The sequence below is a fragment of the Psychrobacter piscatorii genome (genome assembly GCF_043641605.1).
GTDB classification, from domain to species: Bacteria; Pseudomonadota; Gammaproteobacteria; order Pseudomonadales; family Moraxellaceae; genus Psychrobacter; species Psychrobacter piscatorii_C.
Genome location: NZ_JBHZRK010000004.1, coordinates 1 through 57,671, shown reverse-complemented (window position 1 = coordinate 57,671; position 57,671 = coordinate 1). Strand labels below are relative to the sequence as shown.

59 protein-coding genes and 1 tRNA gene (1 of these 60 running past the window's edge) are annotated in these 57,671 nt (G+C 44.9%); 7 read left to right on the top strand and 53 right to left on the bottom strand.

The genetic code is table 11. The annotated features are described in order from the left end of the window. Window positions 1–464, bottom strand: the 5' portion of a protein-coding gene (locus ACHUET_RS05170) for an exodeoxyribonuclease V subunit gamma (RefSeq protein ID WP_394211221.1). 4,009 nt of this gene lie to the left of the window's left edge; the window shows 464 of its 4,473 coding nt (coding positions 1–464); the start codon lies at window positions 462–464; its stop codon lies beyond the left edge, outside the window. Window positions 465–868: 404 nt separating this feature from the next. Between ACHUET_RS05170 and ACHUET_RS05165 the strand changes: the two genes are divergently transcribed. From ACHUET_RS05165 to ACHUET_RS05150, 4 genes are all read left to right on the top strand, one after another. Then, window positions 869–1,369, top strand: a complete 501-nt coding sequence (locus tag ACHUET_RS05165; RefSeq protein WP_394211219.1) for a hypothetical protein — start codon at window positions 869–871, stop codon at window positions 1,367–1,369. A 73-nt stretch (window positions 1,370–1,442) separates the two neighbouring features. After that, window positions 1,443–2,261: a hypothetical protein gene (locus ACHUET_RS05160; protein WP_394211217.1), complete on the top strand. Its 819-nt coding sequence runs from the start codon at window positions 1,443–1,445 to the stop codon at window positions 2,259–2,261. 70 nt (window positions 2,262–2,331) lie between these two features. Then, window positions 2,332–2,407 (top strand) — tRNA-Arg (locus ACHUET_RS05155). 166 nt (window positions 2,408–2,573) lie between these two features. Further along, window positions 2,574–3,785: a tyrosine-type recombinase/integrase gene (locus ACHUET_RS05150; protein ID WP_394211215.1), complete on the top strand. Its 1,212-nt coding sequence runs from the start codon at window positions 2,574–2,576 to the stop codon at window positions 3,783–3,785. A gap of 120 nt (window positions 3,786–3,905) precedes the next feature. On the opposite strand, the gene ACHUET_RS05145 is transcribed toward ACHUET_RS05150, so the two are convergent. Next, entirely contained in the window at window positions 3,906–4,133 is a 228-nt protein-coding gene (locus ACHUET_RS05145; RefSeq protein ID WP_394211213.1) for a hypothetical protein, read from the bottom strand. Window positions 4,134–4,181: 48 nt separating this feature from the next. Continuing rightward, window positions 4,182–6,080, bottom strand: a complete 1,899-nt coding sequence (locus ACHUET_RS05140) for a 3'-5' exonuclease (protein WP_394211211.1) — start codon at window positions 6,078–6,080, stop codon at window positions 4,182–4,184. A 398-nt stretch (window positions 6,081–6,478) separates the two neighbouring features. On the opposite strand from ACHUET_RS05140, the gene ACHUET_RS05135 reads away from it, so the two are divergent. Together ACHUET_RS05135 and ACHUET_RS05130 are read left to right on the top strand one after the other, a co-directional pair. Further along, window positions 6,479–6,832, top strand: a complete 354-nt coding sequence (locus ACHUET_RS05135; protein ID WP_394211209.1) for a tyrosine-type recombinase/integrase — start codon at window positions 6,479–6,481, stop codon at window positions 6,830–6,832. Then, complete coding sequence (locus ACHUET_RS05130; protein ID WP_394211207.1) at window positions 6,804–6,977, top strand: hypothetical protein; 174 nt, start codon at window positions 6,804–6,806, stop codon at window positions 6,975–6,977. Before ACHUET_RS05135 ends, ACHUET_RS05130 begins: the two co-directional genes overlap by 29 nt. A gap of 206 nt (window positions 6,978–7,183) precedes the next feature. Here the strand turns inward: ACHUET_RS05130 and ACHUET_RS05125 are convergent, their stop codons facing one another. The 46 genes from ACHUET_RS05125 to ACHUET_RS04900 form a co-directional block, all read right to left on the bottom strand. Next, window positions 7,184–7,390, bottom strand: coding sequence for a hypothetical protein (locus ACHUET_RS05125; RefSeq protein ID WP_394211205.1), 207 nt, complete (start codon window positions 7,388–7,390; stop codon window positions 7,184–7,186). A gap of 21 nt (window positions 7,391–7,411) precedes the next feature. Then, window positions 7,412–8,065: a hypothetical protein gene (locus ACHUET_RS05120; protein ID WP_394211203.1), complete on the bottom strand. Its 654-nt coding sequence runs from the start codon at window positions 8,063–8,065 to the stop codon at window positions 7,412–7,414. Window positions 8,066–8,070: 5 nt separating this feature from the next. After that, window positions 8,071–9,273 (bottom strand): tetratricopeptide repeat protein, encoded by a 1,203-nt coding sequence (locus ACHUET_RS05115; protein WP_394211201.1) that lies wholly within the window; start codon window positions 9,271–9,273, stop codon window positions 8,071–8,073. Between the two features lie 246 nt (window positions 9,274–9,519). Beyond that, window positions 9,520–12,033 (bottom strand): LPD1 domain-containing protein, encoded by a 2,514-nt coding sequence (locus ACHUET_RS05110; protein WP_394211199.1) that lies wholly within the window; start codon window positions 12,031–12,033, stop codon window positions 9,520–9,522. A gap of 150 nt (window positions 12,034–12,183) precedes the next feature. Further along, a complete protein-coding gene (locus ACHUET_RS05105) occupies window positions 12,184–13,050 on the bottom strand; it encodes a glycoside hydrolase family 19 protein (protein ID WP_394211197.1) in 867 nt (288 codons plus the stop codon). Window positions 13,051–13,056: 6 nt separating this feature from the next. Further along, window positions 13,057–13,446: a hypothetical protein gene (locus ACHUET_RS05100; protein ID WP_394211195.1), complete on the bottom strand. Its 390-nt coding sequence runs from the start codon at window positions 13,444–13,446 to the stop codon at window positions 13,057–13,059. Continuing rightward, on the bottom strand, window positions 13,443–13,979 hold the full coding sequence (locus ACHUET_RS05095) for a hypothetical protein (protein ID WP_394211193.1): 537 nt from the start codon (window positions 13,977–13,979) through the stop codon (window positions 13,443–13,445). Before ACHUET_RS05095 ends, ACHUET_RS05100 begins: the two co-directional genes overlap by 4 nt. Window positions 13,980–14,017: 38 nt before the next feature. Beyond that, window positions 14,018–14,203: a hypothetical protein gene (locus tag ACHUET_RS05090; RefSeq protein WP_394211191.1), complete on the bottom strand. Its 186-nt coding sequence runs from the start codon at window positions 14,201–14,203 to the stop codon at window positions 14,018–14,020. A 13-nt stretch (window positions 14,204–14,216) separates the two neighbouring features. Further along, window positions 14,217–14,954 (bottom strand): hypothetical protein, encoded by a 738-nt coding sequence (locus tag ACHUET_RS05085; RefSeq protein WP_394211189.1) that lies wholly within the window; start codon window positions 14,952–14,954, stop codon window positions 14,217–14,219. Between the two features lie 2 nt (window positions 14,955–14,956). After that, a complete protein-coding gene (locus tag ACHUET_RS05080) occupies window positions 14,957–15,820 on the bottom strand; it encodes a hypothetical protein (RefSeq protein ID WP_394211187.1) in 864 nt (287 codons plus the stop codon). After that, window positions 15,820–20,076: a defense against restriction DarA-related protein gene (locus ACHUET_RS05075; RefSeq protein WP_394211185.1), complete on the bottom strand. Its 4,257-nt coding sequence runs from the start codon at window positions 20,074–20,076 to the stop codon at window positions 15,820–15,822. Before ACHUET_RS05075 ends, ACHUET_RS05080 begins: the two co-directional genes overlap by 1 nt. A gap of 167 nt (window positions 20,077–20,243) precedes the next feature. Continuing rightward, window positions 20,244–23,036: a class I SAM-dependent DNA methyltransferase gene (locus ACHUET_RS05070; RefSeq protein ID WP_394211183.1), complete on the bottom strand. Its 2,793-nt coding sequence runs from the start codon at window positions 23,034–23,036 to the stop codon at window positions 20,244–20,246. A gap of 296 nt (window positions 23,037–23,332) precedes the next feature. Next, window positions 23,333–23,932, bottom strand: a complete 600-nt coding sequence (locus ACHUET_RS05065; protein WP_394211181.1) for a hypothetical protein — start codon at window positions 23,930–23,932, stop codon at window positions 23,333–23,335. After that, window positions 23,922–25,526 (bottom strand): hypothetical protein, encoded by a 1,605-nt coding sequence (locus ACHUET_RS05060; RefSeq protein WP_394211179.1) that lies wholly within the window; start codon window positions 25,524–25,526, stop codon window positions 23,922–23,924. Before ACHUET_RS05060 ends, ACHUET_RS05065 begins: the two co-directional genes overlap by 11 nt. Before the next feature lie 16 nt (window positions 25,527–25,542). Next, entirely contained in the window at window positions 25,543–26,196 is a 654-nt protein-coding gene (locus tag ACHUET_RS05055; RefSeq protein ID WP_394211177.1) for a phage baseplate assembly protein, read from the bottom strand. After that, the gene (locus ACHUET_RS05050) at window positions 26,193–27,194 is read right to left on the bottom strand and encodes a hypothetical protein (RefSeq protein ID WP_394211175.1); all 1,002 of its coding nucleotides are present in this window, start codon (window positions 27,192–27,194) and stop codon (window positions 26,193–26,195) included. The genes ACHUET_RS05055 and ACHUET_RS05050 overlap by 4 nt, the downstream gene beginning before the upstream one ends. After that, entirely contained in the window at window positions 27,164–27,664 is a 501-nt protein-coding gene (locus ACHUET_RS05045; protein ID WP_394211173.1) for a hypothetical protein, read from the bottom strand. Before ACHUET_RS05045 ends, ACHUET_RS05050 begins: the two co-directional genes overlap by 31 nt. Window position 27,665: 1 nt before the next feature. Then, window positions 27,666–27,881 carry a hypothetical protein gene (locus tag ACHUET_RS05040; protein ID WP_394211171.1) on the bottom strand — a complete coding sequence of 72 codons (216 nt, stop codon included), beginning with the start codon at window positions 27,879–27,881 and terminating at the stop codon, window positions 27,666–27,668. 9 nt (window positions 27,882–27,890) lie between these two features. Then, on the bottom strand, window positions 27,891–28,160 hold the full coding sequence (locus ACHUET_RS05035; protein WP_394211170.1) for a hypothetical protein: 270 nt from the start codon (window positions 28,158–28,160) through the stop codon (window positions 27,891–27,893). Window positions 28,161–28,178: 18 nt separating this feature from the next. Continuing rightward, entirely contained in the window at window positions 28,179–28,673 is a 495-nt protein-coding gene (locus tag ACHUET_RS05030) for a hypothetical protein (RefSeq protein WP_394211168.1), read from the bottom strand. 9 nt (window positions 28,674–28,682) lie between these two features. Next, the gene (locus tag ACHUET_RS05025; RefSeq protein ID WP_394211166.1) at window positions 28,683–29,303 is read right to left on the bottom strand and encodes a hypothetical protein; all 621 of its coding nucleotides are present in this window, start codon (window positions 29,301–29,303) and stop codon (window positions 28,683–28,685) included. Between the two features lie 97 nt (window positions 29,304–29,400). Continuing rightward, on the bottom strand, window positions 29,401–30,030 hold the full coding sequence (locus tag ACHUET_RS05020; protein ID WP_394211164.1) for a hypothetical protein: 630 nt from the start codon (window positions 30,028–30,030) through the stop codon (window positions 29,401–29,403). Further along, window positions 30,018–31,481 carry a hypothetical protein gene (locus tag ACHUET_RS05015; RefSeq protein WP_394211162.1) on the bottom strand — a complete coding sequence of 488 codons (1,464 nt, stop codon included), beginning with the start codon at window positions 31,479–31,481 and terminating at the stop codon, window positions 30,018–30,020. The genes ACHUET_RS05020 and ACHUET_RS05015 overlap by 13 nt, the downstream gene beginning before the upstream one ends. Continuing rightward, window positions 31,465–31,794: a hypothetical protein gene (locus tag ACHUET_RS05010; protein WP_394211161.1), complete on the bottom strand. Its 330-nt coding sequence runs from the start codon at window positions 31,792–31,794 to the stop codon at window positions 31,465–31,467. The genes ACHUET_RS05015 and ACHUET_RS05010 overlap by 17 nt, the downstream gene beginning before the upstream one ends. Then, window positions 31,791–32,210: a hypothetical protein gene (locus ACHUET_RS05005; protein ID WP_394211160.1), complete on the bottom strand. Its 420-nt coding sequence runs from the start codon at window positions 32,208–32,210 to the stop codon at window positions 31,791–31,793. Before ACHUET_RS05005 ends, ACHUET_RS05010 begins: the two co-directional genes overlap by 4 nt. Before the next feature lie 11 nt (window positions 32,211–32,221). Next, the gene (locus tag ACHUET_RS05000; protein WP_394211159.1) at window positions 32,222–32,761 is read right to left on the bottom strand and encodes a defense against restriction DarA-related protein; all 540 of its coding nucleotides are present in this window, start codon (window positions 32,759–32,761) and stop codon (window positions 32,222–32,224) included. 133 nt (window positions 32,762–32,894) lie between these two features. After that, a complete protein-coding gene (locus ACHUET_RS04995; RefSeq protein WP_394211157.1) occupies window positions 32,895–33,794 on the bottom strand; it encodes a hypothetical protein in 900 nt (299 codons plus the stop codon). Window positions 33,795–33,876: 82 nt separating this feature from the next. Further along, a complete protein-coding gene (locus ACHUET_RS04990; RefSeq protein ID WP_394211155.1) occupies window positions 33,877–35,265 on the bottom strand; it encodes a hypothetical protein in 1,389 nt (462 codons plus the stop codon). Between the two features lie 103 nt (window positions 35,266–35,368). Next, window positions 35,369–36,280, bottom strand: coding sequence for a hypothetical protein (locus tag ACHUET_RS04985; RefSeq protein ID WP_394211154.1), 912 nt, complete (start codon window positions 36,278–36,280; stop codon window positions 35,369–35,371). Between the two features lie 86 nt (window positions 36,281–36,366). Then, the gene (locus ACHUET_RS04980; protein ID WP_394211152.1) at window positions 36,367–37,095 is read right to left on the bottom strand and encodes a hypothetical protein; all 729 of its coding nucleotides are present in this window, start codon (window positions 37,093–37,095) and stop codon (window positions 36,367–36,369) included. Window positions 37,096–37,136: 41 nt separating this feature from the next. Further along, complete coding sequence (locus ACHUET_RS04975; RefSeq protein ID WP_394211150.1) at window positions 37,137–37,490, bottom strand: hypothetical protein; 354 nt, start codon at window positions 37,488–37,490, stop codon at window positions 37,137–37,139. A 73-nt stretch (window positions 37,491–37,563) separates the two neighbouring features. Next, the gene (locus ACHUET_RS04970) at window positions 37,564–38,433 is read right to left on the bottom strand and encodes a prolipoprotein diacylglyceryl transferase (protein WP_394211148.1); all 870 of its coding nucleotides are present in this window, start codon (window positions 38,431–38,433) and stop codon (window positions 37,564–37,566) included. A gap of 98 nt (window positions 38,434–38,531) precedes the next feature. Beyond that, window positions 38,532–40,346: a hypothetical protein gene (locus ACHUET_RS04965; RefSeq protein ID WP_394211146.1), complete on the bottom strand. Its 1,815-nt coding sequence runs from the start codon at window positions 40,344–40,346 to the stop codon at window positions 38,532–38,534. Window positions 40,347–40,545: 199 nt separating this feature from the next. After that, the gene (locus tag ACHUET_RS04960) at window positions 40,546–40,779 is read right to left on the bottom strand and encodes a hypothetical protein (protein ID WP_394211144.1); all 234 of its coding nucleotides are present in this window, start codon (window positions 40,777–40,779) and stop codon (window positions 40,546–40,548) included. A gap of 8 nt (window positions 40,780–40,787) precedes the next feature. Next, window positions 40,788–41,228, bottom strand: coding sequence for a hypothetical protein (locus ACHUET_RS04955; protein ID WP_394211143.1), 441 nt, complete (start codon window positions 41,226–41,228; stop codon window positions 40,788–40,790). Window positions 41,229–41,277: 49 nt separating this feature from the next. After that, complete coding sequence (locus tag ACHUET_RS04950; protein WP_394211142.1) at window positions 41,278–41,844, bottom strand: hypothetical protein; 567 nt, start codon at window positions 41,842–41,844, stop codon at window positions 41,278–41,280. Continuing rightward, on the bottom strand, window positions 41,841–43,034 hold the full coding sequence (locus ACHUET_RS04945; protein ID WP_394211140.1) for a hypothetical protein: 1,194 nt from the start codon (window positions 43,032–43,034) through the stop codon (window positions 41,841–41,843). The genes ACHUET_RS04950 and ACHUET_RS04945 overlap by 4 nt, the downstream gene beginning before the upstream one ends. Next, a complete protein-coding gene (locus tag ACHUET_RS04940; RefSeq protein WP_394211139.1) occupies window positions 43,027–43,320 on the bottom strand; it encodes a hypothetical protein in 294 nt (97 codons plus the stop codon). Before ACHUET_RS04940 ends, ACHUET_RS04945 begins: the two co-directional genes overlap by 8 nt. A gap of 2 nt (window positions 43,321–43,322) precedes the next feature. Further along, window positions 43,323–44,072: a phage tail protein gene (locus tag ACHUET_RS04935; protein ID WP_394211137.1), complete on the bottom strand. Its 750-nt coding sequence runs from the start codon at window positions 44,070–44,072 to the stop codon at window positions 43,323–43,325. 2 nt (window positions 44,073–44,074) lie between these two features. Further along, a complete protein-coding gene (locus ACHUET_RS04930) occupies window positions 44,075–46,441 on the bottom strand; it encodes a phage tail protein (RefSeq protein WP_394211135.1) in 2,367 nt (788 codons plus the stop codon). A 342-nt stretch (window positions 46,442–46,783) separates the two neighbouring features. Continuing rightward, window positions 46,784–48,337 carry a hypothetical protein gene (locus tag ACHUET_RS04925; RefSeq protein WP_394211134.1) on the bottom strand — a complete coding sequence of 518 codons (1,554 nt, stop codon included), beginning with the start codon at window positions 48,335–48,337 and terminating at the stop codon, window positions 46,784–46,786. A gap of 10 nt (window positions 48,338–48,347) precedes the next feature. Further along, a complete protein-coding gene (locus ACHUET_RS04920; protein WP_394211132.1) occupies window positions 48,348–48,878 on the bottom strand; it encodes a hypothetical protein in 531 nt (176 codons plus the stop codon). Continuing rightward, window positions 48,875–49,777, bottom strand: a complete 903-nt coding sequence (locus ACHUET_RS04915; RefSeq protein ID WP_394211130.1) for a hypothetical protein — start codon at window positions 49,775–49,777, stop codon at window positions 48,875–48,877. The genes ACHUET_RS04920 and ACHUET_RS04915 overlap by 4 nt, the downstream gene beginning before the upstream one ends. A 9-nt stretch (window positions 49,778–49,786) precedes the next feature. Then, complete coding sequence (locus tag ACHUET_RS04910; protein ID WP_394211128.1) at window positions 49,787–50,215, bottom strand: HIT family protein; 429 nt, start codon at window positions 50,213–50,215, stop codon at window positions 49,787–49,789. Window positions 50,216–50,224: 9 nt separating this feature from the next. Then, complete coding sequence (locus ACHUET_RS04905) at window positions 50,225–51,154, bottom strand: hypothetical protein (RefSeq protein WP_394211126.1); 930 nt, start codon at window positions 51,152–51,154, stop codon at window positions 50,225–50,227. Window positions 51,155–51,262: 108 nt separating this feature from the next. Beyond that, window positions 51,263–52,249: a hypothetical protein gene (locus ACHUET_RS04900; protein WP_394211124.1), complete on the bottom strand. Its 987-nt coding sequence runs from the start codon at window positions 52,247–52,249 to the stop codon at window positions 51,263–51,265. Between the two features lie 241 nt (window positions 52,250–52,490). Between ACHUET_RS04900 and ACHUET_RS04895 the strand changes: the two genes are divergently transcribed. Continuing rightward, window positions 52,491–52,922, top strand: coding sequence for a hypothetical protein (locus ACHUET_RS04895; protein ID WP_394211123.1), 432 nt, complete (start codon window positions 52,491–52,493; stop codon window positions 52,920–52,922). 54 nt (window positions 52,923–52,976) lie between these two features. Here the strand turns inward: ACHUET_RS04895 and ACHUET_RS04890 are convergent, their stop codons facing one another. The 4 genes from ACHUET_RS04890 to ACHUET_RS04875 form a co-directional block, all read right to left on the bottom strand. Next, complete coding sequence (locus ACHUET_RS04890) at window positions 52,977–53,480, bottom strand: hypothetical protein (RefSeq protein ID WP_394211121.1); 504 nt, start codon at window positions 53,478–53,480, stop codon at window positions 52,977–52,979. Window positions 53,481–53,547: 67 nt separating this feature from the next. Beyond that, a complete protein-coding gene (locus ACHUET_RS04885; RefSeq protein ID WP_394211119.1) occupies window positions 53,548–55,905 on the bottom strand; it encodes a VgrG-related protein in 2,358 nt (785 codons plus the stop codon). Window positions 55,906–55,999: 94 nt separating this feature from the next. Continuing rightward, window positions 56,000–56,941, bottom strand: coding sequence for a hypothetical protein (locus ACHUET_RS04880; protein ID WP_394211117.1), 942 nt, complete (start codon window positions 56,939–56,941; stop codon window positions 56,000–56,002). After that, complete coding sequence (locus ACHUET_RS04875; RefSeq protein WP_394211115.1) at window positions 56,934–57,623, bottom strand: helix-turn-helix transcriptional regulator; 690 nt, start codon at window positions 57,621–57,623, stop codon at window positions 56,934–56,936. Before ACHUET_RS04875 ends, ACHUET_RS04880 begins: the two co-directional genes overlap by 8 nt. Window positions 57,624–57,671 lie beyond the last annotated feature (48 nt).

Genomic DNA, 57,671 nt, shown 5'->3' with positions numbered 1-57,671 from the left:
ATGCGGGCATCTTGTTGCGCTTTATCTTGCTTGACCCCTTCTTGTGGCTCGTCAATCAAAGATGCTAACAATGGGTGCACAGGATGCGTGTCATCATTGACAATCAACGATTGATAGTAAGTTAGGTATCCGAACAGTCGCCACTGCATCACCGTTGGCGACAGCACGGCAACTTCGGGCACGTTTAAGGTTGCTGCGTCAGGATTAACCTCTAATAAATAGGTATTATGGCGAGTTAACACCTCCTGCATGAGTGTCCACTGATACTGACCCCAAAATTTGGTACGTACCAATGTACTGATGCCAGCACGGCTAGCAATGGTTTTATCCAACCAATCGCCCAATACCATTGACGGTACAATAACGATAAAGGGTTCAAAAATATTCTGGCTCTTTGATTGATATTGCACCAGTAGCTGGTCAACGAGATTTTCGGTACGATGTGACTGAATGATAGTAAACATAGACAATAATCTGATTGGAATAAGCGTAAGCGCTGAGGGCTACTGCGGTTACAGCTAACCTGTCAATCACTACGCTTGTAATAAAAGTGCCATAGAAAGTAGCAATGAAGCCCGAATTGATACTCATCAATACATCTTTGGCAGTCGTCACTGTAATGCATTTCTGCTAGCATTATATGATGTACAATACGCTTTCATAAATAGCGTATATGTTGTGTCAGTGTGCCACTGATATTCGATGTTTACCAGTATAGATATCAGCATTATACTATCTTGCGACATCTAATGTCGCTTTGTAGCACTGCTCATAATTATGATAATAAAATATACATTGCCGCTCTTTTAAGTTATTTTCTATACCTTATTTCGACCTAACCTTCATTATCACGAGATGATTTAACATTATGCCTTTGCGTCCCATTGATGCCATCTTTGTTCATCCTAAACAACGTTTATACGTTGTTTACTATCGTGGTGAGCTATGGCAATTACCGCGTATGAAAATCGATGATAAATCATGGCAAAACAGACGTCCTTATACTGACGATAGTGGTTCACTTTATCTCAGCATTCACCAAGCTATTAGCGATCCTGTGTTGGCACAAAAACTACGCACATTAGATTTACCTGTTGCAGTACGTGGTAGCACTTTATCGCGTTTTGAAGCATGGTGGGAGGCGCACGGGTTTAAATGGCTAAAAGACAAGCTTATGATCGGTCAGTCGCCATTGGCGGCACATCAAGCAACAGCTTATACAAAAGCGATTGATAGCCAGCCTGACTCGCTTGGTGATAACCGTACTGAGAATAAAACCCCAGCGTCTATGCCTTCTTTTGTGAACACGGATGTGTTTGCAGAGATGTTGACAGAGTTAACCAATGAAGTACTCGATCAAAAGCTTTGACTCAAGCCATATATCACCTATAGTGTCTTATGTAAATTTTGAACTGAATCCATTAATAAAAGAGCGGTAATATATGAAAGACTACAAGCTGCTACTGGCTGGGCTAATTTTATTGCTGCTAGCAATTTTTATCGCTCTGATTACGTGGTTGTGGACCCACAATCGTAAAAATATAGATCCGCTACCTATCATGGCAAGTGAGAATGAGTCTGTAACGGCTAAAGGCGATGAGACTGCCAAAACTGTGCCTGATAGTGTCCTGTATGTCCGTGCAGCAGAAAATCTGCAAGTGCCGTTGGACGATATTATTGTCAGTTTTGAATCTCGTTATCCTCATATTCAAGTATTGGCAAACTATGTGCCGCCAAACACACTTTTGACCTTATCAAACAATAATATCGCTGCTAACAACGACAGCGACGCCGCTTTTCATACAGACGTCATTATCGCAAATGATAGGCTATCGGCAGATCGTCTCGCGCCGTTACAAGCAGAGCTGACAGCGTCTCAACACCAAGATAACCAGAGTAAGGAAAACACCAATACAGTTATTACAGAGGATGAAACCGATAGCGGAAATACTGATAGTGAGCAGGCAACTACCGAGAACGATAATAAAGAGGCACGTACACTAACCTCTTTTAATTATGCCTTGAAAGATAAGCAGGAGCTCGAAGGCGTTGTTTTGACAGACCGTACTGTTGCCGTTAGTTTTCGCAATTTCTTACTCTCTAGTACGGGCCAAGGTATTTTAGAAAAATACGATTATTTTAATATTAATGGTTATGAGAATAGCGTGAACGACTTGTTTCAACCAACATCACGGGCAAAAAAAGCATCAGGTGATAATCCAGTAGATGTCGCTGATGCTCTTAGCAATGGAGATAAATGACAAATTATCCCTATTTGTCTTTTGTTGATTGCTTTTATGGCGGCTTTTTCCTACAATGTCACTCCATAATGCGCCTATAGCTCAACAGGATAGAGCAGTTGCCTCCTAAGCGATCGATCCGAGTTCGAGTCTTGGTGGGCGCACCATATGAATATACCAAAAAACCCCTTAACGCCCTATTAACAAGGCTTTCAGGGGTTTTTTATTGTCCAAAACTTACCTTATATACCCATAATTACCCCTTGCTTACTGTAATTTTTACAGTATTCTATACAGTATGAGCGCAAAAATACTGTAGAGGATACTGTAAAAATGGCAAAAACCGTCAAACCCCTTACCAATACTCAAGTCGATAAGGCCAAGCCTTTGGACAAACCGTATACCTTAACCGATGGCGGTGGTCTTTATTTACATATTAGTAAGGCTGGCACAAAAGCATGGCGCATTGACTATACGACACCTATCACAAGAAAACGTGTCACAGTAACACTAGGTCAATACCCAGAAATCACTTTAGCAGCTGCAAGACAGATGCGGACTGATATTAAATATCATCTCGCTAACGGTGATGATCCACGCGATATCAAAAGAGAGGAAGAGCGTAAGCAATTGCTTGAGTCTAAAAATACATTCGCTATGGTTGCTGAAGAGTATATGAGCCGCAAGACTCATATAGCCCCCTCTACTATCAAAAATAACTATAGGCAGCTAAAACGGCTAAATGCATATCTTGGCAGTATGCCCATAACTGATATCAAGCCAATGGATGTATTAGAAGCTTGCAGATCAGCTGAGGCGCAAGGGTATATTGAGACAGCGGTAAAGATGCGCACAATGGCTGGACAGGTATTTAGATATGGTGTGCAGACTGGACGCTGTGAGCGTGATATTACGCAAGATTTATTAGGTGCATTAAAAACACCAGTAGTACAGCATCATGCTACTATTTTAGATACTGATGAGCTTGGTAGATTGCTTAATGATATCGATGATTATCAAGGATCCTTTGAAGTTAAAATCGCTATCAAGCTAATGCCTATGCTGTTTGTAAGAGCTGGCGAGTTACGTTACGCTCTCTGGGATGACTTTGATCTTGATGAAGGCACCTGGACTTTTACGCCAAGAAAAACTCAACGTAGAACTGGTCTATCTCTTATCGTCCCACTACCAACGCAAGCTATTGCTTTAATCCGTGAATTATCCCTACACGCTCGTAGTAAGTACTTATTCCCAGCCATTCATACGACTGTACAACCAATGTCAGAAAACACAATGAACCAAGCTTTGAAGCGGCTCGGCTACAGTGGGTCAAAACAGACAGTACATGGGTTTAGAGCTACAGCGAGAACATTGATTGTAGAGAAGCTAGGTTTTCCTGAAGCATTGGTAGAGCAACAGCTTGCTCATCGTGTAAGGGATATGCACGGCAGAGCCTACAATCGCACCGTGTTCTTACCAGAGCGCAAAGTGATGATGCAGGCATGGGCCGACTATTTAGATAAATTGAAAGAAAATACTAATTGATATGCTTCTAACTAAGGAACAACTTTTTGATTTATACCTTGCCAAGATACAAATCAAAATGTTCTAAGCTGCTGACGTAGATTGACTATGTTTAATATATCTATTAAATAAAGAGAATTTTTATTCACTTACAAAAAATAGGATATCCCCTGTTAGTGAAACTCCTCGTCCTTCTTCAAAATCACCGATGTATTCAGCAGGCATTTTTGTAGTATATATTTCATTACCGTCAACTCTATAAGGTAGAACACCTGCTGGATAAAAAAACTCCCCATCAAAATGGCCTATATGCTCGTTATTTGGTGAAAACAACTGTAAGTGAACATTTTTCTGAGATACATCTTTCATTTTATCTTCTCTTTTAGATTTCATTTAGTTTACTGTCTTTTTGAATAATCAAAACAACCTACTTTGCTTTTCTAAAATGTCCGATAGGATATCGGTATAGTGATTAGGCTTAGCATAAAGCACTGTTAAATAGTCCTTGGCACGAGTCATACCCACATATGCAGTTTTTCTTAGCTCAGGCGTATCTTCTTCAACAACAGCCAGACCCATCATATATACATTTCTAAACTCTAAGCCTTTGCATGAGTCTGTCATGATAACTTTAACACTAGGACAATTAAGATCTAAATTCAACTTATCTTCTTTTGTTAAGATTGCACTAACACAACCATTGCCACATCCTAGCTCTAGTAGTCTACTGGTTAGTTTTGGAATCAGATTCTTAACTATATCTCTTTTGACATTTGATTCCATAATGATAATAGCAGATTCTGATAACTCGATCCCGTTTCCTGTATGACTCATGATGTCCTGTGCGACATAATCTATCATTTCATTAAAAGAATTCTTTTGAATCAATAAAGGTAAATCACCTTCGCGGCAATCTCCATAATCAGGTATCAGTGATTTGTTCTCACTTTCAGCATCAACATCAAGGTCTTCCCCTTTGAACTCTGTACACAGCTCTAATATCTGTCGTGTATTGCGATAACTTTTATTAAGCAATGTAGGTTTCTTGCCTTGTACATTCAAACCCACAGACTTCCAAGTGAAGTTTTTTCTACCAAATATATTTTGAGCAGGGTCGTAACAGAAAAGCAAGCTATCCTTCTCTGATAGAAGGCTCAACACTCCTCTAATCATATCTTCTGTAAAATCTTGACCTTCATCAATTAAGATAGCATCATACTTCTGAAAATCTTTCTGACTTTCTACGTAATCAATAAGGCTTTCTGAACGACGGATATTATAATCATCCCAACTCTCCTTATCGCCCTTTCTTAGCCTGATATTAGTCAAATCGGATAAAAGACTGTGGTAATGCTTTACTTCTATATATCCTTTACCAGATGAACGATAAGGCTCTATATGTGAATTATTTAAACTTGCACCTAAATGACTTCTTAATGAAATATTAAAGCATACGACCAGTATCCGCCAATGAGGATTGAATCTAGCTAAGTGTCGAGCACGATATGTCACAACCAGGGATTTACCGCTACCAGCAACTCCTTTGAGAATACGATGGCCAGTACCAATAGATTTTGAAACTATCTCTTGTTGTTTATCCAAAACCTTGATCAGATCATCATTATTTAGCGCAATATCCAATGCAAGCTCTTGCTGTGGATTGACACGTAATTCTGGAAATATAGCGTATCTAACAGCATCTAACTCTTTGCTACTTAGTGGTGTAAACGCAAACTTATGGTTAAAAGACCCTAGTAGCTGTTCAACAAATGAGTTACGTGATTCTTTATCATCTATATCTACACGTAAGTCATCCTGGAAAATGCATTTTTGATGGCTAAGTATTGAGTCATCCATTAGCCCTGCTTTTTCAGCTTGGGCTCTTTCCATACCAGTAAATATGACGCACTCAGTTGTTGGAAATCTTAACTTGCCAGCAAAATTACCGACTTTCTGTCTAAGCGAGTGTTTCTTTTCTAACAAATTTCTAATTTGTAGTTGAACACTACGCGCTTGCTTAAGAGGGTTTTCACGATTTTGTGTTGAACCATCACTATTTTTTATAATGAAGGTGCTAGGATTTGCTGTGGCTATATAAGACGCACTCCAATCCTTAACTTCGATTAAAATTATACCGTGATATTTTGAGAAGATAAGAAAATCGCCATGCTTACTTTGAATGGAGGCACAGGGTTCGTACCAAACAATCCAGTCACTATCAGGGAGAAGCACACTTTTAAGCAAGTTGTAGACTCTACGCTCTCCTGATGTAGAACTTTTGACTACTCCTATGCTATCTGGAATCATTTCAGCCATATATATTTCCTTGCATTGGTACTGATAAGGTCAATACCATTCAAATTTTCCATAAAAAATTCAGCATTTTAGCCTACTTTTGTAGGAAAGCAAAACAAACCTTTTATAAAATCATGTTCAGTTTTAAAATATATATCTAAGGATTAGCTTTTTGATAGCTAGACAAAACTATTTTTGCAAAGCGATGTAGGCTCCAAATATTCGACTAGAACAGCTAAAGCGACTTTCTAGTCGAATACTTAGAGTTTGTATAGGAGTATGTGGAATCTAATATCAAATTGAATTATAAAAATAGCGTTAATCTAGAAGCTTAAAACATCTACTCGCTTTTTACATATAATTATCAGAGAACAATCGATTAAGCTCTAATTGTTCCTCATCAAACTGATATCAAGCCAATGGATGTATTAGAAGCTTGTAGATCAGCTGAGGCGCAAGGGTATATTGAGTCAGCGGTAAAGATGCGCACAATGGCTGGACAGGTATTTAGGTATGGTGTGCATACTGGGCGCTGCGAGCGTGATACTACACAGGATTTATTAGGTGCATTGAAAACGCCGGTAGTACAACATCATGCTACTATCTTAGATACTGATGAGCTTGGTAGGTTGCTTAACGATATTGATGAGTATCAAGGATCATTTGAAGTTAAAATTGCTATCAAATTGATGCCTATGCTTTTCGTAAGGGCTGGCGAGCTACGTTACGCTCTCTGGGATGACTTTGATTGTAGAGAAGCTAGGTTTTCCTGAAGCATTGGTGGAGCAGCAGCTTGCTCATCGCGTAAGGGATATGCATGGCATAGCCTACAATCGCACTGTATTCTTACCAAAGCGTAAAGTGATGATGCAGGCTTGGGCTGATTATTTAGATGAGTTGAAAGCAAATATTACTTAACTATAGATAATTTAAGCAATTTATTAGGTATAGCGACATTAAGTTAGAAAAAATAATGCATTCGCTTTTAAGCTAATGACTATTCTAACAACTTATAATTACATTAGTAAATTAATATAATGAAAATTGAACAATATGAGTTTAGATTGTCGATATAGTTGCTCAAAAATATATAGACAATCTATGACTGCAAAAGTGCTGAAATCTTAATTAGAAGATCGACAAGACTTGATAAGCTCCAAGGCCTTGAACTTATCTTGAGGTCCAAAACCATCATCATAACCCAGTTCATTACCAATAACTTTAGCGGAATACTTATCAACCAAGTCACTGACATCCAACCCTTCCAACTCTACAAATCTAACTAAAGTTCTTAATGAAAATTCAACGACATCTTTGTTTTCGCTATTCATATATTGCTTTCCAAATACAAGTTATTTATTGACTTTGGCACAAGAAACGCTTGTCTTGCCCTTAAGTAGTTGAGATTTAACGAAAAAAGAGTCATCTAATTCGTTCTGAGCTATCTTTCTATACTTTGGTATTTCTTTGTTGCAATCTTCAATAGTTAGATACTGCATAGAACTTTTCTCTGACCAGCTTTCTACGATTTGGTCAGATTTGTTTAAAATTGAATATCGCATAATCACAGCATATGGCTTATAGACTAATATAGGTTTAGTCTCGTCAGTATCGGCTTCCTTAACATTGCGACTAACACTACTGTCATTTAGAACGGATCTGACTATCCGTCGATCATCTTTCATCTGATCTTCTACAGTGATAATTCTGTCAAATCTAAAGTCTTTATTTGAAGCTTTGAGGCCTTTACTTGCGCTTTCATTAAAAATGTAAGTATCTTCAACTTTCATAACCTCTTCTTTAGAATAAGAATTTTTATTATTTATTGCCTTTGGATTTTTATTCACAAATACATATTGATCCTTTAATAAGGACGCATCATAAATAAGTACTTTTTCACTGGAAAGAGAAACTATTCTCCCAGTAGAGTCATAATTTGTATACCAGCTAGCATATGAAAATTGGCAAGTGATTATCAACAAAATCAGAGAGGTTGATTTCTTCATAAGAATTAATTAAAACCTTTAAGTTTGAGCTTGGCTTCGCCCGATCCCTGCTTTGCAGCAAGCTCATAATAGTATTTAGCTTTTGATCTAGAGTGCAAGCCAAACTGCCCTTTCTCATGTGCTGAAGCTAGTGCTAATTGAGCTTCAAGCAACCCACCGTCTGCTGCTAAGGCCATAAGTTTTGCCATTTCCTTCGTATAATAGCTCCGACTCTTTTCTAATTTTTCATCATGTGCGCTGTAAAGAGCAGCTAAATTCCAAGCTGTATACGGATTCCCCAATGCGACACCTTTTTCGTAATAACCAATAGCTCTATTTAGGTCAACTGCGTTGTTCTTATCCGTAAAATAATAATCACCTAGCGTCCTATAAGCGTCTCCGTTTCCTAAGGCACCTGCCTTCTCTAGATAATTGATACCTTTTTTCTCATCTTTAGCAAGGTTGTATTTATGTGCTTGAAGGTATGCTTCACCTAGCTTTTCTAAAGCGTTTTTTTCATTTTTTGAAGCCGTATATTGAAGATATTCATACGCCTTGCTAGGCTCCTCCTTTACGATATAGCCATTCTCATAATAAAATGCTAACTCAGTAAATGCCTCTAGATAACCCTTTTCCGCAGCTCGTTGGACCGCCTTAAACGCACTTTCGTCAAGATTTCCATATAAAGTCCTTCTAAGCTTTGCATATCTAATGTTACACTCTGCATCTTTTAATTCATTGATACATTGAACCAAATACTTTAGCGCTTGCTCTTTTCTTGCTCGCTCTTGTCTTTCTTCTTTTCTCTGCAGTTCAAGTTGATAGCTATCGCTATACTTAGGGCTGTATCCCGACGAGTCACGGTATTGTTTAACAGTCTCTTTAGCATAGTCATCCGCCATAAATATTAAAGAGGTTTTATCATTTAGCTCAGCACCTTTTCTATACCAAGACCAAGCTTCTGAACGATCTCTTTGTAAACCCATTTCCCCATCATAGTAAGCCTTTGCAATCTTACCAGCAGCATAACCAGATCCATTTTCATAGGCCTTATATAGCCAAGATAAGGACTCACCTTCTTCTCCAGAAAATCTGTAAAACTTAGCAACCTCCTCTTGAGAAGCTCGATCACCTGATTTGGCTTTATTTAATAAATTTTGATCAACGGAAACTGCAAAGCTGGAGCTACTGACTGTGAACAGCAAAGCTAGGAGGAGGGCTTTTTTCATATTATCCACATCTTCATTTAGAACAATTGTTTATTTAATGTATAAGCGCTCAATACTATTATCTAGATATTAAGCCATCAAGGGCTTCAACTAACTTCTTCATTATTATCCAACAATACCACTCAGCCTTGGAGAAGCATAGACTTAAATTGAATAATATGTAATTAATATACGCTACACTTGCTATCAAAACTCAAACTGCTTGTATAAAAGAACTAGATGGAAATTCAGTCATATATTCGACTTTTACATATAATTATCAGAGAACAATCGATTAAGCTCTAATTGTTCCTCATCAAACAGCACGCTTGGCGCACCAAAAATAGCATCCATCATGACTTGATCAGCAATAGCATTCTCAAAGATTTTCTCGCTTTTAATCACTTCAAACAAATTTTTGAATGCCAAGTTGATTTTCTTACGCTCTTCACCCTCGGGGTATGCTTGGTGGAAGCCACTATATAACGCATTATCTGCCCCATAGCTTAAATAATCATTACGTCTGTCCTGGTCTTTTAGACTATCTTCTAAAAAGGCTTGAAACGCACGCGCAGCCATTTCGTGTGTGGTTGACCAGTAAGGCTTTGAACGCTCAGCATCAAGCTTCTTAGAATTGGCATAAAACTCTGATATAGGCTCACCAGTGCTTAAAACAATCGGCTCCCCTACTTTATCTTGATTAAAAAAAGCAACCGCCACTTTGCGCCATTGATTATGATTTTTTCTACGCTTAGACCTATGTGGCGACCCAAGTTTTGCATCAACAATATCTACTGCCTCCTTAGCATCTTTAGCGTCAAATATCAGTTTAGCCAAGCGCGTACTATTTTCTTTGATATTAAGTAGCGCAAGTTCTACATCCTTATCAGTAATTCTAAATACTTCAGGTGCTCTAACATCACCATTCTTCATGGCCTCTTGTAGCTTAGCAAAAGCTACTGACAGATTGATTGATTTCTCAGCTACCATCATAGGGTCAATACTTAAGTATTTGCCAGCGCCGGTCGCACCATCTACGCCTAACACTTCGCCCAAGATATTGTCGATCGCATGGAACCACTCATGACCCAGTGAGCCACCACCTTTCATTTTAGTAATATTGATGACACGCTGGACCGGTTCATAATGCGCCAAAGCTCCTTTAGTACCACGAGCACCTAAAGCCAGTGCCAGCCTGCCACCAAAAGCCAAAGACTTAGGATCAATTCCCACGATGTCTGACAGGTCCATCATAGCGGCTGCCGCATTCTCAACGTGAAATTTAGCACTGGTTTTATCCTTCAGTACCCAATTACCTGACTGAATATCACGGAAGCCAAACGTATTTTTTAATTCTTCAGTAGAGTTGATGGTGACCGGGTCACCGCCAATACGCTTAATACTGTCAGCAACAATCAACTCAAAAGTGCTCTTTCTCTTACCCTTATGCTTGCCTTGCTCATCTGATGGACCTTTATCAGGCTTAATAGTTAATTCCCAGTCATTGTATTTACCTTTGATGGCCCTATTGGCATGTTTGATAAAGGCGTCTGACTGCAGCTCTACAATATTCCAGAATCTTTCTCCTAGTGATATCCATGCTAAGGTTGATAGCGGATCAACCAGCGCCACTAACTTGTTGGCCAAAGCGATTCGTTCGACGTCGTCTACAAGCTCTTTGTACTTATCAATATCTTCATTAACGACAACCGGCGCTATATCTCTTGCAAATCTTTTGTTGAATTCAATATTAGGATATTTCTCAGCAAGCCAGCTTCTCATTGACGTTTGCCGTGCATAGTAGCTACCACGTCTGCGAGCAGCCCTAAAGCTACCACCCACATATTCTACAAAACCTTGCTCCTTGGCAGTATCGTTAGGCACATCCAAGGTTTCTAGTGCAAGCTTTTCAGCCGCCTTGTATTCGCTCTCAAACTCAAAAGACTTATTTTCGATAAACTCTCTTTGCTCTGTTACTTTAAAAACTGCTTGATTATATTGGCCCTCATCCAATGCACTAATAGTGTGACCAGACATTTCGCTGGCAATAGCTTTGAGCTCAGCAATCAGGTCCCTGGTACCAATAATATTTTTATTCTCAGTGAGGCGTGATTTTAGCGTATTGATACCGTTAACATAGGCCCTACGAGCCAGCGCCTTCTGATCAGCAATTGGAATAGCATTAAAATGCGCAGCAAGTCTCAGCTTATTTTCAGTACGGCCACCAATAACTCGGCGCCCTGATGTGCTATTTTGCAAGAAACCCATTACATCCCAATAAGGCTCAGGTGCCACAGATGCTAAAACCTTTTGAATAAGATAGGCGGTACCGGCTTCCACGTTTTGATCTTTTAAAGCCTGATAATCGACATTCCCCATAATGTTAGATTTTTTAATCACATCTTCAGCAACTAAAGCATCAGCTTCGATTTCATCCCATTCAATATCAGTAGCTTTAACAGTAATGCCGTCTTTGGCCAAATCTTTAATACGGCTGCTAGCACGTTCTTTGTGCGACCCTGCGATATAGCCGGTATCGGCATAACGATAATTCTCATCGTTTGGATTGTCACTGTACTCGTCATCAAACTCGCCATCTAATTCATAATCTTTGGCGGCCTGTCGAACCTCTTTTAATGTTAAGTTCCCTATTGCGCCGATATCTTTTAAGACGTTGGTAAGCTCTTTTGCGGCCATTAAGCGTGCCTTTATGTTTGTGGCCGCTTGTAAGCTGGTAAGTGCTGTCTGCAGTCGTTTTAATTGAGCGAGTTTTTGTTTCATAACCATGGGTCCAGTTGATCGTATTTAGATGATCAATTATGGCAAACAAAAAAGGTATGCTTTTTATAGTGTTCCAACAAAAAACCCCATCAATAATGATGGGGTTTTATCAAGTCTATTAACTACTATTTGAACCTTAAACAAATATTATTATAGATACCGCAGGCACTTTTCTAATGTCTGACAAAAATGCTCATAGCCATTTAGTCCACCATTGACCGTCTCACGGACAATGCGAGCGCCATAATTCATCTTATAGTCTTTAGTTTCAATCCCCTTTGAAGTCAGCGTATTTAGTGTATAACCATCATCATACGTATTGATTTTTTCAGCTTTGGTGTTGCAGCCGTTTAACTGCCAAAAAGCCATTGCTGCTTTTACTGCATTCTCTAAATCTTCAATATGCTTTGGGTTTTCGCCAAACGGAATACCTGTCATGTTCTGCAAGATATAGTAGTTACTACGGAACGTGTTTTGAATGATACCGCCACCGCGATAATCCCAACCATCGTTGGTACCAGGACGATTGCCATAACGCCCACCATACAGATAATTAGCCGTGGCCACCTGCCCTTTCGCCAATAATTTTTTAGCCGCTGCAATAGAGGCAATGCGAGTGCTAAAAACCTGGCGCAATCGACCTGCTGTATAAGCAAAACTTTCACGCTTAGCATTAAAGCCGTTGGACTCAACAATGCAGTTTGAAAGAAAAGAACACATTTGCTTTTTAGTCAAAATGTCATACTGCGGTGCGTACTTTAAAATAAGTGGAATCGCTTCAGCATTGACGCCAGGATAAACCTTACGAAGGTTCGCCAATGTGAGATTGTATGGTCTGTTCTCTGTTGATACGGCAGGTATTACGCCTAAGCGCTCAATGAGCTCATCGCGAAATGCTGCGTCTTCCATTGCCTTATTGGTAGTATCAACAAGTAGTTGTGTCAGCATACTGGTACCTGATACGTGCTCACGCAATTTGGCAAAGATATCGGTGTCGGTGACTGTGGTAGTAGTCATAAAGCATTACTCCTGTGTGGGTTCGGTTTTGCCGTGCATGATATTAAGCTGTTCTTTTAGCAGCTCATTTTCAGCGGATAATATCCTTGTTTTGATTGATAAAGATCGATTGCGCTTGGTCGAACGGCGTAAAACAAAAGCCACAATCAGCATCATAAAGACCATGATTACCCGTGCTAAAGCACTCTGATAAGAGGGCTCAAATATTGTGCTGCCCCAGTCCGCCCAAATAAGCATGAGCCACGACAGTACACCCAGCGCCAATATGGTTGATATTGACTTTTGGACCGTGCAAGTGTTTTTACTCATCAGTAGGTAAACGCATACGGTAATGCCAACAAATGGGGCAATGAGATTGATCAAGCGCCAGTCAAGTAGTGCGTATAGGTAACTCACTTGTCATCCCCCTTTAAAATCCACGCAGCCAATAACCTAAGGCGGCTCATTGCCATTGTTTTGATACCGTTAAGGGTGAAAGTAGTGAATATCTTTCTTAGACCATCCCAGAGCTCAGTACTACGGATAGCCTCGCCAAGATTGAAGACCAGTAACGTGCCCGCAAACCCTGAGCATAGCCCTGTAAACATTAGCATTGCCATTGTTGGACTCGATACAAACGTAGGTAAAATGATAAATGCGCCGATCAACCCCGCTAAAAACCCCATCACAAGATTCATAAACTTTTGGGTATAAGACAAACGTGCCTCTTTCATTACATCCACGTATAAGGATGCGACCGATCCAATGGCGGCCAGGACCACGGTCAAGATAAAGAATACCCAAATGGGTAAATTTAGGTACAAGAACAAATGCGTCTGACCAAGCTCGCGGGCGAAAACCTCACCACCTGCGCCGACAGCAGCCACATTCGCGCCGTTACCAACAATGTTTGCCAGCGCAATTTTTGCGGTGGCGACTTTGTGGCTCATGCCGTGTCACTCCTTTTACTATGCTAAATTTTATATATTTATCGTCTTGCTGAATTGGTCGTAACAACTGCATTTAAACGATCAATAACCCCTACCTTGTAAAGACGCTCGGCTTCAATGGTTTTTGATACGCGCTCAAAGCTCGGTGAGTTTCGATACAGTTTTACAAAAGACAATCCCATTTTAAGCGCTTCTGACAAACTCATTTTGCCGTGTTCCACCATAGTGAAAGCGTCCTCAAGCAAGGCATGTTGCAAGTCTTGCGGCCGCCCCTGATAAATGGTCAAGGGTGTGAAATCGTGACGGCTCCATATCGCCGTCACCTCCTGATTTAATAACGGTTAAGCCTTTATTGTCGCTACCTAATTTGACAAAATGCGCCAGCTGGTTTGTGCCGTTACTATAGGCATCGACAAGATCGTTAAACTTGCTCGTAGCAGATAGACCGTTGATAAACTTAAATCGTTCTTGAATGGCTGCATTGATCTCGCTGTCAGTCATTGTTGCTGGCAGCGGTTCCCATACAACGTCTTCACCACCAATAATGCTGGCTAGATTGCCGCTAAGCTGGCACGCCATTTGTCCGATCAGCCAGTCGGCCACGTTTTCGCAGATCCCCTCTAAAACAACAACATGAGCGCCCAGTAAGTGATTGATTGTCAGCTCGCCCACCTGCACCTCATTTGGCACGTCTGATTGGATGGTTTCAAACATATACTCATCGTTTGCGCCAGCGTCATCAGCGTTGTACTTGTGGCTGGTGGTGGCTTGATGGTTTAGCAGTATGTAATAGCGCTCTTGCGCGGTTAATCGACCTGCCAGCCCTGCATCGCCGCTTAAATGGCCGATTAAAGCGCTCAGGCGTTTTTCGTTAAACTCTGACGGTATATGAGCAATGTCTATCGCACCGCCGATAGTGAGATCAGGTAAGCTTACGCTTTCATTTAATAGCTGGATGGTTAGTGTTGTGGTCATGATTAGCGCCTTGTGTCGATGATGTTTTGTGCATCCCATGCGGTTAATGATAAAAATACGACTTGTACCCTAACGGCAATGCGGTCGCCGTCCTTGGTCATGGGGGCCGTTATAGGTGCTGATACACTTTCAATCACCATGGGGCTATAAGTTTTACCGCCGTATTGAAGTTGTACCAATGGGGGAATAACTGAGGGAAACATGGCCTCAGAAAAACCGTCTTTTATCCCGCCAACCAATAGCGATTGCTTGGATAATTCGGCGGCTGACGACCATATTTGTAATTGCTGTAAAGCGTCTTCTACCTCAACTTTTGCGTTAGCCCATGCTTGAAAAAACAACGTGCCAGTAATACGGATCGAGCTAGCAGATGTGAAGATCTGATGACTGTTTAACTTGGTAAAGTTTGAGCGCCCGAGCAAACCTTGAAGTTTGCCCTCAGACTCGCTCAGCATGTCACCCACGCCTGTTACATTAGCTGCCATTGAAACACCCTCGGCAACCGTAGCACCCACACCAGTTGGATCATTTGATAGGGCAAACAAGCTATAGTAAGCGGCGTTAATTTGGCCGGACTGGATCATACCCATTAGGTTAGGTAGGCGCCCCTCAGGGTTTGATGATTCAAACGGCGTGCTGTACTGGCTTTCGATGGAAAAATCGGCATCCTCAAAAATAGATTCAACCGTGGGCTGGCTGGTATCAATGCTATAGGTCTGCTGACCTTGGCCGCCCTCAAAATTGCCCTCAACAACTGGTCTAATTTTTACAACAAGGTTTTTGTTTAAGCCTTTTTCACGCCAAACGCTGCCTAACGTTTTACCGCTAGGCTTTTGGCTTTTGTTGTTGGCTGGTGTGTCCAGCATTACGCGCCAGCCATGTCGGTAAGGGCTCTTAAGCTGATAGCAATCGTTTTTTGCTGCAAGGTCACGCTGATAGCTTCTAGCTTGGCGGTAAGCTCGGCATCGTCCTCAACCTGATCTACCAAGTCGATGAGCTCGTCAGTATCAACTGCCGTGGGGTCAAAGTCGGCGGTGCTCATTTGCTGCTCAATCTCATTGATACGTTTAGCAAGTGCACTTTCAGCTGGCTCGACCGGTAGAGTGGCATCAGGTATGTCATGCGTATCTGTTGTGGTCATATCCTCATCTACCTGTATGTCTAGCGCGTCTGCCAGCGCTGATTGATATTCGTTAGTGTTGTCAGTGAATACGTGCTTAATCGTGGTAATAACGTCAGTACCGCTTGCACCTTTTAATATCTTGCACTCTCCATACGCATTGATCTCAGCACGCAAGTAAACGCCGCCCTTTTCGATCTGAACGGTGATACCGTAAGTTGGGTTAGATTTGCTATCTAGGCCGTCAAACATTGAGTTTTGGTAAGCGGTAGCGGTAAAGTCACCGACCACAGCATCAGCGCCAAGTGAGATAGCCGCGTCCACAGTCTTACAAACGGCATCGGCAAAATTTAGCGTCTGTCGTGCAAAAAGGCCGCTGTCAATGTGGTATAGGTCGTTATAATCCGATTTATTTTCGTAGTCGTCTTCAAGTCCGACATGAATGTCGTCATCGCCAATACCTAAAATGTTTAGCTTGTCCTTATTGCGGTCTAGGAACATTTGCGGGTATTCGCTGCTGTCGATCTCGTCGTATTCGTCATAATCAGCTTCGGCTTTCAAGTCCTCAGCGATTAGCTTTTCAATACTTTTAAACGCGGGGTATGTGGCCAATAGGTCTGCTACGCCGTCAAAGAATTTAGGCTTACTGTTTCTATAGGCGCGGGTTTGGGCGTTGTCGGGATAGACGATAAAGCTGCCGTCCGATTGCATGGCTGCTGACCAATGATCTTTTTTGGTGTTGTCCATGTAAGCGATATAGTTGCCGTCTTGATCGCGCTCTACTGGCGGGTAGCTCTTACCAGTATCATCAGCACTAAAAAACTCTTTGCCCTCTTTTAACTTCATTGATGGGTTGCTTGCTTTGACCACTTCAAGCTGCTTTAGAACGCTGGCATCATCAGGGTAATTGCCGCCGCTAAAGTTCTCGCCTTTGACATGGTACTTGCCAGCCTGTTCGGTCACGGTGGCCAGTACGCGGCCACGGCTGTTGACATAGACTGAAACGGTTTTTTCTACTCCATCGCCGCTTTCTTCGTTGTCGAAATACTGCGGGTAACCGTCTTGGTTTGCCTCAATAGCAAAATCCATTCTATCTATAGCGGTCGTGCGAACCCTTACTAACACTGGCTGTTTGTAGTTTTCGACCTGTTCAGCGCTAAACCCAAACTCATTAGCATTTTCAACAAGCCATGCGCGGTAGTTTTCGGCATCGCCACTGTCGTATGCCAGCTTTACGGCCATAGCTCTACCGTTGCCACTTTCAACAACTAAGTCATCGCCCACGATAGGCGCACCGTTCCCCACTCGGTCTGTTTGGCCTAGTTTTTCGGGTTGAAGTTTTTTAGCATTGGCCTTGATCGCCTCAACGGATTTTTTATCGCTGCGATCACGCGGCTGTAGTGCTTGTGGAAAATCAGGATTGGCAACACCTGCCGCATCATGCGATACGATTAGTTTTTTTGCTTCTACTAGCGCAAAATTACTGCTGATCTTAGTGCCTTTGACTGTCGTTGACTCGTTGACGCTGCCTTTGGTTACTTTGTCATCCGTGGTAGTGTCGCTGGCAAGGTCTAAATCTTCATCAAAGAAAATATTTAGGACAAGATCACTAGCTGCTGCATCGTTTGTTGATAATTTGTCAAACTGATTGACATTTTCATGATCATCTTGATAAGATTTATCTAAGCCTTGGTATTGGCTGGGATCGGTGGGCTGATCAAACCCTTTGTTTGAGTAAGCATCCCCCAGAGCTGCCAAGGCTTCTTTTTTGTTTATTCCAATATCATAAAGCGCTTCGCCTTTATCTGTTTTTTCAAGCACCACTCTTGCATTTTTGGCAACCCCTTCTACATCTACCAACACATATAAAACATAGTAGCCATAGATATTTGTAGACTTGTTTTTGTATGCTTCGGTATAGCTTTTATACTTACCTTTTTTGATCATTTCAGGTATTGCGGCGACCAGCTGTAATTTATCGCGGAAGGTATGATTGGCTTTTGCAATATGCTTACCACCACGGCGCTTTAAGACCACATCGCTATCAATGGCTCGGCAAAAAACCACCTTATCTTTTAGGTTTTCATCAAAATAAGCCATTGCATTGTTTTTGGCGGTTTTAAAGTCTACGCCCTCGCTTACGTCTATCTCTTGACCTGTAATAAAGACTGTCGCGTCCTCATCGCTGTTATCATCTTTTTTTGATCCCACTAGCGTTAACTCGGTGTTTAATATTTGCGCCAAACGTTCGCGGCGTTTAGCAATCTCAGGGGTTGTTTCGCCAGCGGATTTTTCGTTATCCATGATTGACTGAGCAATGCCAATCAAATCTTGCTTACCTACGCGATAAGCAATCAATAGCTGCTCGTAAGCTGACATTTTGGCCGCTGCCAGTGCATCAGCCAGTCTAAAAAACTGCTCTTTAGGTAATGCTTGGACAGACTCTATGGTCATATTCCATTCTTTAAAACGCTTGCTGGACTTAGACAAACTGCTGATAATCGCTTCCATTTCGTTGTACTTATTGGCCTCGCTTTGGGCTGCGATCTGCTCATCGGTAAGCTGTACGTCAGGATTGAAAATCAGCTGGCTTACTGGCGCTCTCATTTGGCCACCTTCATCAATAAAGGTTCCCATAGTTCCATCAGGTGAATAGTTTTTGAACGTGCCACGGCTGATCTCGCCGTACTCACCCATCCATATCACCGCGTCACCCTCTGAGAAAGCGCCGCCCTTTGGCTTCTCAAGCTCAGGCGCTTTCTCGGCCTCATTCTTACGCGATTGCAATGCCATATCGATTTTTTTGTTTAAATCCATAATGTCGATATCTAACATGCTGATCGTGGACTTTCTATCAGCGACCATCTGTTCTGCGTCCAATAGCTCTTGTTCGACTTTAGCGGCGCGTGCTTGCGCGGCTTTAAAGCGTTTAGAGTTCTTAGCGGCCAAACGCATGATACGGCGTGCCAGCGCTGGCAACTGCACGTTATCGCCGTGTTTTGGTGATAAGGCGGCGGTTACATCACGCTTATTCAACATCCACTTCCACGACACCATGTAGTCGCTTGGTAGCAGTTTGGATGAGGACTCTAGCGGCTTGTGGAACCAAATAGACAGCTTTTGGCCGTCCGACAAATCAAAGACAAACGCGATATTGATCACACCTTGGCGCTTAAATTCTTTGGTTTGGGTGACGTTGGTCACATAAAAACCAGTGTCTTTTTCAGCGGGTGTTGTGTCGCCTTTTTTGCGCATAGCTGGCGGTTTATCACCAGCCTGTACCATTGCCTGAAACAAGCGGTCTTTGAGGGTATGCAAGCGGTGTTTTTCTGTCATCAACGCATCAAAACCCGCTTCCTCTGCGTCCATATCAAATAACGCGTCTGCCAAGTCAAACTCAGTAACAAGCTCGTGGCGGGTATCAGCGCGGGTAAGATCAAGATACAAGCGACTGTCTTTGCCGCCATGACTTATTAGATTGCTGTTGCTATCCCACTGCACGCTATCAAACGTGACGCGCTCAGCTTCAACGACCAATTCAGGTGCGGTGATTACTGGTAGATAGCTCTTGTTTTGCGAGGGGTTATCCATCAGCTTGTTAATGGCATCAATCGACCAAGCATGGTCGTGATCCATACTGTCAAACTGTATGGCATTGTTGGTGACCAGCTGGTATGTAGCGCCACGCACGCCTTCTAGCTGCGACTTTGCGATTTGTAGCGCGTGGGCGCTATCCATTGCGCCGCCGATCGCCATGCTGTCGATATAATTATTTACTGAGTCAAAAACGTTCACAACGTGCCAGCTGTCATCGTCACTGCCAACGCTGCTATCAAAACCTAGGCTGTCAAAACCTGTGCTATCCGCTAAAACGGCCAGCATGTCACGATAGCGGCCAGTAATGCGCCCAACCTCATAACGGCTGTACCGACTGGCGGTTGAGCCGTCAGGCTTGGTGATATAGTGATTGCTGTGAGCTTTATTCTGTGTGGTGTATGCCATTTCGCCGTACCTATGAATAATTAATAAGATACGGTTATTCTGACAAGTTTTGAGGGGTGCTATTTAGGGGTGTTCCGTGGCGCGATAGTATAAAAAACCCACCGTTTAAGGTGGGTTCTTTATTAGGTCATATCTTTAACCATTTTGCTGATACAGGTTTTGTCTTCCTAGCTTTGTGCAATACGCTTCAGCAAAAACTCTACTCGACTGGCATCATCGCCCTTGCCTTTATAGCCGTAAGCCTTATCTACTGCTTTATCAAGCGCAGCATGGGCTTTGGTTAGCTCAGGATATGGATTGATCATATAAGTATTATATAGCTTGGCCAAGCTAGGCGAGTCCTCGCTATCATCTTGGTATAATTTACGAACATCTAAAACGGCTTGAGCAGCTGATTCTATAGTTTCTTTAGCTTTTATCGTCTTACTATCTTCATCTTTGGCATCAAAAGGATAGGGAAAATTATTATATACGATAGTATTAGAATAACTGTAGTCGCTTTTCATTCTACCTGCCGTCAGGCGCATAAAGGCATTGTGCATACTGCTTGATAAAACGCCGAAATGATAAGACTTTGCTCCTAAAAGAACATATAACTTATCACCTGCTACTTCTCCATCTAAAAAACCAATAGGTATGAATTTCCTATTTTCTGAGGATACTCTAGGCAAGCCAATATAGGGCTCATCTACATAACGTCGCTCATCGAATAAATGAGGTGTTTCTGCTTTCTTAACTGTAGCTGCCTTACTACTTTCGAGCCGTCCGTTCTTAACATTTTCGATCCGACTTCGAACTAAAGGCATTTTTTCTAAGTCTTTATTAAGTTGTAAAGGATCATAACCATCAAACCAGAGGCACCAACGCTTTATATTATTGAGAAACTCATTACCCATCATATAGCGTTTTATATACTTCTCAGCAGTAGGCTCTAACTCAATCAACTCTTTATACTCATCATCTGATAACAATAAATTGCCACCATCCGTAGGCTGATTACCACGAGACATTTCTAACTCATTAGAAACTTGTTTTTTAGCCCTATCAAAGAAAACTAACGCGCCATCAATTAAATAACCATTAATCATTTTTGCTTTTTGAGGTACGGGTTCACCTGCAAGATCATTATAACTAAAGATCGTTTTTTCTTTGCGTTCATTCGTACAATAGCCAACTATGATGCAATGTACAGCTGCTACACCCTTACCCTCATTTGACCATTTAAAAGTATGGTGTGCAAAGTTAATGTGTCCACCACAATCTTTAAGTAGGTATTGCCATAATATGGCTACATGCTCACCTTGCACGATAGAATTAGTGGACACAAAAGCTGTTTCTACCTGGTGTTTCGGCTTAGTTACTGACTGCATATAGTGCATAGCTTTAATATACCATCCTGCCACATAATCTAATGACTTATGTTTTTTTACAGTGCTAGCAACATGAGCCAAATCTGCTTTTTGTTCTTTATTTTGATAGGTATAACCAATGAAAGGCGGGTTGCCCATTACAAAATCACACTCATTGGCTGCTAGAACGTCCTCCCAGTCAATTTGCAAGGCATTACCTTCTGTAATGTGCGGACTATACACAATGGGCGTTGTAGGACGGGTCGTACCAAAACGTTCAGCAGTGGCTTGGTTCAGTTGATGATCCGTGATCCACATTGCTACCCTTGCGATATGAGCCGCGTGTGGTTCAATCTCGATACCATAGAACTGCTCAACGGTAACTTGGCACATACTGCTAATATCAAGCAGACCTCTTTGTTCACCGTAAATCTGTGCGATCAGTTGATTTTCTAACAGTCGCAACTCACGATAAGCAATAATTAAGAAGTTTCCGCAGCCACAAGCAGGATCAAAGAATTTTAATGTAGGGAGTTTTTCATAGAGTTTTAATGCTCTTGGAGTGTTTACAGTACATTTTGAAAACTCATCACGCAGATCTTGTAAAAATAGAGAGTTGATTACCTTTAAGATATTTTTTTCACTGGTGTAATGAGCACCAAACTCACGGCGCTTATCGTCGCTGTCAGCTTTGTCGCTTATATCGAGTACGCTTTGAAACATTGAGCCGAAAATTGCAGGGCTGATTTCGCTCCAATCAAGGCTATTACACTGAACGACGAGGTTATAGAGATTTTCGTCAAAGTAAGGAATACGAATTGATTGAGAGAACAGATCACCGTTGATATAAGCAAAGGCAGCATAACTTTCTGGTAAGCGACTAGAGCGATCTTTAGTGTTTAAAGTATCAAAAAGCGTGGTAAACACTTCGTTGAGATTGCTACCGTCACTTCTTGCCTCGTTTTTGAGCAACCCATCTAACAGGTTTTTTTGTCCAAATATGCCGGTGTCATCGGCAAAGAAACAAAAAATCAGACGAGTCAAGAATAACGCCAATTCATCAGCATTAACCCCATCTGAGATAAACGCCTGATGTAGCTTAGCAACCATTTCGGTTGCTTGACGGTTAATCGGGTTTTCTTCAACGATCTCCGCCATTGCAGCGTTTGGCGCTAAGAAGTCCAACCATTCAGCATTTTTAGGCAGATCAGCAATCGGACATTTATATTCTTTGATATTCAGAGGGTTTTCAATATCAAATATCCATAGCTCATCAAAGTTAGATAGTACGATATATCTTGGCTTATCCGCTGCGCTCAGTCGTTCATAGTATTTACTGACTTGGTTATAAGCTTTATTAAGATCAATACCACGGCTTTTTTGTTCAATCATCACCAGTTTAGGAATAAAGGCATCAACATACTTTTGAGATTTATCATCTTTTAGACGATGCTCAAATGCTTTGAGCTGTACTTGACCAGAGACACCATACGCATTGAATATCTGTGTCCAAAAGTTTTGACTTTGACCTCTCTCATACCCCTCAGCGTCTTTATAGTCATAGATGATACGTTGTAGCTGCTCACGGATATGCTGATAATCTAAACTCATGCTTGTTAATTCCCTCAATATTACTGTGCGAGTGTCGCAATACACTACAGAACTTTATAGCTCCGTGGCATTAGAAATTTTTATCAAAAACTTTGACGATTTTTTACTATTGTCTCAATCACTAAAAATATAATTAACCGTACTGTACTTAGTAGAAGCTATTGATAAGGATTCTATCACTGATTAAGCCTTTAAAACACTAGATGAAAGTTCACGTTGAATGGTATTTTGAATACTGCACTCACAAGATAAAACTATTCAGTGATGACAGAGTTTGTTTCATTATCTTAATTCAGTTAACGCTCGAAAATTAACGGCCTTATCTTCTGAAAGGTGATCGCTTCTTTAACAACCTCACTTTTGCCAGTGGCGCTTGCCTCGGCTCGACCACTTTTGGCCGCCACAATCCAAGATCGCGTGACGGCTGGCGGGTCGTTCGGTTTTTTGTGGTTGATCAGGCCAATAGTTAGCTTGAAACTATAATCCCTTGGTACGTGTACCGTGCCGTCCTTGTTGAACGCCAAGTCATAGCACGCCCTAAAAGATCTAAAAATCGCGCCAGTGCTTGTCTCGATGAATGTCATATCCATTTCATCGGCGGTTTTTTGCGTTAAGTAGCTGGCGGGTAACGCACCAACGTGAAACGACTCGGCATCAGCGCTACCTAGCAATAAATCAGCTTCGGTCACAAGATAGCTCAAGGTTTGGTCGGTAAACCACGGTATGCCAGCACCAATACCGTAAATATCCTCGATCGTCACAACATACATGCACTGCAACAAGATCTCATGTGCCTTAACCTCACCATACATTTTTCTAAGATCTTGCATAGGCAAGTAGCTTTTGGCTGTGTTGGTCGCAGCGGCGGCAATACTATTAAAAACATTATTCCTCATAGTCAAAATCCAATTCGTCAGGCAGCTCATCATCTTGTGGTGGGTTCATTGGTTGTCCATCAGGCATCATCATGTGGTCGCCCTCGACTGGCGGCGGCGTGGTAATAGAGATAGCAATTTTCTCAGCCATGGCCATGTCATAGCCCATTTCATCTTCTAAGATTAATTGCGCCGTTTCTTTGTCCAAGCCCAGCTCCTTGATCATCTGTATGGCTTGTACCTGAATGGTTGTCGTATTGGCGCGGTTCTGCTTGTTATTGAGCGCTTGTGAGGCCGCCGCGTTTTGGTCGCTGTAAAAATCAAACTGCCAAGGGTACTCTTTAGAGTCAAAGTGCTCACCGTACTTGATCCCCCAGTGAATACTCATCAAGTGATTAAGCGCATCAATGATTGCCTGACGAATGAGCATAGATCTATTCATGATCTGTGCTGACGTATGGAACGCCGCCCCATCACCTAGGCCACCCGCCAGCATATCAGCCCAGCCAATAAGTGACAGATCAATACCAAGGCCACCCGCCAAACGCTTTAAGTTGAGCATTAACGTGCCCTCATTAAGCGGTGCTTGGCGCTGTGAGATATCCCCCACTGATTGTAAGATCTGCTTATCGCCCCATTGCGGCATGACGTGATAGCTTGTGCCATACAACGCCTCGCCGCCTTTAAATGCGTCCTCTACCTGTGCGCGATAGTTGCTAAGCATTTTAGTAAGCCCTTCCCTATACTTCTTAGCTTGCTTTGGCGGCATCCCCTCCATGTTGATCGTTAAAAAGGCTTGCTTTACGCTGTCTGCAATCTGCTGGTTATTAAGTCCAGCGCGGCTAATGGTCACGTCTTGCCACGGTTCCTCGATCGGATATAGGAACGAGCCGCCAACTTCACTCGGTAAGATCGGATTGTCATAGCGATTGTCATAAATCAGCGTTTTTTCGTCCTGCCAAACTTGTAGCGACATTTGCGGTACGTTGGTAATACGCGGCATTTTTACCCGCAGCATTTGCATAGGCGTTAGTTTGGCAATCGAGCGCTCAAAATCTTCTTCTTCCAACGCATGAAAGCCGATCGTATCCCCTCCTTGCTCAAACGGCATGATCAGCGGCGGCGCGGTGTGTCGGTTATTCATTAGGCCAACCACGCCAGCACGTTTGTCGGTATAGATACGCGCATAGCTATCGCCAAAACCGATCGCCTGACGTGCCAGCGGGAATATGTGACGGTTGATAATGGCCGTCATGTGACGTGATTCACGCTCCACCTTATCGCGTAGCTCTTTGGCGCGGCGGCCTTTGCCTCTAATGCGATCATGCGGGGTCATAAAGATCATATCCCCTGTCGTTTCGTGGCCACCCAATGCGGCGGTAGCGTGCAAGCTCAACGCCTCCGCAATCTGTGGGTCTTTTTGCATAATCTCCCACATGGTGTAGATCTGCTGGCGGGTGCGTGGGATTTTTTCTTTGTTGTAGTACGTGCCAAGCTCAAATTGGTTCATGGCATCATATTGGTGATTTGCGTCATGAATACTGGACGGCAAACGCGCCTGTTTCATTTCGCGGTTGCTTATAAGCATACCTGCCATTCTGTCAAAAAGTTTCATATTGCCGCCTGATTAATTATTGTGGTGCGCCAGTGTTGCCGCCGCCTTCTTTCACGCCGTCGTGAAGATGGTATCTCACTGAAATGTTGCCAGCGGTCATATCAACCGTTGAGTGCACGCTGCCGTTAATGGTCTGATTGCCGTAAGACACGCTGTTGCCGTTGATCGTTTGGCCACCATTGATCAGCTGATTGCCTGTCATAAAGTAATTGCCAATTTGGTTGATATCGCCTTTTGCGTTTGTCTCAGCATTGATATTTAGCTCAGTGGCGTTGATGGTCACGGTATCGGCATCAAGGTTTATTTTGCTGGCTTTTAAGTCGATAAAGTCTTTAGCGCTTAGCGTTATGCTGGTACGCGCTAGTACCTCAATATTCTCTTGGCGTATGCGGCGCACGTCCACGGTTGCGCGACCTTGACCGTGACGGCGATAAAAAGCCACCACTGGCATTGATACATCGCCTTGCTCAAAAAATACCCATACATCAGCGCCCACCAATAGCTCGCGCTCGGTGTCCAAGTCGTCATCACCAATGGGGTACGCCAGCATAGCGGTGATACCCTCTGCCAAGCCGTCCGTTAAGCCAGCAATAGTGACTTTTGCGGTACGATTAACCTTGTCATAGCTCATCAGCTTGGCGGGGTGCATATAAGGGGATATAAAGCTCATTGTTTGGTGTCCTCGACCTGTGCCAGCCATGCTTTAGTTGCGGCAACTGATTGGCCACCCATAGCCCCTGTTTCGTACTTGTGAACGCCAGTGAGGGTGACTAATGACTGATCATCAACCGATATGATCGCGCCAGCGTCCAAGCGCTCATCTAGCTGGCGAGTGATCGTGGCTTTAGTGATTAAAATGCGGCGTAAGTTCTGTAATTCGCGGGTATCGGCGCGGGGATAATACTGTATTGATCGCTCAGCTCTTGCTGTGCCTAAAATGTCCGATCCGTTGTCATCGATCGATAAATAATTAACATTGCTGTGCCTGACGGCGTTCGGATTGTCGATCCACTGGACGGCGCTTTTATCAAACATAAGCGCATTGCCGCCCATCAACTCATTTAAGCGTATGACGGATAAGCCGCTTTCGGTGTTGCATACCACGGCGGCCTCACGCTGCAATGCCAGTGCAATCGCTGCGGTTGGTAACTGCCCTTTTAAGCAAGTAAAGCTGGCAAGTTTAACGTCACGCTGGATTCTCACCTTTGCACCAAGTGCGCGGTAAACTTCATTAAAATTGGTGTTCTCTAGGTGCACCGCCTTATTGGTCACGCCTAGTAGTGCTTCACAGCCAGCGATAATAGCGATCACGTGAATAGCCGCAACACGGCGGCCAACCTTGATTGACTGCTCATTGATCACTTGCGACTTAACAATTACCAACGGCACGCCTTTTGGCGTGGTCATCTTGCGACCAATGGTAAATAAATCACGCAATCTGTCATCAGCCTTTACCACCAGCTCCAATGTCACTGGTACTGGCACAAGGTCGGTTCGATAGATTGCGCTGATTAGATTGCCGCCGCCAATTTGACTACCATCTTCAAGCTGAATATTCACGCGTTTATCCCAAAATTGATGATTGTTTGGGGTGTGGCCGCCAGTAGATCGGCGGCCACGGTTTCGATTTTTTTTGGTTAGGCTAGGTAGGTGATTAAAACCTGACATTTACTTAAATCGATCTTGTCCATATTGTCTTGGCTAGTGAAAACAAAGCTGATATTTTGGCTATTTATTGAAGTTGCAAAAGTATTGTGTGGGTAGTATTGTGAAACGGTATTTTGTATGACGACTTCGCCATACATATTTTCCACAGTCGCACTTAGGGCGATGATCTTACTAATATCTAACCCATGATCAGCTGTCTGACTGCTGGGGGATAATTCGTTGTTCTGAACAGAACCTTTTATCAGTTTTTGCTTAATCTCACGACCATCATCTAAAAACATGCCGCTACTGCCGCTAGCTGGTGGCGTATCGCCGCCTGTTTCGGGGTTGCTTGGCGCGGGTTCGGCGGGTTCCATTTCAGCCAGTTTTTGCTTTAAAAAACTTTTTAACTCATCAGTAGTCTCACCGATCTTGCCAGCCATAAAAACGCCGATTTCGTCAATTTGCTCTTGGGTGTAATACTTTGTCATCCTATAGTTCCTCTTGGGTTGGTTGTGCGGCGGTAAATGCCGCGTTGAAGGCTGCGGTAAACGATGAAATATCGCTTGCAACCTCAATGCTTTCTAATTTTTGCTTGTCATCATCTGTAAAAGCGTTGGTGTTCTCATTAGACTCATATTTTGTTTTAATGGTTTCAGCGGTTTCATTCGTACCACCAAGACTCGGGCTACCAAAACTTTGAGACATAAAAATTCCTTATCTTATTATTACTATTTTGCGATCTTTGCTAGCATTGTCAGCGTTTAAGCGCAACCATACTGGTGTTGATCGGTGAAAGTTTGCGTGCTCAAATAATTTGATCTCCATAAACGCATCTGTGTCGCTGGCGGGTTCGTTGTCGCTCACAACCAAGTCAAACAACAACTTGTCATAAGATCTTCGATCACCAATCGATTGCACCTCACACTGGCCGTCCGATATCTTCGTCCAAGCCGCCGTGATAGTCATAGTGGTAGTGTCTGTCATAACTGCTCCATTATGTTTTTAAGATTGCCATACCAGCCAAGGGCTAGTCTCGGGGTAGCGCGGGTCGTCTTCGGGTATCTCAATGCTAAACGGCTGGAATTGAAACGCCTCTTTTTGCATTGTCTTTACCGCATCATCGTATAGCTGGCGTGCTTCACTTGACGACATGCCAGCGGGTTGAACGCCCAAATTCTGCGCCCCCTCCATGCGCCGCGCCTGAACGAGATCGCAATGAGCGCGGATAACTGGCTCAACAATTACCCAGTCATCCACCCCCAAAACCGTGTTTTTATCGATCACCAATAGCGGTTTATCACATGACTCATCGCTTTTGGGGCAATGCTGCAACTCGCCTGACCACCCCGCGTATTTTTTGGTATTGATAATAAAAACCTTAACCACATCGCTGAGCAATAAAGAATAACCAGTCGTTAAAAGCTCATCATACAAATCATTGGCTGCATCCTCGATCGTGCCAATGACGTGATTCACGTCTGTATCATTAACGCTCACAAGGCCGCCTTAACCAAAAATGGTAACGTTGTCTGAACTGAATGTAGAGGTTAGGCCGCCAAGTGCACCTAGTGCGCTGTTTAAGGTGTTGGCGAAAACGTCTGTGCTTGATGAGCCTAATTTGCTGTCATTACCAAAGAAGTTATAACGGCAATTTGCCTGTACCTGTAGGATCTGACTACGGCTGGCCGCATCGATCTCACCGCCGCCGTCAGCAAACGTAATCGCGCAATCGATCAGCTCATATTCACGCAAGCCCTTGATGTTATCGCCGTCATCAACAAAACCGTCATAAACGCGTGCCAGCGGGATAACGCCGTCATGAATATTTACTAGATCGTCTGCAAACTGTGAAATAACGCCGCTTTCGGTTTCAATAAACGTCCACTGACTCTCAAAATTGGTTTTACGCGTGCCAGCGGCGTGCATCTGCAAGCCGCGTGCTAAGTCCACATCAGCGGGGTCATGGTGGCTGCAAATTGGGCGCTGGAAGTTTTGTAGCAGCATGTATAGGTTTTCGTAACCATCAATAACCAACACGGCATTACACGCCAGCATAGCCGCGCCTAATGACTTCATGGTTTGATACTGCTTACGGTAGGCCGTTAAGCTCGGGGTTTTTGTTTTCATGAAAAAGCCTTATCAATGAATGAGTGATAAGGCTATTTTGACAAGTTATCAGGCGGGGCTTTTAGGGGTGTTCCATTGGTGATCTATGATCTAAGGATTAGTACGGTGAAAAATTACCTATCTGATATAGCGTGCCAGCGGCGGCAACGGTTAACCCTGTGTCGTCCGTGCTCAGGCTAACGGCTATCTCAGGCACGACGTGCCAAGGTACAAGGCGGGTCATGGTTGGTGCAAGCTCTGATAGCTCGGCAATATTTACGGACGCATCGATCTTGATACGCACGCGACTGGTTAAAAACAATCCAGCGGCGCTTTTTTCTCTGACATGATTTGGATAGCTACTTGCCAGCGCTTTTGAGTGCCACAGCTGCTTGATCTCGTTTTGGTTCGGGTAAAGCATGTCTAAAACAAACTGCAAAAACCCTAGGCCACGCTCACTGGCCATGGCCTCCCAATTTGCATAAATAATGCTCATCAGCTTATCGCTCAGGCCGTCATCATCGCGCCGTAATACCGCAAGGCCGTTTAGCTTAGTAAAGCGCTCAACAACGGTACGACCGCCCTGCCAAGGCACGCCGTAGCTGTAAATATCGTTTAACTGGTCGATCATTTGATCTTGAATGGTAGCGACAAACACGCCAGCCATGGCGCGTTCTAATTCATTGGCAGCGCTACTGTGCAAAATTGGTGATAAAAAATCACTGGCTGTTAAGATTACATTGTCCATGTCGCGTTACCACTGTCTGCCGTTCGGGTTAAGTTGATGGTTATGCTGTTATTGTTCAAAAACGCCCACTCATGGGGTTTTACTGGATTAGTGGTTACGTCTTCACTACTCACGGTAAAATCACTAATACGATCTTGAAAGGCTGATATGTCGGTACGCAAGCGCGTTGCAATCTCTAATTGATTGAACCCATCGGCGTTATGATGGATTGCGGCAAGTGATCCTTTGCCGTAGCTGGCCAGTAACAATTCTTTGATCTGTGTGCGTACTGAGTCTATATCGTGCACCGCTGCCAAGCGCCCTGTGATCGTAATACGATATGGTCGTTCAACCACAGCCCTAACCCTAACGCGCCCCTCTAACAAGCTGTCAGCGCGTGCTACTAATTGCTGAATATCGGTGATCAGCTGGGCTTTCTCACTGGACACATCGCTTTTGGCCACTACTGCAAGGTTTAAGTGATTGATGCTATCCAATGACGCGCCGTAGTATTTCTCATTGGTGGCCTCATTCCATATTGCCATGTAATTAAAACGGCTCATAAAGTGCTGCATAACCAAAAAGGTAAAATTACCCATAAATACCGCGTTACGATCGTACATTGAGGGGAAGCTGGCCAGCAATCTAAGCTGATTGATCGTTAATGGATTAGTGCCAGCGCGGATCATATCGCCAGCTTTAAAATAAAGGTTTAACTTGCTTTCATCGCCAGTATTGATCTCACTAAGCGCGGCTTGTCCTAGGCTTGCCGCATCGACCTCACCATAGCTCTGAGTGATTGCAAACTCGTATACTTCACCCGCTTGTACGGTCTTGCCAGCGCGATCGCTCGCCCCAAAAACGACATTAATATTGACCAAATCGTCACTTTGTAAGGTGTAGGCTGGCGCGTCTACGGCGGCGTTCATAAATTTAGGCGTATGCTTGTAGATCTCGCCAGTGGTCGTGTTGGTAATGCCAATGCCTGAAAAATAAGCGCCGTCAGTGGTTGATAGCGACACGGTATAAAACGGCTCATTTACTGGCGCGGTCATGCTCACGCGATTAACCACGCTTTGCTCAACCAACACTTTTTTTACCTCACCTGCGCTCAGTGTTAGTGAAGCAAGCAAGCGCCATTGTCGCCCTGTGCCGTCCTCGATAAGTCGGCCTTGCGATAGCGTCAAGGTGGTTTGCGCGTTGTTTTCAACGGTTAGAAGGTGCTGGCAAGGTGTGGCCGTTGGTAGTATGCCTTTATTGATTGCATCGGCAATAATGGTACGGTTTTTTGACTTAATAAACGGCTCAATCGCGTTCACATCATTGTCGCGCTTTAAAAATAACGCCGCCTCAACGATTGAGGTTAGCATGGCGCGGACGGTCGGATCACCCGCACGCCAGCGCTCGGCGACCTCGGGATAGTCGTTAATATTGCTGTTTATACTTTCTAATATTTTATTGCGCTCTGACATTGTAGTAGTCCTGATCTAACGTTTCTGTGGTTGACTCGCCAAGCTCGATATCAATACCGCCGACTCTTAGATAGACATACAGCTGGTCATAGCCAACGGTGGTCGTATTAATACTAAGCTGGCTATCATTAAGCTGGTTTAGTAGCGGAATATCACGGCGCAACTGTGCTAAAAAATTATCGGCATTATCGGTGCTAAGCTCGCGCAATAGCATGTTGCGCACGTCCGCGCCGTAGCTTTGGCCAAAATAGCCGTTCGGCGGCGTGGCCAACCAATGATCGATCATGTCTTTTATCTTCGGTGCATCAATCATGGCCAGCCCTGCTCATCTTGGTTTGTTTTGATGGGTCGCTTACGTGCTGTGTCATCAATCGCTGCCAGCTGAGCAAACGGACTGTGTGCCACAAAAACAAGCATCATTAGCAGCCATAGCAGCCCCACGCCTATAACCCCTAGTATTACCAGTAAGCCTACCCCGCCAGCGCCCCACGTCTGCGTTTGTACCATCAGGGCATAAAAACGCCACAATAAAAACAAGTAGAACGCGGCAAACGGCACGGTAGCGCTGGTCGCAACTTTAGCGGACTTAGATAGCGCCACGCCAAGCGTGGCGCTACTCATCATATTACCTAGCGCTTTAATGCGTGCCTTAGAATCAAAAAATAAGAAGGCAAGGATCATCCACGCTGCACCAGTCAAAAAAGCGTCTACTATGTAGCTGTTTTGCATGATCTCACCTATTATTTATTGGATTCTTTGATTTTGGCCAACTGATCTGTCAGCTCGGCCTTTTCGGTTGCTTTGTTTTGAATGATCACATCAAGCTCTTTGATCTCATCGAGCAAGGCGTTACGCTGCTGTGCTTTATTCATTGGTCGGTTGCCACTGCCCCCGCTGGCGGGTGTCTTGCGTACTTTCATCTTGGCACGCTTAGCATCAAATTTTTTCTGCCCTGTCTTAATCATGGTGGCCAGTGCATCAACTGAGGCGTTAAACGAGTCGTCATAGCTGTTATCAAAATCGCCTGATAGCGGGATCATCTTACCGTTAACATCGATACGGAATATGTCGTACTTAGCGCCGTCATCAACCAAGCGTAAATAGATCTTGACCGTTTGGCCGTTCTCTAACGCCATACTGACTGGTCGCACGCTTGCACCTGATATGCGCTTGACCTTTTCAACCTCGGTGGCCACGATCTTTTCTTTTGCGCTATAAGACAAGCGTTTTGAGAAGTCGGCAACCAATTTGGTTTTTTTTGTGATCTCGGATAGTTTCATGTGCCACCTGTATAAAATGAATATTAATGTTTATCCCTCTATTGTAGGTGGATCGCTTGGCGGGTTATTGGTGGTGTTCCAATAAAAAAACCGCCCCGTATTGAGGCGGTTTTTTATGGCTGGCTAGTCGTTATTAAGAGTTAAAATAACGCGCTGCCCCTGCCTTTTGTAAGGCGTTTAGGCGGTTTTTATTGCCTTTGTAAAGGTTCAGGCGCATACCTTTACCAAACGATCTCATTTGCTTTTTGATAGCAGAGCCAGTACCCGCTTTACGGCGAGCTTTTTTAAGCGCGGCTTTTTGGCCAGCCTTTAATAACGGCTTGCCCCCAATGCGTTTATTGATCGTGACTTTTTTACCGTTACGAATGGCCTTAACCGCTTTGTAGGTTAGCGTTTTACCGTTGACCTTTTTCACGGTCTTTTTGCCAACGCGTAACTTCTTGCCAGCGGCATCAAACTGCGGCTCTTGACCATCCACGCTATCAAACGCGCCTGATTCTTCGGCATCGCCCACGTCTTCGTCGCTATAAGCGAACGCGGCCACAAACACATCAAAATCATCACCATCATCAGGCATGTTTTCTAATACCGTTTCAGCGGCGGCAAGGGCTGCTGCGTCTGCCACTTCGACATCATCATCAAAAAGATCATCAATTACTGAGTCTTCAACGCCTAGGGTTGATAGTGCGTCTGCTACGTGTGCTGAGAATACGACCTTAACGTCTTCATCGATACCGTCGATATCTTCATCGTCATCATCAACAAACGCTTCAAGCATCAGCGCGTCTAGCACTTCGCTTGGTAGGATATCTTCATCGTCATAATCGGCTTCTGATAGCGTGGCGGCCAGCATAAAGACAACCGATAGCGCCTGAATACGCATTTGACTGGTGGCTGCAATCGCCATACGCTCACTGATCCGATCAGCGCCCAACTTGTCGGCGGCATCTTTTGGATTCATTGCATCAAACTGGGCTTGTTGGCGCTCATGGTTACGGTCACGGCGGCGCTGGTTCATCATTGGGTTTAACATAGCTTTTCCTTGAAAAAATGGTTATTTACACTGTGATTAATGCTGATCGCTAACGCTGGCGTGATAGCGATCAGTGGGGTTATTACTTCGTTACTGTGGTTTCTAAAAACGCTTGGCGTGCGCAACCTTGCGGACGGCGGCTAAACTTGATATCTACTTTACTGAATGGGTCGTCAGCGCGTGGCGTGATACTGAGTGCGTAATAACGACCGCCAAGCTCTGACGACTGCACTAACAAGCCCTTACCGCTATCATCAACAACGCATGAATCCAAAAAGCGCTCACACTCGCTGGTTGCATCTTTGATATAACTACTCATGCCTTTCAGTAAGTGCTTTTTAGCAATGCCGATCACCACATTGGCGGTATAAGTCTCAATCTCGGATGAATTGATCAGGCGCAAGGCGCTGGTCTTGCTGTCGTACTGGGTCAACGCATCGCCATAAATCCAACGATCACCGCCCTCAAAACGCTCATTAATAACCACGTTCACGCCAGCGCTGGCAAGCGCGTTTTGTGCTTCTTCATCCAGCGTTAAGCCGCCTATTTTCTCTATATCGCGGAACGATACTGGGAAGTCGTAACCTGCGATTGGTCGATAGATTGGCGGTATGCCAGCGGCATTGGTGGCTGCATTGCGCAACAATAATTGAGCGAGGTAATCACCAACACACGGTCGCCATTTTTTACGCGCCAGCACGGTTGTTGCATTGCTTGGACGTGACTTGTTAGGGTTCCAAAACACCCAAAAACGATGATCGTTAATGCTTAGTGTTTGAGTCAGTGCTACGGCTGATTGCCAGTCGGTGATATTGCCGATATCGAGCAATACATGACAGTTAAGTTTACCCATCACCTCTGCCAGCGCTTCAATGTGAGGTAGGCTGGCCACGTCACAAGTGACTAGGTAGCGTGGACGATCGCGCATGTCTAACAACGCGTTTTTAAGCTCTGTTGGTGTCAGGTCGGTTACGGTGCTGGCTGGTACGGCCAATTCAACTTGTTTTGTGCGATAAGCGCCAAGCTCGTTTAACGCGTCCATGGTTTTAAGCGCTGTTTTGATCGCTGCTGCATTGCTTGCGCTATAACTGGTCGTGACGGACTCGAAAAAGTCGTACTGGCTATCCAATGCGCCGTGAAAGTCTAGCTTGCCTGTGACATAACTAAAATTATCGGCGTGCTGTTCTTCTAATGCTTCAACGCCGCCACCAGTGTATAAACGGCCTTTTAATTCCGTTATCGTACTGCCGTCGATCTTGTCATTAAGGCTGATCTTAAAAACAAGGTTGTCCAAGGGGTCAGCGGCAGTGGTAAAGGTTTTTTGATCAACCACCATGACTTTTGCCACGACGTTTGAATCAAAAGCGTATTCCGTGACAAGCTCTACGCTTGCCAGCGCTGCGGGATTTGGTGATTCCGTCAACGCCATAGAAGACGCTAGAATACTTAAATAAAGGGTCTGAGCGCTCATAATAAAATGCCTATACTGTGTTGGTATTCCATCAGTATAGGCAAGGTTTGATTTGGGCTTTTAGGGGTGTTCCAGCACATATCAACGGTGGCTGCGTGTTTAGCTATGTCGGCGGCACATACTCAACTGTTGGCATAACAACCTGAGCATTTAGGGTGTATGATCCGTCCGAGTTTTTAACGGCTGGCGTGATACCTCGATCTAAGAAATGCTGTTTTTCTGACGCTGTGTAATTGCTGGGGTCTATAATAAGGTCGAAAATATCATAGTCGATATTGCTATCAGGTTTTCTGCTAGCAGGGTAAAGCGTTAATGATACCGTTTTAACCTGTACGCCGTCTGGCACTGGCATTCCATAATTTGCAAGATCCTCTGCTAGTACAGCCTCATCCATCCCCCATAGGTAAAAATACTCGCTATCCAACCCCGCTGGCATGTCGTTAGGCGGCCATGATTGAAAACCATCATCACCAAAGCAGTTAAACGACACGTAAAGATCATCGCCGCCAAAAAACCAAAACATACTCTTAAAAAACCCCTTTTCTGATCCAATGTCTGATATTGGCGGTGGTAGATCACCTATCTCTGCTTTTATCTCCCCGCCATTAATACTGTAAACAAGACCGCCTATATTGCCGTCTAGGTAGTCAATCTTGGTATTATTTACCGCCTTGATAAATCCCAAATTACCACCACCACCACCACCACCACCACCTGCACCATCACCCCCGCTACTCTCATCATCACTGTTACCAGTACGTAAAATACTCACCTCACTCACACCACGCTTGAACGCATCTTCTACCGCTAGATAGTTAGGGTTAGAAGGGTCGCGGCCTAATAGCGCTTGGTAGTTGCTGGCAGTCACTTTAAATGGTTTGTCCATACGGCCACGCTTAAAACGGCCAGTGATCACACCATTGGCCAATGACGGCAAGCTGTTTGTTTCTGTCTTATCGATAACGCCCTGATACTGCACACCAGCGGCGCTACCTAACGTTTTACTCTCGATCATAATAAAAAAGCCTATATTGAGTGATTTATTACTCAGTATAGGCGCGGCTCGGATTTCTCGTTAAGGCTGTTCCACAGCTTGATGATTTAGGTTGGTCGCGGCGGCATCTCTGTCAGAAGTAATGTCATTGAGCACTCTGCGGCAAACTCGATATAATCTCCATCTGAATAATACTTAGCTGGCATCAATCCTTTTTGTTCCAATTCATTAACGGTGTTTGTCAGGCGCTCTTTGACAAGATCAAAGATATCAACATAAGGTGCATCAAGCCCACCAAACGGATCAAGGCGCTGTATTTCAGCCTGACTACATCGCATTATTTTAAGCGTAGCTTTTTCTGCATTAATAACCAATTCACCACTCACTGCATATTGATTTACCAATTCTTGCAACTCATCAAACGGCGTACTTTGTACCAAATCCACCCACTCTTGTTGTGTAAAGCTACTATCTATAGGCACGGTTTCACTAAGGTTTTGTCTAAGGATTTCTTTAGTAAAACACACAAGACTGGTACGATTAATGGGATAATTAGGTTTTAATTCACTATCAAAAATCGTACCGTAGAACACAGTATCATGCTCATTACTGTGGTTGACCCTTGGTAAATAAAGCCCCCACCCTCTAGTGTAAAAATCCTCATTCGCTAAGAAAAACTGACTGAGCAAGGCTAGGATAACAGCATCGTTAAAATCCACATTCGGTGACTGATCCACACTTGATCGAAAGTTGGTATCTCTAAATTCAATGATAAAAGGTGCTTCATCATTGAACTGTACTTTTGCACATGCTGCATAAAACCATTCATTAGACATAAAAAAATACCTCTTGTGTTTTTGAGTTTAAAAGATATTAATTAAGTCTGTGACATACCAAAATTAGGGTCAGGCAGTGGTAGCGCTAAATCAAGATAGCTATACCTTGAAACATTCTCGCCCAAGTTGCCGCCAGTGCGTAAAATACTCACCTCGCTAATACCGCGTTTAAACGCGTCTTCTACGGCTAAATAGCTTGGGTTCATTGGATCACGTCCTAACAATGCTTGATAATTGCTGGCGGTAACTTTAAACGGTTTATCCATACGGCCGCGCTTAAATCGGCCAGTGATCACACCATTGGCCAATGACGGCAAGCTATCTGTCTCTGTCTTATCGATAACGCCCTGATACTGCACACCAGCGGCGCTACCTAACGTTTTACTCTCGATCATAATCTTGTCCTTATGACTTTTTAAAGAATAGCGACCATAGCTAAATTATGGCCGCCACTAGATAATCAGCTTCTTAGTTGATAACGCGCAATTTATTACCGCGAGTGTGGTTGTACTGCTTCACATTACGCAAAATCTGATCTTTATCTGCCGTAGCTGTGGGATATATCTTTACTGTCTCTTTAGCGGGAACTAGCGTACTGGTCGCTGTCTCAAAAAAATTGAACGCACCAGTATTAAAAACGGCCACATGGTCTTTATCGTCTTCATCGGCTGGCGTGTTGCTTTGTAGCTGGTTTCTTCGATTAAAAAACGGATGTCTCCACGCTGATTGGTTGTCGGCTTGCTCATCGGCTGTCTTGTCTTGCTCTAGCGTCTGAGTAGTCGGCGCTTCATCATTGGGTGCTGTACTATCGGTGGCTGGCTGATCTGCCGCTTCTGCTGGCTGCTCAACTTTGTTTGCGTTAGCGTCATCGCTGTTACCAATATCTGACGGCGCATCATCGTTGGTAACGTTACCCATTTGACTAGGTTTTTCGCTGTCGTCTGCGCTTGCGCTACCTGAACCAAGATCGGCGCTTGCTTCACTATCGACCTGATCACCATGCTCGCTATCAGCATCATCTTGAACCGTCTGTACGTCTTCATTTGTATCATCCTTATCATCTGCTGGTACTGGCTCGTCACCGCCTAAAACTGGCTCATCTTGCGGCGCTGGTTGATCACTGTTTGCTTCGGCAAGCGCGGCTTCAAAATCAAAGCCCTGATGATCCAGTAAGCGCCATGTCAGCTCTGACTTATTATCAGCGCTTAGGTAATCCACCTCGGCTTCGGTCAATAGATCTTCTATCTGATCAGCGGTGTATTTTTTATACACGCGTTTGAACTCTGTCAGCTGCTCTAGTTGCTCAAGATTTTCAGGTAATTGCTTAACGTCTGTCATATCGGTAATCCTTGGGTATTGGTTAAAAATAGATTTAAAAAAGCCCTGCTGCCACTCATGACAGCAAGGCTTTTAGTGGCTAAACCTTTGCTTGTTGATTAAAGCGCTGGCAAGTTGATCATTTCAATCAACATGCACTGATTGCGATAACGAGGTAGCGGGTTAACCTCGCCAGCCATACGGCTGTAGATCGCCACGTCTTTTTCAAACGCGGTGGCATTTGACGTGAGCACCATTGGCGGTACTGCGGTAAAGCCAACAAACGGCGCTTGTGCTGGCGTGATAGCGCGTGGCACTAACAACGCATGTGCTGTGGTGGTGTCCGTTTCTTCGTCAAACACGCCCATGCTTGATGGAACGTAATAGACGTTTGCACCGTTGTTTTTAAGACGGCCAATACGGTAGACAGAATACTGATCACCAAACGGTAGACCTGTTGATTCGTAGTTTTGGCCACCCATACCTGAGAAAAACGCCGCGCCGCGATCCGACACATAAAGATCGTAACCTGCAATCGCTGTATTAATAGCGCGAGACAAGCGAGTACGTGCCAGCCCCAACGTGATATTGATGTTAGAGAACGCATCCGCTAGGTTGGTCGGTGACACGCCAGTCTTGTTGAAGTCAAACGTAACCACGCGGCCAGTTTTCGTATTTTGGTCTGATAGACACATATTGAACGCGGTACGCAATAAACGGCCTGTCTGCTCAAAGTAATAACGCTGCATAGCGATTGTTTGCGCGGCTCCGTACCAGTTGATACCAAGCTCATTCGATAGCTGAGTGATCGCATCGATTGTTGCAGTAGAACGCGAACGATGAGGGGTTGCATAGATAGAACGGTGTAAAAACTCCATATCTACCGATGGTTCACGCAAAATGTTGTTGCCGTTGCTGTCTTTACGCTCGTAGTCAAAGGCAAGCTCGATACTCACGTCATCAGCATCAGGATCAACGCCATTTGTCGTGTCAAAATTCACTTCGATAGTATGCGTATCAAGATCAGCCACAGCGGTTGTTACGATATAGGTATCTGCACCGATCTCAACTGGATCTGATGATTGTAGAACGCTGCGACCACCTTTGGTCGGGTGATCACGGTATCTGTCATTGGCAATCTCAATACCTTTGACCATAACAGAAACACGGCCACCCAAAAACGGTGCAAGTGGTGAGGTTTTATCAACAATAAATTTAATGGTTTTATCGCCGCGTTTTTCAGCGGCATAGGCCACATGCGATTCAAGCGTGAACGTGCCAGCGGCGGTTTTTTCCATGGTCAACGTATGGCGGTTTTCAAGGTATGGCATACCCGCTTTGTCACCGTCCATCAATTCGCCACGGCGCATAACACCCATGTCTAAACCTGCGGTCGCTGTACCATAAACGATTGGCAATTCGTTACTACCCATTGGGTTAGGTAACATTGATAGCAGTGGTAGTGAGTTAGAGATACCGTACGCGATAATGACTTGAGTTGCGGCTGGCACGACTGACAATGCTTCATGATGACCTAGTGATAGGCTGTCAAAAGTAGGCTCTGCGTTGCTGTCGTATTTTTCAGCACCACCAAAAGGCGCGGCGGCTGTGGTTAATGCGGCGGCAATCGCGTACTCTGACGGCATTTCACCACCATTACGGCGCTTAAATTCAATAATACCGTCTTCTAAACCATCAAAAACGGCTTGCTTGTCTTCTGCCATGTATTTACTGTTTAAGATACGCTGTAGCGACTCGGGTAGCTCGCTCATTGCTGCCTCACGGCCTTGGGGGTTGCTTGCCAGCATTGAGTCAAACGCGGCGACTTGATCGCTGCTATTGCCTTTGTTTTCTAAAGAACGCATCAGGCGGCGTACTGCCTGTACTTCTTTATGTGCTGCTGCGTCAAATACTGCTGCTTGCTTCTTATCCATGGGGTTAATCCTATATGGTCGGTTGGATAGTGATAGAACATCTAAACTGATAGGATTAATGTTAATAGGCTTTCAAATAGGCGTTTTAGGGGTGTTCCAAACGCAAAAAAGCCGCTTATTAGGCGGCTTTTTTGTACGTTGTCTAGCATGTCTTTTTATTCATGCCTATCGGCTTGGAAATGGGTGAACATCAACTATTTTAGCAATCTTGGTAATAAACGCGCTGGCCTTCATGCCTGTGTTGGCCTGTCTCTATAGGCTTATCACAACGATCACAAGGTAAAATATCACCATTGGCGGCGCGGTAAACTTCTTTATAGTCACTAAGTAAAATAAACTCATCTGCCATTCTAAAGGCCGCCACTGGTGTTATATCTTTATGCTTTAATAGCTCAAGCGCTACAAAATCACGGCTCATTGGTTCAGTATTCACAGTCATCATCAACCCTTAACTGGTGGCATAAATCCCATCACACCTTTAAATGTTTGCCACCTTTTGCCGTCTTTAAAGTCTATGAGTACGTCTACGCGTGTCGGAATATTTTTAGGTTTAAATGCGGCTGGCGCGGCCATTAAATACCCTGCGAGGTTACAATGCTTAACCCATTTATGATGACAATAGCCCAGTAGAAAATTATTAACGATCGCGTCCAGTACCGCAAGGCTTGGCGTGCTCATAACGCAACCGTCCAAGCCGTCAGAATGTAAGGCGCGATCATAAGCGCTGCGCCAGTCACTCTTACCAAAACCTGCCAAGTCTTCTCTATCGGCATAATTGCGCTGCACTTCATCCCACAACGTATCAAACACACCCCAACACTTATGCTTTATGATCTTTTTATTAGCGGGAACCAGTTTACCGACTTCAATGTAGTTAATCATGGCCAACTATCCTATGTTGTTGTTTCACCTCTATTATAACCAAGTGTCCTTACTCATAGGGCATGGCCACGTCTTTAATATCGGCCTCATCAAACGCATCAAGATAGTTAAGGTCGAACCGTTGCGACAATGCGTAGCGCTTGCCAGCGCTAGCAAGCATGGCCTGAGCCATAATGCCTGTGACTTCGTGGTACTCCTTATGGCCGTTTAGCATAAAACAAAGCAAATCGCCTTTTTTTGGTTCCCAATTTGGCATATTTTTTAAGCGCTCATCGCCCTCTAATTCAATGTCGTAAGGCTCAACGAGCACGATCGATGACATTTCTTCGGGCAAAACAAACATGCCAGTATCATGAAACGCGCCGCCCAAGCTATCGAGCATTAAAACCATGGCATGACCTAACGGCTCATAATCAATCGCGTGCTCATCGCTATTGCTTACCGATCCTAACCCTGACCAAGTATCGCGGTCGCGGTCTTTGGTGCTATCACCGACTGGTAAAACAACGCGTCTAAAAGCAAACGTTGGTATAACCCCCTGACTTCTTAACGTGATAATCCGATTGGCCAAACTCTGGCCATTCGTCACCAGCTCATTTTCTATCCGTAAGCTCATTTGTTGCCCCATTTTTTCTGATAGTTGTTAACTTCGGTTTGATAGATCTCTTTAAAATTGGCTGGCACGTTCTTTTTGCCAAGCTGATTTTTGGCGTACTGGTAGCTGGCGCGTTCGGCTTGCGTTGGCTGGTGAGGCGATTTGGCTTGCTGGCGCTTTTGCTCGGCTTTGATCTGCTTTTCAGCGGCGGTAGCGGCTTGCTTGATCTTTTTGCTCCAATGTAAACGACCATTCCAGTTATTAAGCGCCTCTGTCTGCTTCATGGCTTCACGTTCTAGCGTGCTGGCTGTCCTACGGTGCGACTTCACTTGGTTGCTGGCCTTGGCTATGTCTTCACGCGCATAATCTCTGATCTTGGCGATCATGTGCGGACTGGTGACGTACTTCATGACACGTAAGGCGTGTTTGCAAGCCACGCCAGTTAATTTAGGGTTACGTGTTGAGGGGTAGCGGTTCTCATCAATCTTATAGTTATACTTACCGACTGTAGCAATATACCTGTACCAATACCTATGACGGCCACAATCACAATCAAATCGAATCTTGCCGTCAATAACCGCCTCTCTCACGTCCACAACGGTTGGCGCTTTGGTGCGACCTAGCAGCAAGTTTGGATAGTCGAGCAACTGCACCGTCACATAGTGGTGTGTGTCCTTACTGCCAATACCTGCGTTCGTGACAAAATGAATCACGTTACCCTTGCGCTTAAAAACGCTGGCAAGGTGAATCTGAGTATTGGCACGCTTGATATCTTCGACGCGGGATTGGTTGATCACCTGCTGCGGTGTGATACCGCCTAAAAACTTGTTTGAGGCGGCTTTGACATTGGCGAGATAGGCATCAAGTATCGCGGCGTTAAGCGTCTTTTTTAACTCACGGTTGCGCTTGGTATCCCCTAGGGTAAATTCCAGTAACTCGCCAGCACTAATGCCAGCACGGTTTTTGGCCGTTTTAACCAATGACTCTAATTTTTTGGTAGTCAGGCGTTCGCCGTGCTCGATATCTTGTAATACGCCTTTGAAATATTGCTTTTGGCGGCTGGCGTGCTTGCGCTGCTTACCAACGGTCTTGCCTGTCTGTGTGCGCCACTGTCTAAGCTCATCAAGCGTCATGCCGTTAAGCTGGCGATCTTGATAACTGGTGCTGTCTTCACGATCGGGGCTTAAAAAATCCTCGGGGTAATTATCCATCGATACCAGCCCCTTTGCTCATGTGCTCACGTTTAAGCTGTGCCAAGTTTGCTGGCAAGGGTAAAAAGATGGTACGGCGCGGCAACGGTTCCCCTATGCGGTTCGTGCCAGCGCATAGCATCACAATGTCTGCATTATCACGGTTGCCATACGCACGATAAGCAACCAAGCTGGGGTCGTGCACCTCGTCTGTGCCAATATTCCATACGATTAGCTTATCGGTACGCGATCGGCGTACCAGTAAGTCAACGTGGGTTCTGACAGCGTTTAGGTAGATATTTTGCATGATTAAATACGCTCCCATAAGTGAGTGGTATGCAATGGGTAGGCTTGTGGGCGCTGGCTTATAGCTTCGGTTGTCATACCCTTTTGGCCAAACGCGTCGCCTATGGTATCGATAAAATTATCATTGTCGTCTGTACTAACAATGATCTTGCCAGTAACGCGCCGCCATGTAGTGCTAATACCTAACAACTCATCAAAAAGCGGCTTTGGGTTTATGCCGCTATGACTGGCATACAAAAAGCCAACTGGTATCGCGGTATCAAGTAAGTGCTGGAATCGCGGTATGTCTAAATACTGGCTATGCGGGTTCTGTGGGCTTAAATGCCCCTCCATTGTGGCCAGCGGCTTGTTTTGGCTGTTGTCGCTAATTACCGTCACGCCAGCGGCTTCGCTCTCCGTAAGCAATATGCCAAACGAGGCTGCAAAATTACTTGTCGAGCACACAGCAAAAAAAGGCGATGAATTTGACGCGGCCACGGCAAAAAGTATGCCGCGATCCGTCATTACGCCAATTTCATAAACAGAACCACTACTTGCGGCCACGATATCAGCGCTAAATCTCAGCACGTTACTGATTGGCTCAACGCCGCCGCTAATGATTGGTGTTCTTACAATCTCGCTGGTTAATGCAACCTCGCTACCTGTTGTTGATCGCCTAGCTGTACCTACCGCTAGGTGTGATAGTTTCACCGTGCCGCTGGCAAGCGCTTGTTTGCCAGCATTGGTGACTTTAAACAAAATAGCATCTGCCATAATTAGCGCCCCTTAGTTGTACCAGCTGAATAGTTGGTAATGGTAACGCCGCCCTCTTTAACGTAACCTGCAAGGCCGCCGCTGGCTGGCGCTAATTCATGCGCCCTTAAACTGCTTAATTCCGTTTTGTCGATTGGCTTTGGCGCTATGCTGTTTGTGTCATTCACGTTGTCCAATAGCAGATATTTTGATAGCGCGAATGTTTGGCCGCTTTCGCCAAGCGCCCCGCCGTTACCGCCTGAGTTGATAGATAGGTCGCCGCCGTCATCCCCTTGGTAAACGCCCCTAGTGTCGTTATAAGCGCCTACGCTATAACCGCCTAAGCCAGCACTACTAATGCTTGCGTCAGTCGCTCTTTTACAGACTGTTGATAGGTTGTATATCTCACTGCTAGAATCAGGCCATACCTTTTGGAAGAAAACACGGTTACTAGGGTCGTTTTCGATCTGCGATTTGTACTTGTTATACAAAGAACTGTTTACAACCGCCTTTCTTGCTGACGGAATCCATAACGGCACATCTTTAAAGTCGCTACGCAAGTTTGCGGGTTCATCTATAACTATCCTGCCGTCAAAATATAAACTATCTAAATTCATTTTGGCGTTTGCAATGGTAGTACCGCTAAAGGTAATGCCAGCAAATTCGGGGAATGGATTATTCACGTCCATATTGGCTGTAACTAAATTTCTGTTATCGTTTCGGTCGTCTGCCATATACCACTCAAACGAGCCAGCGTTAATCGAGGCTTTACCAAGTGGTGCACCGCCACCCGCTGCCGTTCCGTTTTGGTGGCCTACGCGTTGATCGGATGAGTTAAAATCATAAACGTATGCACCGCCCCCACCACCACCGCCGCCGCCGCCAGCAATAAGGTTGTAGTTTTCAACCAATATCGCTCTAGTAGTAGATTTAATGGCTGTACCGCCGTTACCGCCTTTTTGCGCCGCGTCTGAGTAAGCAAGTCTTGATTCATATCTTGCGGCGCGAATGAGCACAGCCCCCATACCACCATCACCGCCGCGTCCTAAAATACGACCGCGATTTTCAACAACGATCTGAGATCCTGACGGCCATTTATCACCGTCTATCAAGGCTGGCGTGCTGGTGTTAGGTGCGATAATGTCCACGCCAGCATCAACAATAAAACGGATCTTATCGGTTGCCGTAGGGTAGTCGCCGCTTTGCTGTTTGTAGTATTCGTCAAGCTGCATACCGCTGGTTGTACTTTGGGTGATATGCACCACAGACTCATTGTTACCAAGATCATTGATCGGCACGTTAATCGATAGGCTGGCTGGCGCACCTACGGTTAGGCGTACATGCTTTTGCGGTTCCTCAGCGTTATCATCAGGCGTGGTCGTAAAATCGATTACGGCGCTACCATTTTTCAAAATAACCGTACCGCTTTGGGATTTATCAGGTGTGGTTATGTCGTTACTGCCACTGTTTAATCTGCCCTCTTTGATCGTCCAGTTAAGGATCTGTCCATCAGGTATGTTATTTGCTGTTACCGTAAAGCGTACCGCGCCTCCCTCGGTGATCGATGATTTATTGGCGCTGATATTCCACACAGTCTCTATCACATCATCAGGGTTATAACGCTCGAAAATATGTTTTGTATAAAGCGGGTAGACGTTTGGCCGTTCGTTCACACCTGCCAGCTCGGTCATGCCTTTTTGACCTAGGACGATACCAACGTCTTTAATGTAGTTGTCATTAGGATCTGTACCAACAATGATTTTACCTGTCAGCCTACGCCAAAACGTGTTGATACCTAGCAGCTGATCAAACTTGGCTTTTGGATTGGTCGCGCTGTTGGTGTGGTGCAAATAACCGACTGGGAACATAACATCGAGTAGAAGCTGAAAGCGACTGAGCGCCACATACTGCGGGTGTGGATTGGTGGCCGCTACGTGGTTTTGCATCAGCACGGTAGCCAAGCTGTTATTTGGATCTGTGCTTACCGTGATACTGCCTTTGCTAATATCATCTATGGCCACGCCGAACGAGGTCACAAACGCGATATTAGGGTAAAGCGTGACAAGCGGATCTGTACTAGAAGCAACCACAGCAAACAACACGCCTGTCTTAGTAAATAACCCCATTTCATACACTGGCGTTATGTCGTCCGCATACATGGCGCTGGTAAATCGCAAGGTGTTGCCGACCACTTCGCCTGAAACAATATCGCTGCGACCGACTTCATTTTTTAAAGACGTTTCACCGCCAGTCGGTGTGTACTTGCTCTTACCTATGGCCACATGGGTTAGGTCAATCAGGATCTTAGTATCATCGCCGCTGGCTCGTAAGGCTGATTGCTTGCCAGCCTCGGTGATCTTAAAAATAATAGATTTGGTATTAGCCGCCATAATTATTATTCGCTATTCAATTAATGAGTATGAATAATTTTACCGCGTGGTGGCTAGCGTGATTAGGCGTGTTCCACCGCTTTGATTGGGGTCATGTGACCGTCATGTGAGGGTCATTTTATAGCAAAAGTCAGTCCGCTTTTAAACCATTGATATTAAATATTTTTATGTGGTTTTTACCCCTAAAACGGCTATATTCAGTCCGCTTTTTTTCGACCTAAAATAAATAAGTAATGGTTTATTATTTTATCAATCCTGCAGAAAGCTTTTAAGAATTAAGTTATTGATATATATACAAATACGTTTTTGGCCAAAAAAAACTAAATAAAACTAATGTTTGCTTTATCCCATAAGCGCGGCCAATTCGTCCAAGTCCTCCCATTGCTGTTTATCCTTATCGCTGCCCTTAAATCCGACCTTGTTTGCTGGCGTGTAATTGATGTTTTCAAGGAACGCAAACGCGAATGTATCGGCAATATCAGGTGAGGTGATACCGTCTTTTAGCATGTCTTTTTTACTGGTGATACCCCAGCGCGATTTCTCATCAAAGAAATACGGCAAGCGGCTCATTTGCGTTTCAAGATTGGTGACGACTTGATACATACGGCGCACTTTTGGCGCTATGCTGAATATACCGCGCTCAACGGTTTTTGCCATGGTCACATAGGCGTGAGCACGTTTGTTGAAGTAAAGCGTTTTTAGGTTGTTGTTAAAGCAAGGCACGCCCCAGTTGACAGTCTCAAAATACAAGCCCTCAGCTTTTAGCGACTGGCATAAGCCCATGCCAGCGCCCATAGGATCGATAACAACGGTCGCGCCAGCATATTCAGCAACGGCTGCGTATATCTTGGCTTTTAGCTCGTTAATATTGGCGCGGTTGCTAAATAGCGGTATATCGACCAAGTGCGCATGGCGCTCAATACGGCCTTGGTAGTCTTTATCGACCACCTTAAACACACTAATTACGCTGCTATCACGGCCAACGTCACCGCCAACGTCCACGGTTATGATATAGCCGTACTCGTCTTCCTCGGTGATCGCGGGTTTACGCTTGAGCATCTGCGTTATTTCGGATCGCGTCAGTAAGAACTTGCCCTTTAATTCAGGGAACTTGCCACGTATGCGGATCATGTAACCTGCATGATCACGGCTGCCATACTGGTATAGCGCCTCGATCAGCTTAGATTCACTCACCAGCGGGGATAACTCGCCGTTAAACTCTAACGCAATCCATACGCCGTTGTTATGGTGACTTAGCTTATGGTGCGTGTCATAGAAAAAGCCAGTGTTGGTCGCTGGCTGGCTCGTCAGTACGGCGCGGTTGTTCTCATGGGTCAATGCACCAATAGCGACTTCCATCACCGCATCATCGATACCGCAAGCCTCATCAGCCCATACCATGTAGTGATCACCATGCTGGCCAGCAATGTTGGTTGGCTGATGTTTAGGCGCGGTCTTGGCGAAAACAAACCAAGTGTCTTTAAAGCCCTTGATGTAGATCTTTTCTGTCAGTACCACGACAAAATCAGCAAGCCAGCTCAGCGCGGGGTTATTGCGTAAGCGCTGAATACAAATATTGATCTCTTTCCAAACAACCGTCCTTAACTGGCCAATTTGCGGCGCGGTAAAAAGCATGACGGACTCAGGGTAAAAAAGTAAGTGCCATAACGCGATAATGCCAGCCGACCTAGATTTACCTGTACCATGTCCTGACGCAACGGACGTGCGACTACTTGGAATTTGGATCGACTCAAAAAGCAATTCCTGCTGCGGGGTCACGGCCTGTCCTGAATCGATCGTCATGTCTAACGCTTCAACCGCAAAACGTGTTATGTCGTAGCGGTATCGGTCGCACACCTCAAGCCATTCAGGTAATTCTAGTAAGCTCTCTATCATTACGACTCACTTAGATGCTAAATGGCATCATGTCGAACTCGTCATCCTCTGCCTCGTTTTGCTCGGCATCAGGCTGGCGGGTTATGACATAGCCGCCATGGGCTGATCTTGCCGCCCATACTGCAAGCAATACCGCAATATGGCCGTTATTAATCCCCATGCTGTCAAAGTCGAGCGCCTTACCGCGCTCATCGACCTTGCGCGTTTGGATAACCTGTTTAGGGTCATAGCGCTGCACCTCGTCATCAAGTACCAACAAGCCAGCGGCAAGGCTGGCCTTATAAGCCGCCATAACCGCTTGCATCTGCTCTTTTTCGTTGAACGCCAAGCCCCAGTGATTGAAGACGTTAGGTGTATCGGTTACAACGATCGTGTCACCTTTGGCCACTGGTTGATCGCGCCACTCGGCCTCTTTACTGATCAAGATCTTGCCACTATCAACAAGGGTAACGGCCAAAATTCGCACGGCCACGCCGTCATAGGTGGCGGCACGCGCATCGATATAGACGACATTTGAATTTACTGGTTTTTTGTCGCTCATGGTGTGTCGTCCTTAATGTCGTATTGGTTAATCTCGCCAGTGGTCGGATCGGCTGTTACGCGGGTATGTCTATTGGCTTCACGCTCGATCACGTCCGCTTCAATCACAAAGCTGTTTAGCTTCTCAGGCGGGTCACGGTGGCCGCCCACTGGTGGCAAGTTTGGCGGTATGCTGCCGTCAGGTTCGCCAGTATCGGTAATGTCGTCGTCATAGCCGCCCAAGCCCACCACGTTTGGCTCAGCACCCACCACAATGCAATCAACCGTCACGGCGTGCACAGTCTCAATGCCTACGTCTGCCTTATCAGGGTAAAGCGTGTTTTCTACGACTCTAAAATTCCACTTGTCCTTGATGATCGACTCGCCAGCAAAACCAAGCTCATAAAAAACATCAATGCCGCGCTTACGCTCATGCTTCCAAAAGTTGACAAACTGGTTGGCAATCGATGAGGCTGCGTGAGGATCGGGCGCAAAAAAGGCAATTTGACATCGATAAGACACGCTTGCCGTTCTTGCCTGTACCACGCGCTGTAATGGATCACTTGGGATCACCACGTTTTGCCATGTTGGGGAACCAATAACCACCTCACGCTCAGGCGGCGACTCAATGGCGCTGATTGCCGTCACCATGAATGGTAGATTTACTGACGTGCCTGAATTGGTCGTATCACCCATGGCCTCGGCGTTTTCGTTCTGCTGCACAGCCTTTAGCATTTTTTCAACATCATCAACCATGCTGCCTTTGGCCACGATGATCGCACCCTCAACACGGCGCGTTTTCCAGTCTCTAATAGACTTTTGGCCAGCTGGTGCGCACCACTGGCGAAAATCCCTTAGTTTTAATCCCCATGCGTTCTGTATTGATTCCAGCGGGGATAACAAACGGCTAACCTTGTTCAAAATAATCTCCTAAGTGCGTCTGAAAATAGTTGGACGATCGCGGCGATCGGTAAATTCTGATCGTCCTTGTAACGCCTCGTTTGTATTCCAAACGGTGATCGTTTCATCGCCCTTGAAGCGCGGGATAATGTGGACGTGCAAATGAAAAACCGTCTGATCTGCGTCAGCACCTTTATTCACGATCAAGTTGTAGTTATCCAAGCCAAGATCTTTAGCGATCGTGGCGGCCAGCTCGAACGTTGCGCCAGTGATATCAGGCGCGGCGCTGGCATCGTCAACGTGTGGCACTGGTATCACCACCAAGTGCCCTAGCGTTATCGGGTTAAGCGGGGTAAAAGACAGAAAATCAACGCCTCTCAAGTGGTGCTCTCTTATATCGCCAGCCTGTATTTTTGAGTGATCACAAAACACACACCCATTTTTATGATATTGGCTCATACCTACCCCTTAGCGGCCTTTAAAAATGCGGGTGCGTTCGCGGCGGTGTCTCTCTTGATCAGCCTTGGCTTTTTTGGTGTCGCCTGTCGTGCGCAGGTCAAGATCACTTGTGCCCTGCATATTGAAGCTATCCCACTGCGCAATAGCCTCATCAAACGACACTGACGGACAAATCAGGCTGTCATAAACTTCTAGTTTGCGATTGTGGCGGCGCTGGCGTAGGCGCTCCAACTTCTCTTGGTGAGATATTTGCTCATCCTGCGACTTCATTACCTCGTTTTGGTAATGACTGATCATCAGGTCGGCTTCATTGGCAGTGGCAATGCTGTCGTACTGGTGCAAAATAGCCGTTTCCAGCGCTGACTTGTGGCTGGCTTGCTGCGGGGTTAGGTTGTCCAAGCTATCAAACGCCATTTCAGCTTCTTCTTCATCTAGCCAAAACAAGCTATCGAACATGCCATTACCGCGATTGGTGTTGTAATTAGGCTGGCGCACATAATCGAACCCATAAAAGCCTGTGATATCAAACTTGCCTGACGCGCCGCGCTTGCGCATAACGGCGCTGCTAAACCCGCCAGCCTTGTTGGTGTAAAGACGTTCTGAGTATTTGCCAGTATCGGTGTCTAAAAACTCATGTCTTGATGTGACATTGCCGTCACTGTCGGCGCTTAGCTCGATTGTGCGTAGGGCTGGCTCGATACGCATGTTTTCGCCAGTTTTGGGATTCAGCCAAACATCAGGCGGGTTCATGCCAAAACGTGCGCGTATTTCATGGCCGTAATAGCCGTATAGATCACCACTGGCAACCAACTCTTGAACATCAGGCGCGTTAATACGTTCGATCATCGATTGAACGTTCATGTCCGACCGATCAACGCCAACATGCTTGCGGCCGCGATCTGCTAGGTTGTAAGTGATTGGGTCTGTTCTTTTTGACATAAAAAATGCCCCTTAAATAAACGTAGTGAATACGTCTAGTTTAAGGGGCACTGAGAGGCTGGCTTGTGGGGTGTTCCTCTGACTGGCTTCGTATTATTTCTAGCTTTCCTACTCTACATTTTCGGCTTCATAACCATAAACATAAGAAGTATCGTATTTATCTTCATCTATATCAGTATCAACCTCGTCTGCATCAGCAATTGTCACAGCCTTAGTTGGCTTTCTATCATCTACCTTTTGATTTTCATTACCAGGCTTTTCAATTCTAGGCTCTTCTAAATTAGAAGTTTGCTGCGTTTGATCTGCAGTAATAGCTGAGTCATCCCCATAATCTTCATAGTCTTCTACATACTCATCTTCATAATAGCTATCTGCTTTCACTGCCTGATCTTCTATGCTATCAACACTTGAAGCATTGTCAGAACTTTTATTTCTTTGTATAAACTTATCTAATATCGCTATCGTTGCAAGCATTGCAGCCGGTTTGCCAATACCTGCTTCATAACTTTGCTGTTCCTCTCCAGTTTCTGAATACGTTTTTTTCAGCTGATAATCCATTTTAGTTGAAAATGTATTACCTGAAATATCATTGAACTCATTAATATTAAATTCACTAATACCCATACTTGCCAGCTCTAGCTTGATGTCATAACCACTATAAACATTAGCAAAAGGATTTGAGTTGTACCCAATATTACTATTGACCAATTTACTATACATAACCGCTAGATCATCTGCTGAATTCACATTTCCTAAATAGGATACGTTTACCTCTGCTGAACAAGACAAATCTCCATTTTCAAGAGTGGTAGGCTGTGAAATATAGTCAAATGATATCTCTGAGTCATAAAGTAACGACGTATCAATAACACCCGCACCGTACTTAGTAGTAATCACCTCTTCTGCTCGTTCCTTGATATGCTCTTTCATTCTGTCAATGGCCCAAGGCTCTAAACAAGGATTTCCAGTCGCTTCAACCAGATTTTCCTTCGCGGCTACACCCTCAGTGTCATCCGATGTATCAAGTGATGAATCGCACGCAGTGATTAATACCGTAGAAAACAGTATCAGCAGTAGAGATTTGGTAATAGACATGCAATATCCTTGATGACGGTGAATTTTTATTGATTGTATCATCGTTAAAATGAATAATAATCGACTTTTAAGCGGAAATGCTATTTATAGTTTGAATTAATAACCTCTTACCCAGCTTTCAAAAGATATCTACGAGATTTTACATCTAAACCCATGACACTAAAAATAATGTCGTTGACAATATTATTATTATGACACTATAATTGATGTCAACCAATATTTTAAATTACAGGATGTAAAAATGACGTATTTATTAGAGTCAGAATTATTACAATCACAAGATACCTGGAAGCGCAGTCAAATTAGACTGACACCTACTCTACATAAGGCTATAGCTGACTACGCCGCTGAGGAGGACGTTGCCTCTTTCAATACAGCTTTGCTTGTTTTGATAAACCAAGGGCTTACTTCATTGAAGAAATTGAGTCGAAAAATTATCTTTACAGAATGGCATCCGACCCACCTTGAGCTCGAAGACAGTGATAGTTTTATAAGTCATAATGAAAAGGTCCGAATGGCTTGTTCAAAGTATATGAGTGACTTTTTTAATGATTACCCAAGCCATGAACTAATTAGTTTTGAGTTTAAAAGCCGAACCCAAAAGATACATAGAAAAGATCAAGAAGTCCTTTATGGTATTCGTATTTGGTATAGCTATCCTGTTGGTAAGTAAGCAATAAAAAACCCACCTTTTAAAAGATGGGTTTTTTATTGACTGCATGAGTCGCTATTTCTCGCCGTGCTTTTTTAGCTCTTTTGATATCTCAACCACCATGGCCAAAATATCCTCACGATCGTAATCGTTGGCCATTGCCTCATAGCTGGCGTTACCTTTCGGGCAATGCTGATTCATCTGTTTATCGATCGCTTGCGCATACGTGAGAAGATCACCTTCAGGATTTAAGCGCAAGTCGTTAAACTGGTTATTTTTAAGCAAGGCTTCCCTTGCTTGGTTCCGTGAATTGATGAAACTATCAACGACCGCGCTAATCGACTCATCGGTTGATATGGACGTGGTGGCCAAACGCAAAAATCTACTACTTAGCATTTGCTTGGCTTTATCATAGGGTATGAGCTTTAGCGGGTAAAGATCTGCCACGGCAATATCCATGTAAGCGGCGCACATCAGGTTATCGTCCTTTGATGAGCCAACTGCTTGAGCCTGGCTAATCATAGTCAAGCCAACTAACAAGCCAGCGCTGGCACGTCTTAAAACTGTCTGTAACTGCATAATTAACCTCTAGTCTAACAAATGCCGATTGTATCACTGCTAATAACAATGCGTCACCCTTCTTCAATTAACCCCACTGGCGTTGTTGGCCTAACCCACCAGTGATAGCGTGTGCCAAGCTGCGATCTGACACGTTTTGATGAATACTGTCATTATTACTTTGAATCATGATCGGCTTGCTATCCCCGCCGCTGTCTAGTCGTTGCTTAACCTTTGGCATATTAGGCACATTCAGCATAAGCGTTTTGGGAAAGTTTGCGGGGGCATAACCAAGATCCTTGCCAGCTGACTTGCTCGAATTAAAGATCATTGGCGTGTTGTCGCTAAAGTTGCTCTTAACGTCACCAGCGCCGCCTTTGTTGGGTGTCATCTTGCCAAGCTCAACGCCAAGCGCACTGCTATTGTTTTTAGCTTTATTTGCCAATGAACCCTCAACCTCTTTACTATCAGGCTGTTTTTGTGTGACGGCATCCTTAACCGCCTCTTTAACGTCCGATACCTTAGAAATGGCCAATACGTCCGCTTTCTCACTCTTGATACGCTTGCGCACGCCAGCCCTTACGTTTGCTGAGCTGCTTTTGAAGTCGCTATCAACGTAACGCGCCTTATCTGCATAGAACGCCTTTAACACAGCCTCATTGTCGGACATATCAACGCCTGATTCTGCTATCCGCTTAAACCGTGATTTATGGTTTGCGCCGTACTGGGTGGAATGTGAGTAGATCGCTTCCTGAATACCGCGATTTTTGGTATCAAAGCCGTATTGTTCTGCAATCTTTTTGGCTGGCATGTAGTGCGTGCGGGTAATGTAGTCCTTCTGCGACTTCTTAAACTCATCACCTCGGCGGCTGGCCACGTCTTTATAGCGCTTATTGAAAGCGGCTGAGCCAGCGGATAAACCCGCAAATTCCCCTGCGAATTTCTGCCCCTCGGGGCTTCTAAGATACGCGGCCATTGAGCCGTTTTTTGAGGCCAGCTGATGTGTACCGTAAGACACGCCGCCGTGATCCCCTGCGCCAGTCGATACGGTATCAACCCCGCGACCGCCTGACTCGTATTTTTCGGCCACTGAGCCAAGATCTGCCAGTCCAAGCACTTCACTAAGCCCCGCGCCAGTCGATGAGACAGTATCGCCCATGTCGGACATTTTCTGATCAATCCACGCGCTCATTTTACTAGCCAACGCGTCCATGCGACTAAAAAACGGCTTGATACCGTTATCCCATGTGTCGCTCATTTTCGCTGGCAAGTTGTAGGCTGTGATTGCGCTCGTCCAACTCTGAATATAAGGTGAGGCCACACCGCCAAGCCATTCGCCGCCCTCACTGCCAAGCCAGCCACCAACAACCGCACCAATGGCTGTACCGACCACTGGCACGACTGAACCAACGGTCGCACCCATAACCGCGCCAGCGCCAGCACCCGCCAGTCTACCTACGCCCTCTGATTTGCCTTGATGATCGAGGTTATCCCAGTCCATTGCAAGGCCAGCTGTACCAGCAACGGCGCTAAGCGCTCCTAGCATTTTTAGGCCGCCCATTTTCTTAAATAGGTTTTTCAGGCCACTACCACCGCCACCAAGTAAGCCGCCCAGCAAGCCACCGCCGCCGTTACCGCGCTGCTTTATAATGGCTTTTAAGATCTTATCTAGTAGCTTCTCGTTCTCGTTGTTGTGTCGATCCTGATCGTTTGGCAACGGTTCCCGCCGCTTCATTGACCTTAGTTTTGACACACTAAATTTAACGCCGCGACCTGCCAGCTTACCAATGCCACCAATCGGGGATAAAAGATCTTTTGCCTCTCTAAAACTATCGACCAACGGATCAATACCACTGGTATCACTGCGGCCACCACTTAATGAGCCAAAACCCAGCTTTCTACGCTCGTTTTCGGACGCTGAACCACTACCCCCAGTAAAACGGCCTCTTGCGTCACGTTCGCGCCCTGCTGCGTCCGTACTGGCGGGGCTGTCACTATTAAGGCTGCGCTTTCGACTACTGGCATTAGTGCTGTCACGGCTAATCGGCACGGCATCACCACCCGCCTGATTGCCGCCTTGGTTGCGTCTTGCAGCGCGTGCCTGACTACCAATGTTTTGAGTATTGCTGTTTGGTTGCGTGCGCCGGCTGGCGCTTGGCGCTTGTTGGGTTATGCTGGCGGGTTCACCAGTAATGCGATTTGAGGATGAGGCGCGGCCACTGGCGGCGCGTTCTCGGTTGCTGTTAACGCTGCTCTGACTGCTGGCTTGATAGGTTGCCTTTCTGACAGCCCTTGTTAGCTCAGTCATGCGCGTATTAGCAATTTGATTTTGGCTCTTTAATATTTGGATGATCTCTTGCGTGTCATCGTGCACGCGGTCAATCCCATCATTCATTCTGTTAACGCCAACGATAAAGCCGCCAGCATCATAGTTTAGGTATGTCATGATCTATGCCTTTTGATAATTCGGTCATTAGATTATGGCACTGCTAAGTGATGCGGCAGCCTTGGTGTTCCTACTGGTCCAATTTAGAACTTCCTTAATCAACGTCTGTATAATCTACCTCATCAATGTCATCGGCGGCGCCCTCATTACCCTCATCATCGAGGCCAAAATCAGCGCTTGCCTCTGCTGCCTTAATGCGATTCAAGCGCTCGTGTAGCTCAGGCTGCAACCGTTCGCGTGCCTCACGCTCTTTCTGATTGATATCGCCCAGCGCGGCCAATGCACCCAAGCGGCGGTCTTGGTCTGACTGCTTGAAGTCGTCCGCTGTGATCCCGCATAACGGCATTTCAACCTCTGATATAGTTTTAAGCGCCATAGCCAAGCTGGTTGTAGTCTCGGTTAAAGACTTGCTTAGCACCATAGCCTGTTGCAACTTTTGCGCGGCGGCCTCGACCTCGGCTATTGGTTCTTTTTTATCTTTCCCACCTATCTCGAAATTAGCGCCGTACTCACCTGCCAGCGCCTCTTGTTCTATTCTAGCCGCTTCATCTGCCAATTCAGGAATACTCAATGTTATAGCAAGCGCCTGATCAAATAAGCCGCCTAAATTAGCATACCTACGTCGAGTTTTAACAATAATGGCGGCACGGCCTTTGGCATCAATCACTACATTGTCGGCTATTTCGCCAATCCTGCTTCCCGCTGCTTCCACTTCCTCCTTTGATTCCCTATTTTGTGCTTTATTAGTTTTTGAGGGAATCAAAGTACTATTTTGCGACTCCTGCTTCCTAGATTGCTTGCTTCCTGCGTCCTCTTCCTGTGTTTTGAGGCTATTTTTAGGCGATTTAACGAGGCTTTGCTTCGTCCATGCTTCCTTTCTTCGCCTTTTGCTTACCGAACCACTAGACTTTGGTGCACTATTTCCATAGGTCGTTTGTAGCTGATCCAGTAATTCTCGGTCAGTTATTTGAGGTGTGTTCTCCCATATAAGTTTGGCCGCCGCCCATATCTCATCTTTTGAATACCGATCACTCATGGTTCACCCCTACAACCACGGCATCCTCTATCATGGATGGTTTAGGTAGCGGTATGCTGTATTGGTAGTGACGGTCACGGTCCTTTAGTAAACGGTGGCGGTCTTCACGATCAACACGCTCGGTGATCTGCATCATTTGCGTATCAATAGCTTGTGCTTGCCGTGCCTGTTTGACCTCTATGGACCTGACAACACGCATCACAGTACTAGCGGCCACGACTGCCTCAACACTGGCGCTATCGGCCTTATGTTCCTCTCTGACGATACTACATAGACGTTTTGAAGCATCTAATAGCGCGGCATGGTCATTTTTACAGATCGACTTCACATGACTAACGATCACGTCAGCCACATTGCCTGTTAACATTTCAATAAGTGCGTGTGATTGGTTAACAACGTGATTCACGGTACCTGCCAACATATCGATTTCAGGTTCTGTCGATAGGCCACATATATAATCTAATGATTGGCCGTAAAGGTCCTGAAATATAAGAAGGTCAATAAGCGTTAAATCTTTTTTGCCATTCTCAATCTCACTAATACGATTTCGGTTGTTTGAGACACCCCACACAGCTTGCATGACCTCAGTTTGAGACATACCAGCATTACGCCGCGCTGCTGCTAAATTTAAACCTACCGTGACGTTAATATTTTGGTGGTGTTCTAAAAAGTATGCTGGCATCAGACGTAGCCATAATTGACATAAAAGAACACCAGATCGAATACTTTA

Coding starts and splice junctions, on each gene's coding strand:
- ACHUET_RS05165 (WP_394211219.1), top strand. CDS start 869: ATGCCTTTGCGTCCCATTGATGCCATCTTTGTTCATCCTAAACAACGT.
- ACHUET_RS05160 (WP_394211217.1), top strand. CDS start 1,443: ATGAAAGACTACAAGCTGCTACTGGCTGGGCTAATTTTATTGCTGCTA.
- ACHUET_RS05150 (WP_394211215.1), top strand. CDS start 2,574: ATGGCAAAAACCGTCAAACCCCTTACCAATACTCAAGTCGATAAGGCC.
- ACHUET_RS05145 (WP_394211213.1), bottom strand. CDS start 4,133: ATGAAAGATGTATCTCAGAAAAATGTTCACTTACAGTTGTTTTCACCA.
- ACHUET_RS05140 (WP_394211211.1), bottom strand. CDS start 6,080: ATGGCTGAAATGATTCCAGATAGCATAGGAGTAGTCAAAAGTTCTACA.
- ACHUET_RS05135 (WP_394211209.1), top strand. CDS start 6,479: ATGGATGTATTAGAAGCTTGTAGATCAGCTGAGGCGCAAGGGTATATT.
- ACHUET_RS05125 (WP_394211205.1), bottom strand. CDS start 7,390: ATGAATAGCGAAAACAAAGATGTCGTTGAATTTTCATTAAGAACTTTA.
- ACHUET_RS05120 (WP_394211203.1), bottom strand. CDS start 8,065: ATGAAGAAATCAACCTCTCTGATTTTGTTGATAATCACTTGCCAATTT.
- ACHUET_RS05115 (WP_394211201.1), bottom strand. CDS start 9,273: ATGAAAAAAGCCCTCCTCCTAGCTTTGCTGTTCACAGTCAGTAGCTCC.
- ACHUET_RS05110 (WP_394211199.1), bottom strand. CDS start 12,033: ATGAAACAAAAACTCGCTCAATTAAAACGACTGCAGACAGCACTTACC.
- ACHUET_RS05105 (WP_394211197.1), bottom strand. CDS start 13,050: ATGACTACTACCACAGTCACCGACACCGATATCTTTGCCAAATTGCGT.
- ACHUET_RS05095 (WP_394211193.1), bottom strand. CDS start 13,979: ATGAGCCACAAAGTCGCCACCGCAAAAATTGCGCTGGCAAACATTGTT.
- ACHUET_RS05090 (WP_394211191.1), bottom strand. CDS start 14,203: ATGGTGGAACACGGCAAAATGAGTTTGTCAGAAGCGCTTAAAATGGGA.
- ACHUET_RS05085 (WP_394211189.1), bottom strand. CDS start 14,954: ATGACCACAACACTAACCATCCAGCTATTAAATGAAAGCGTAAGCTTA.
- ACHUET_RS05080 (WP_394211187.1), bottom strand. CDS start 15,820: ATGCTGGACACACCAGCCAACAACAAAAGCCAAAAGCCTAGCGGTAAA.
- ACHUET_RS05075 (WP_394211185.1), bottom strand. CDS start 20,076: ATGGCATACACCACACAGAATAAAGCTCACAGCAATCACTATATCACC.
- ACHUET_RS05070 (WP_394211183.1), bottom strand. CDS start 23,036: ATGAGTTTAGATTATCAGCATATCCGTGAGCAGCTACAACGTATCATC.
- ACHUET_RS05065 (WP_394211181.1), bottom strand. CDS start 23,932: ATGAGGAATAATGTTTTTAATAGTATTGCCGCCGCTGCGACCAACACA.
- ACHUET_RS05060 (WP_394211179.1), bottom strand. CDS start 25,526: ATGAAACTTTTTGACAGAATGGCAGGTATGCTTATAAGCAACCGCGAA.
- ACHUET_RS05055 (WP_394211177.1), bottom strand. CDS start 26,196: ATGAGCTTTATATCCCCTTATATGCACCCCGCCAAGCTGATGAGCTAT.
- ACHUET_RS05050 (WP_394211175.1), bottom strand. CDS start 27,194: ATGTCAGGTTTTAATCACCTACCTAGCCTAACCAAAAAAAATCGAAAC.
- ACHUET_RS05045 (WP_394211173.1), bottom strand. CDS start 27,664: ATGACAAAGTATTACACCCAAGAGCAAATTGACGAAATCGGCGTTTTT.
- ACHUET_RS05040 (WP_394211171.1), bottom strand. CDS start 27,881: ATGTCTCAAAGTTTTGGTAGCCCGAGTCTTGGTGGTACGAATGAAACC.
- ACHUET_RS05035 (WP_394211170.1), bottom strand. CDS start 28,160: ATGACAGACACTACCACTATGACTATCACGGCGGCTTGGACGAAGATA.
- ACHUET_RS05025 (WP_394211166.1), bottom strand. CDS start 29,303: ATGAAAACAAAAACCCCGAGCTTAACGGCCTACCGTAAGCAGTATCAA.
- ACHUET_RS05020 (WP_394211164.1), bottom strand. CDS start 30,030: ATGGACAATGTAATCTTAACAGCCAGTGATTTTTTATCACCAATTTTG.
- ACHUET_RS05015 (WP_394211162.1), bottom strand. CDS start 31,481: ATGTCAGAGCGCAATAAAATATTAGAAAGTATAAACAGCAATATTAAC.
- ACHUET_RS05010 (WP_394211161.1), bottom strand. CDS start 31,794: ATGATTGATGCACCGAAGATAAAAGACATGATCGATCATTGGTTGGCC.
- ACHUET_RS05005 (WP_394211160.1), bottom strand. CDS start 32,210: ATGCAAAACAGCTACATAGTAGACGCTTTTTTGACTGGTGCAGCGTGG.
- ACHUET_RS05000 (WP_394211159.1), bottom strand. CDS start 32,761: ATGAAACTATCCGAGATCACAAAAAAAACCAAATTGGTTGCCGACTTC.
- ACHUET_RS04995 (WP_394211157.1), bottom strand. CDS start 33,794: ATGTTAAACCCAATGATGAACCAGCGCCGCCGTGACCGTAACCATGAG.
- ACHUET_RS04990 (WP_394211155.1), bottom strand. CDS start 35,265: ATGAGCGCTCAGACCCTTTATTTAAGTATTCTAGCGTCTTCTATGGCG.
- ACHUET_RS04985 (WP_394211154.1), bottom strand. CDS start 36,280: ATGATCGAGAGTAAAACGTTAGGTAGCGCCGCTGGTGTGCAGTATCAG.
- ACHUET_RS04980 (WP_394211152.1), bottom strand. CDS start 37,095: ATGTCTAATGAATGGTTTTATGCAGCATGTGCAAAAGTACAGTTCAAT.
- ACHUET_RS04975 (WP_394211150.1), bottom strand. CDS start 37,490: ATGATCGAGAGTAAAACGTTAGGTAGCGCCGCTGGTGTGCAGTATCAG.
- ACHUET_RS04970 (WP_394211148.1), bottom strand. CDS start 38,433: ATGACAGACGTTAAGCAATTACCTGAAAATCTTGAGCAACTAGAGCAG.
- ACHUET_RS04965 (WP_394211146.1), bottom strand. CDS start 40,346: ATGGATAAGAAGCAAGCAGCAGTATTTGACGCAGCAGCACATAAAGAA.
- ACHUET_RS04955 (WP_394211143.1), bottom strand. CDS start 41,228: ATGATTAACTACATTGAAGTCGGTAAACTGGTTCCCGCTAATAAAAAG.
- ACHUET_RS04950 (WP_394211142.1), bottom strand. CDS start 41,844: ATGAGCTTACGGATAGAAAATGAGCTGGTGACGAATGGCCAGAGTTTG.
- ACHUET_RS04945 (WP_394211140.1), bottom strand. CDS start 43,034: ATGGATAATTACCCCGAGGATTTTTTAAGCCCCGATCGTGAAGACAGC.
- ACHUET_RS04940 (WP_394211139.1), bottom strand. CDS start 43,320: ATGCAAAATATCTACCTAAACGCTGTCAGAACCCACGTTGACTTACTG.
- ACHUET_RS04935 (WP_394211137.1), bottom strand. CDS start 44,072: ATGGCAGATGCTATTTTGTTTAAAGTCACCAATGCTGGCAAACAAGCG.
- ACHUET_RS04930 (WP_394211135.1), bottom strand. CDS start 46,441: ATGGCGGCTAATACCAAATCTATTATTTTTAAGATCACCGAGGCTGGC.
- ACHUET_RS04925 (WP_394211134.1), bottom strand. CDS start 48,337: ATGATAGAGAGCTTACTAGAATTACCTGAATGGCTTGAGGTGTGCGAC.
- ACHUET_RS04920 (WP_394211132.1), bottom strand. CDS start 48,878: ATGAGCGACAAAAAACCAGTAAATTCAAATGTCGTCTATATCGATGCG.
- ACHUET_RS04910 (WP_394211128.1), bottom strand. CDS start 50,215: ATGAGCCAATATCATAAAAATGGGTGTGTGTTTTGTGATCACTCAAAA.
- ACHUET_RS04905 (WP_394211126.1), bottom strand. CDS start 51,154: ATGTCAAAAAGAACAGACCCAATCACTTACAACCTAGCAGATCGCGGC.
- ACHUET_RS04900 (WP_394211124.1), bottom strand. CDS start 52,249: ATGTCTATTACCAAATCTCTACTGCTGATACTGTTTTCTACGGTATTA.
- ACHUET_RS04895 (WP_394211123.1), top strand. CDS start 52,491: ATGACGTATTTATTAGAGTCAGAATTATTACAATCACAAGATACCTGG.
- ACHUET_RS04890 (WP_394211121.1), bottom strand. CDS start 53,480: ATGCAGTTACAGACAGTTTTAAGACGTGCCAGCGCTGGCTTGTTAGTT.
- ACHUET_RS04885 (WP_394211119.1), bottom strand. CDS start 55,905: ATGACATACCTAAACTATGATGCTGGCGGCTTTATCGTTGGCGTTAAC.
- ACHUET_RS04880 (WP_394211117.1), bottom strand. CDS start 56,941: ATGAGTGATCGGTATTCAAAAGATGAGATATGGGCGGCGGCCAAACTT.
- ACHUET_RS04875 (WP_394211115.1), bottom strand. CDS start 57,623: ATGCCAGCATACTTTTTAGAACACCACCAAAATATTAACGTCACGGTA.